Annotated in this window: 45 protein-coding genes and 1 tRNA gene (1 of these 46 cut by a window edge); 24 read left to right on the top strand and 22 right to left on the bottom strand. The window is 73.0% G+C overall.

Translation table 11 applies throughout. From position 1 onward, the window contains the following. Positions 1-269: 269 nt before the first annotated feature. Positions 270-1,034 carry a hypothetical protein gene (locus tag ABZ924_RS04720; RefSeq protein ID WP_361904038.1) on the bottom strand — a complete coding sequence of 255 codons (765 nt, stop codon included), beginning with the start codon at positions 1,032-1,034 and terminating at the stop codon, positions 270-272. A 110-nt stretch (positions 1,035-1,144) separates the two neighbouring features. On the opposite strand from ABZ924_RS04720, the gene ABZ924_RS04715 reads away from it, so the two are divergent. Next, complete coding sequence (locus ABZ924_RS04715) at positions 1,145-1,525, top strand: VOC family protein (RefSeq protein WP_361904036.1); 381 nt, start codon at positions 1,145-1,147, stop codon at positions 1,523-1,525. On the opposite strand, the gene ABZ924_RS04710 is transcribed toward ABZ924_RS04715, so the two are convergent. The 4 genes from ABZ924_RS04710 to pdhA (ABZ924_RS04695) all read right to left on the bottom strand — a co-directional run bounded on the left by ABZ924_RS04710 (position 1,526) and on the right by pdhA (ABZ924_RS04695) (position 6,268). Beyond that, positions 1,526-2,464: a GNAT family N-acetyltransferase gene (locus ABZ924_RS04710; protein WP_361904033.1), complete on the bottom strand. Its 939-nt coding sequence runs from the start codon at positions 2,462-2,464 to the stop codon at positions 1,526-1,528. A gap of 124 nt (positions 2,465-2,588) precedes the next feature. Continuing rightward, complete coding sequence (locus ABZ924_RS04705; RefSeq protein ID WP_361904077.1) at positions 2,589-4,046, bottom strand: dihydrolipoamide acetyltransferase family protein; 1,458 nt, start codon at positions 4,044-4,046, stop codon at positions 2,589-2,591. A gap of 30 nt (positions 4,047-4,076) precedes the next feature. Next, positions 4,077-5,057: an alpha-ketoacid dehydrogenase subunit beta gene (locus tag ABZ924_RS04700; RefSeq protein WP_361904030.1), complete on the bottom strand. Its 981-nt coding sequence runs from the start codon at positions 5,055-5,057 to the stop codon at positions 4,077-4,079. Then, on the bottom strand, positions 5,057-6,268 hold the full coding sequence (pdhA, locus tag ABZ924_RS04695; RefSeq protein ID WP_361904027.1) for a pyruvate dehydrogenase (acetyl-transferring) E1 component subunit alpha: 1,212 nt from the start codon (positions 6,266-6,268) through the stop codon (positions 5,057-5,059). Before pdhA (ABZ924_RS04695) ends, ABZ924_RS04700 begins: the two co-directional genes overlap by 1 nt. 326 nt (positions 6,269-6,594) lie before the next feature. Here pdhA (ABZ924_RS04695) and ABZ924_RS04690 point away from each other — a divergent pair, with 326 nt between their 5' ends. Continuing rightward, positions 6,595-7,257, top strand: coding sequence for a response regulator transcription factor (locus ABZ924_RS04690; RefSeq protein ID WP_361904025.1), 663 nt, complete (start codon positions 6,595-6,597; stop codon positions 7,255-7,257). 78 nt (positions 7,258-7,335) lie between these two features. Here ABZ924_RS04690 and ABZ924_RS04685 read toward each other — a convergent pair whose 3' ends face one another. Then, positions 7,336-8,946 (bottom strand): protein kinase, encoded by a 1,611-nt coding sequence (locus ABZ924_RS04685; RefSeq protein ID WP_361904023.1) that lies wholly within the window; start codon positions 8,944-8,946, stop codon positions 7,336-7,338. Positions 8,947-9,175: 229 nt separating this feature from the next. Here ABZ924_RS04685 and ABZ924_RS04680 point away from each other — a divergent pair, with 229 nt between their 5' ends. From ABZ924_RS04680 to ABZ924_RS04650, 7 genes are all read left to right on the top strand, one after another. Further along, positions 9,176-10,876, top strand: a complete 1,701-nt coding sequence (locus ABZ924_RS04680; RefSeq protein ID WP_361904020.1) for a protein kinase — start codon at positions 9,176-9,178, stop codon at positions 10,874-10,876. 187 nt (positions 10,877-11,063) lie between these two features. Continuing rightward, the gene (locus ABZ924_RS04675; protein WP_361904017.1) at positions 11,064-11,543 is read left to right on the top strand and encodes a hypothetical protein; all 480 of its coding nucleotides are present in this window, start codon (positions 11,064-11,066) and stop codon (positions 11,541-11,543) included. 111 nt (positions 11,544-11,654) lie between these two features. Then, positions 11,655-12,194, top strand: a complete 540-nt coding sequence (locus ABZ924_RS04670) for a bacterial proteasome activator family protein (RefSeq protein ID WP_361904014.1) — start codon at positions 11,655-11,657, stop codon at positions 12,192-12,194. Between the two features lie 436 nt (positions 12,195-12,630). After that, the gene (locus tag ABZ924_RS04665) at positions 12,631-13,563 is read left to right on the top strand and encodes an NTP transferase domain-containing protein (RefSeq protein WP_361904011.1); all 933 of its coding nucleotides are present in this window, start codon (positions 12,631-12,633) and stop codon (positions 13,561-13,563) included. Beyond that, entirely contained in the window at positions 13,560-14,876 is a 1,317-nt protein-coding gene (locus tag ABZ924_RS04660) for a molybdopterin molybdotransferase MoeA (RefSeq protein ID WP_361904008.1), read from the top strand. The genes ABZ924_RS04665 and ABZ924_RS04660 overlap by 4 nt, the downstream gene beginning before the upstream one ends. Further along, positions 14,864-15,964, top strand: coding sequence for a potassium channel family protein (locus tag ABZ924_RS04655; RefSeq protein ID WP_361904005.1), 1,101 nt, complete (start codon positions 14,864-14,866; stop codon positions 15,962-15,964). The genes ABZ924_RS04660 and ABZ924_RS04655 overlap by 13 nt, the downstream gene beginning before the upstream one ends. A gap of 53 nt (positions 15,965-16,017) precedes the next feature. Continuing rightward, the gene (locus ABZ924_RS04650; protein ID WP_361904002.1) at positions 16,018-16,995 is read left to right on the top strand and encodes an NAD(P)H-quinone oxidoreductase; all 978 of its coding nucleotides are present in this window, start codon (positions 16,018-16,020) and stop codon (positions 16,993-16,995) included. A 17-nt stretch (positions 16,996-17,012) separates the two neighbouring features. Here ABZ924_RS04650 and ABZ924_RS04645 read toward each other — a convergent pair whose 3' ends face one another. Further along, positions 17,013-17,570, bottom strand: coding sequence for a TetR family transcriptional regulator C-terminal domain-containing protein (locus ABZ924_RS04645; protein WP_361903999.1), 558 nt, complete (start codon positions 17,568-17,570; stop codon positions 17,013-17,015). A gap of 101 nt (positions 17,571-17,671) precedes the next feature. Here ABZ924_RS04645 and ABZ924_RS04640 point away from each other — a divergent pair, with 101 nt between their 5' ends. Beyond that, positions 17,672-18,802: an FAD-dependent monooxygenase gene (locus ABZ924_RS04640; protein ID WP_361903996.1), complete on the top strand. Its 1,131-nt coding sequence runs from the start codon at positions 17,672-17,674 to the stop codon at positions 18,800-18,802. Between the two features lie 75 nt (positions 18,803-18,877). Here the strand turns inward: ABZ924_RS04640 and ABZ924_RS04635 are convergent, their stop codons facing one another. From ABZ924_RS04635 to pdhA (ABZ924_RS04625), 3 genes are read right to left on the bottom strand one after another with little or no spacing between them, the layout of a single operon-like run. Further along, positions 18,878-20,215 carry a dihydrolipoamide acetyltransferase family protein gene (locus ABZ924_RS04635; protein ID WP_361903994.1) on the bottom strand — a complete coding sequence of 446 codons (1,338 nt, stop codon included), beginning with the start codon at positions 20,213-20,215 and terminating at the stop codon, positions 18,878-18,880. Continuing rightward, on the bottom strand, positions 20,215-21,213 hold the full coding sequence (locus tag ABZ924_RS04630) for an alpha-ketoacid dehydrogenase subunit beta (protein WP_361903991.1): 999 nt from the start codon (positions 21,211-21,213) through the stop codon (positions 20,215-20,217). The genes ABZ924_RS04635 and ABZ924_RS04630 overlap by 1 nt, the downstream gene beginning before the upstream one ends. Then, positions 21,210-22,346 carry a pyruvate dehydrogenase (acetyl-transferring) E1 component subunit alpha gene (gene pdhA / locus ABZ924_RS04625; protein WP_361903987.1) on the bottom strand — a complete coding sequence of 379 codons (1,137 nt, stop codon included), beginning with the start codon at positions 22,344-22,346 and terminating at the stop codon, positions 21,210-21,212. Before pdhA (ABZ924_RS04625) ends, ABZ924_RS04630 begins: the two co-directional genes overlap by 4 nt. Positions 22,347-22,540: 194 nt before the next feature. Here pdhA (ABZ924_RS04625) and ABZ924_RS04620 point away from each other — a divergent pair, with 194 nt between their 5' ends. Further along, positions 22,541-23,086, top strand: a complete 546-nt coding sequence (locus ABZ924_RS04620; protein WP_361904074.1) for an Lrp/AsnC family transcriptional regulator — start codon at positions 22,541-22,543, stop codon at positions 23,084-23,086. Between the two features lie 105 nt (positions 23,087-23,191). Here the strand turns inward: ABZ924_RS04620 and ABZ924_RS04615 are convergent, their stop codons facing one another. The 3 genes from ABZ924_RS04615 to ABZ924_RS04605 form a co-directional block, all read right to left on the bottom strand. Then, a complete protein-coding gene (locus tag ABZ924_RS04615) occupies positions 23,192-24,841 on the bottom strand; it encodes a PKD domain-containing protein (RefSeq protein WP_361903984.1) in 1,650 nt (549 codons plus the stop codon). Between the two features lie 203 nt (positions 24,842-25,044). Then, positions 25,045-25,635 (bottom strand): TetR/AcrR family transcriptional regulator, encoded by a 591-nt coding sequence (locus tag ABZ924_RS04610; RefSeq protein ID WP_361903981.1) that lies wholly within the window; start codon positions 25,633-25,635, stop codon positions 25,045-25,047. Then, complete coding sequence (locus ABZ924_RS04605) at positions 25,632-27,155, bottom strand: 3-hydroxyacyl-CoA dehydrogenase (protein ID WP_361903979.1); 1,524 nt, start codon at positions 27,153-27,155, stop codon at positions 25,632-25,634. The genes ABZ924_RS04610 and ABZ924_RS04605 overlap by 4 nt, the downstream gene beginning before the upstream one ends. 166 nt (positions 27,156-27,321) lie before the next feature. Here ABZ924_RS04605 and paaN point away from each other — a divergent pair, with 166 nt between their 5' ends. Then, complete coding sequence (paaN, locus tag ABZ924_RS04600) at positions 27,322-29,013, top strand: phenylacetic acid degradation protein PaaN (protein WP_361903976.1); 1,692 nt, start codon at positions 27,322-27,324, stop codon at positions 29,011-29,013. Here paaN and ABZ924_RS04595 read toward each other — a convergent pair. The 3 genes from ABZ924_RS04595 to ABZ924_RS04585 form a co-directional block, all read right to left on the bottom strand. Continuing rightward, on the bottom strand, positions 29,010-29,759 hold the full coding sequence (locus ABZ924_RS04595; RefSeq protein ID WP_361903973.1) for a TrmH family RNA methyltransferase: 750 nt from the start codon (positions 29,757-29,759) through the stop codon (positions 29,010-29,012). The two genes, paaN and ABZ924_RS04595, sit on opposite strands and share 4 nt — an antisense overlap. Before the next feature lie 371 nt (positions 29,760-30,130). Then, positions 30,131-31,339, bottom strand: coding sequence for an HTTM domain-containing protein (locus ABZ924_RS04590; RefSeq protein ID WP_361904071.1), 1,209 nt, complete (start codon positions 31,337-31,339; stop codon positions 30,131-30,133). Next, a complete protein-coding gene (locus tag ABZ924_RS04585) occupies positions 31,336-32,022 on the bottom strand; it encodes a DUF5819 family protein (RefSeq protein ID WP_361903971.1) in 687 nt (228 codons plus the stop codon). Before ABZ924_RS04585 ends, ABZ924_RS04590 begins: the two co-directional genes overlap by 4 nt. A 283-nt stretch (positions 32,023-32,305) precedes the next feature. Between ABZ924_RS04585 and paaA the strand changes: the two genes are divergently transcribed. From paaA to ABZ924_RS04555, 6 genes are all read left to right on the top strand, one after another. After that, positions 32,306-33,193, top strand: a complete 888-nt coding sequence (gene paaA / locus ABZ924_RS04580) for a 1,2-phenylacetyl-CoA epoxidase subunit PaaA (RefSeq protein WP_361904068.1) — start codon at positions 32,306-32,308, stop codon at positions 33,191-33,193. Continuing rightward, positions 33,190-33,474, top strand: a complete 285-nt coding sequence (paaB, locus tag ABZ924_RS04575) for a 1,2-phenylacetyl-CoA epoxidase subunit PaaB (RefSeq protein ID WP_361903968.1) — start codon at positions 33,190-33,192, stop codon at positions 33,472-33,474. The genes paaA and paaB overlap by 4 nt, the downstream gene beginning before the upstream one ends. Next, on the top strand, positions 33,471-34,223 hold the full coding sequence (gene paaC, locus ABZ924_RS04570; protein ID WP_361903966.1) for a 1,2-phenylacetyl-CoA epoxidase subunit PaaC: 753 nt from the start codon (positions 33,471-33,473) through the stop codon (positions 34,221-34,223). The genes paaB and paaC overlap by 4 nt, the downstream gene beginning before the upstream one ends. Positions 34,224-34,294: 71 nt before the next feature. Beyond that, positions 34,295-34,780, top strand: coding sequence for a 1,2-phenylacetyl-CoA epoxidase subunit PaaD (paaD, locus tag ABZ924_RS04565; protein ID WP_361904066.1), 486 nt, complete (start codon positions 34,295-34,297; stop codon positions 34,778-34,780). Next, complete coding sequence (locus ABZ924_RS04560; RefSeq protein WP_361903963.1) at positions 34,781-35,917, top strand: 2Fe-2S iron-sulfur cluster-binding protein; 1,137 nt, start codon at positions 34,781-34,783, stop codon at positions 35,915-35,917. 178 nt (positions 35,918-36,095) lie between these two features. After that, the gene (locus ABZ924_RS04555; protein WP_361903961.1) at positions 36,096-37,241 is read left to right on the top strand and encodes an acyl-CoA dehydrogenase family protein; all 1,146 of its coding nucleotides are present in this window, start codon (positions 36,096-36,098) and stop codon (positions 37,239-37,241) included. Between the two features lie 70 nt (positions 37,242-37,311). On the opposite strand, the gene ABZ924_RS04550 is transcribed toward ABZ924_RS04555, so the two are convergent. From ABZ924_RS04550 to ABZ924_RS04525, 6 genes are all read right to left on the bottom strand, one after another. After that, positions 37,312-37,656 (bottom strand): rhodanese-like domain-containing protein, encoded by a 345-nt coding sequence (locus ABZ924_RS04550; protein WP_361903958.1) that lies wholly within the window; start codon positions 37,654-37,656, stop codon positions 37,312-37,314. A gap of 67 nt (positions 37,657-37,723) precedes the next feature. Then, on the bottom strand, positions 37,724-38,566 hold the full coding sequence (locus tag ABZ924_RS04545) for a J domain-containing protein (RefSeq protein WP_361903956.1): 843 nt from the start codon (positions 38,564-38,566) through the stop codon (positions 37,724-37,726). 98 nt (positions 38,567-38,664) lie between these two features. Continuing rightward, a complete protein-coding gene (locus ABZ924_RS04540) occupies positions 38,665-40,098 on the bottom strand; it encodes a DUF2252 domain-containing protein (RefSeq protein ID WP_361903953.1) in 1,434 nt (477 codons plus the stop codon). 80 nt (positions 40,099-40,178) lie between these two features. After that, positions 40,179-40,838 (bottom strand): response regulator transcription factor, encoded by a 660-nt coding sequence (locus ABZ924_RS04535; RefSeq protein ID WP_361903951.1) that lies wholly within the window; start codon positions 40,836-40,838, stop codon positions 40,179-40,181. Positions 40,839-40,846: 8 nt separating this feature from the next. Beyond that, positions 40,847-42,526: a histidine kinase gene (locus ABZ924_RS04530; protein ID WP_361903948.1), complete on the bottom strand. Its 1,680-nt coding sequence runs from the start codon at positions 42,524-42,526 to the stop codon at positions 40,847-40,849. 267 nt (positions 42,527-42,793) lie between these two features. After that, a tRNA-Leu gene (locus ABZ924_RS04525) sits at positions 42,794-42,876 on the bottom strand. A 294-nt stretch (positions 42,877-43,170) separates the two neighbouring features. Here ABZ924_RS04525 and ABZ924_RS04520 point away from each other — a divergent pair. The 6 genes from ABZ924_RS04520 to pknB form a co-directional block, all read left to right on the top strand. Further along, complete coding sequence (locus tag ABZ924_RS04520) at positions 43,171-43,977, top strand: DUF3662 and FHA domain-containing protein (RefSeq protein WP_361903945.1); 807 nt, start codon at positions 43,171-43,173, stop codon at positions 43,975-43,977. Between the two features lie 10 nt (positions 43,978-43,987). Further along, positions 43,988-44,491: an FHA domain-containing protein gene (locus ABZ924_RS04515; protein WP_361903942.1), complete on the top strand. Its 504-nt coding sequence runs from the start codon at positions 43,988-43,990 to the stop codon at positions 44,489-44,491. A 144-nt stretch (positions 44,492-44,635) separates the two neighbouring features. After that, the gene (locus tag ABZ924_RS04510; protein ID WP_361903939.1) at positions 44,636-46,105 is read left to right on the top strand and encodes a PP2C family serine/threonine-protein phosphatase; all 1,470 of its coding nucleotides are present in this window, start codon (positions 44,636-44,638) and stop codon (positions 46,103-46,105) included. 31 nt (positions 46,106-46,136) lie between these two features. After that, positions 46,137-47,561, top strand: coding sequence for an FtsW/RodA/SpoVE family cell cycle protein (locus ABZ924_RS04505; protein ID WP_361903936.1), 1,425 nt, complete (start codon positions 46,137-46,139; stop codon positions 47,559-47,561). Beyond that, complete coding sequence (locus tag ABZ924_RS04500; RefSeq protein ID WP_361903933.1) at positions 47,558-49,027, top strand: penicillin-binding transpeptidase domain-containing protein; 1,470 nt, start codon at positions 47,558-47,560, stop codon at positions 49,025-49,027. Before ABZ924_RS04505 ends, ABZ924_RS04500 begins: the two co-directional genes overlap by 4 nt. A gap of 223 nt (positions 49,028-49,250) precedes the next feature. After that, positions 49,251-50,508, top strand: partial view of a Stk1 family PASTA domain-containing Ser/Thr kinase gene (pknB, locus tag ABZ924_RS04495; protein ID WP_361903931.1) — the 5' portion only. 761 nt of this gene lie beyond the right edge of the window; 1,258 of the gene's 2,019 nt are visible here — the first part of the coding sequence; the start codon lies at positions 49,251-49,253; the stop codon falls past the right edge of the window.

Raw genomic sequence — 50,508 nt, 5'->3', positions numbered from 1 at the left:
CAGTTCCCCCCAGGCCCCCGCCCCACCAACCACCGCCGCCGGCACCCTCCAGCCTCGCCGGCGTTTGAGGCGCGGGGGTCCGGGGGCGGAGCCCCCGATTTTTGAGCCGCGCCGGCGACTGAGGCGAGCGGGGCCCGGGGCCGCAGGACCCGGTTTCGGGAAGGGGCGGGGTGGGGAAACGGCTCCGCGCAGCGGCAGCGGCAGCGGCAGCGGCAGCGGCAGCGGCAGCGGCAGCGGCAGCGGCAGCGGCAGCGGGCCGGTACGGGCCGTCAGGGGAGTAGGGAGCGGACCCCTGCCCAGGCGCGGACGGCCTCCAGCACCGGGTCCGCATCCGGCAGATGCGGCCCCACGGCGGCCATCCGGTCCAACAGGAGCTTGATGCGCCGCAGATGGCGGATCCGGGCCCGCGGCAGTTCCCGCCAGGCCCCCGCCTGCAGGGCCGCCTCGGCCGGGGTCAGGTCGATCAGCCCGAGCAGCTCCCGGCACAGCGCGACCGGGTCGCCGCCGCGGCCCGCCCCGAACTCCCGGATCAGGTAGCCCCGTACGGCGGCCCGCTCGACCGCGCGGTCCAGCGGGTCCGAGCCCGCCCAGGCGGCCTTGCGGTCGGCGGCCGCCAGCGCCACCCGGCCCCAGCGCAGCCGCACCCCGTCGGACAGCCCCGCGTCCTGCATCCCGCCCACGGCCAGGGCCTGGAGCGTCAGCGGATGCGGTTCGTCGCCGAGCGGCGGATCGGTGGCCAGCCAGGCCTCCAGCCCGTCCAGCGCATGCCCGCCGGCCGGAACCGCGGTCAGCACCTGCCCCCGCCCGAGCAGCCCGGCGGCGATCCCCGCCAGGTGCACCCGGGCCATGTGCCCGGCCCCGCAGAGGGCCACCTGGCGCCCGTACCGCTCGATCCGCCGCAGCCCGAGCCGCGCGTCCCCGGCGGCGTACACCTGCCCGGTCCGGGCGACCCCGCCTATGCAGCGCACGAGGCAGACGCCGCCCTCGGCACCGGCCTCTTCGACGGAGTACACCTGCAGCGCCGCGATGGACACCTCGGCCCCCCCTTCCCCGCCGGGGAGGCTACCGCGCCGGCATGCGTCCCGGGCAGCGCGGCGGGACGATGGGTCAGGTGGGGGCTGCAAGACGGGAGAGGAAGGCGGCCATGCTGGGAGACAGCAGGGCATTCAGCGGCTTCTCGGTCGGCAGCACCGAGAGCGTGAAGGACTTCTACAGCGACACCCTGGGCCTGCGGGTCTCCGAGGACGGGGAACTGCTCGTCCTCGAACTCGGCGGCGGCCACCGCGTCCTGGTCTACCCGAAGGACAACCACGAGCCCGCTACGTTCACCGTGCTGAACTTCCCCGTGGACGACATCGAGCGCGCCGTCGACGACCTGTCGGCCCGCGGGGTCTCCTTCGAGCGCTACGAGGGCTTCGACCAGGACGGCCGCGGCATCGCCCGCGACCCCTCCCGCGGCGCCATCGCCTGGTTCAAGGACCCGGCGGGCAACATCCTCTCGGTCCTGGAGGAGAAGAAGCCCTGACTACGGGGCAGCCTCCATGATCAGCCGGATCTCCGTGACCTCGTAGCCCGCGCGGGCGAAGGCGGCGGCCATCGGGGTGTTGACGGTGTCGGTGGTGGCGGTGATGCGGTCGGCGCCCTCGGCGGCGTGGAAGCGGGTGATCTCGGCCAGGATCTCGTCGATCAGGCCGCGGCCGCGCTGCTCCGGGACGACGCCCAGGTAGCCGACGTTGCGGTGGTACGGCGTCGCCGACGGGACGGCCAGGCCGGCGAGGGTGCCGTCCGGCAGCTCGGCGAGGCGCCACCAGGAGCGCTCGCCGGGGCAGTCGAGGTAGAACGCCATGTCCTCGCGGGCCAGCTGCTCGGCGTCCATGGAGCGCAGTTCGCCCTGCGTGTGCAGGTCCAGGCTGCCCTCGGCCAGGCGGGCGAAGGCGTGCAGGTACTCCTCGTCCGTGCCGTCCCGGAAGACCAGCCGGCCGGTGGGCCCGGCGGTGCCGGCGGCCGGCGTCCACTCGTAGCGCAGGCGCTCGATCGGGCGGACCAGGCCCGCCCGCTCGGCGGCTTCCCGGCGCCAGGCGACCGCCGCGACGGCCTCGGGGCGTTCCCGCCAGTCGCCGGGCAGGGACATGTTGTACTCCGGGAGCGCACCGAACGCCTCGTGCCCGGCGGCCAGCAGCCCGGCCGCGAGGGCCGCCGGGTCGGCCACCGTGGGCCGGACCTGGAGGCAGTCCAGTGCGATGGGCCGCTCGCTGTCGGCGCGGCCCCACCACAGGGCGCGGGCGAGGACCTCGCCGTCCTCGTCCTCGGCGAACCAGGTCCACTCGGGGCGGAGCCGGTTCGCCGCGAGCTCCTCGCGGATCTTCTCGGGGGAGAGGGCGGCGACGGGGCCGTCGGCGTCGGCCGGGTAGGCGACGGCGCGGTCCAGGTCGGCGGGGTCTGCGGTGGCAGGGCGGAAGCGCATCCACCCATGATCAGAAGCGGCGGCGGCCGAAACCACGGGTTTTGCCGCCGTACGCCGACGGCCGGCCCCCGGGAAGGGACCGGCCGTCGGTGCCGTCATCGGTGCGGGGCGTGCCCGCCCGCCGCTACGACCAGGTGATCAGGCGGCGCGGGTGCTCCAGGACCGCGGCGATGTCGGCCAGGAACTTCGAGCCGAGCTCGCCGTCGATCAGGCGGTGGTCGAAGGACAGCGCCAGCGTGGTGACCTGGCGCGGCTTGACCTTGCCCTTGTGGACCCACGGCTGGAGCTTGATCGCGCCGACCGCGAGGATCGCGGACTCGCCGGGGTTGAGGATGGGCGTACCGGTGTCGACGCCGAAGACGCCGACGTTGGTGATGGTGATGGTGCCGTTCTGCATGTCCGCCGGGGAGGTCTTGCCCTCGCGGGCCGTGGCCACCAGGGAGGACAGGGATTCCGACAGCTCGCCGAGGGTCTTGGCGTGCGCGTCCTTGATGTTCGGGACGATCAGCCCGCGGGGTGTGGCCGCCGCGATGCCCAGGTTGACGTAGTGCTTGAGCACGATCTCCTGGGCCGCCTCGTCCCAGGACGCGTTGACGTCCGGGTTGCGGCGGATGGCGACCAGGACGGCCTTGGCAATGAGCAGGAGCGGGTTGATGCGGAGCCCGGCGAGGTCCGGGTCCTCCTTGAGCTCCTGGACCAGCTTCATCGTGCGCGTCACGTCGAGGGTGATGAACTCGGTGACGTGCGGCGCGGTGAAGGCGGAGCCGACCATGGCCTGGGCGGTGACCTTGCGGACGCCCTTGACCGGGATACGGGTCTCCCGCGCGCCGGCGGCGGCCGCCGGCTGCGCGGGCACGGCGGCCGGGGCCTCGGCCGCGGGAGCCGCGGCCGGAGCCGGGGCCTGGGCCGGAGCGGCGGCCTGCGGGGCGATCGCGGCCGCGGCGGCGGCGTGCACGTCCTCGCGGGTCACGATGCCGCCCTCGCCGGTGGGCACCACGGAGGCCAGGTCGATCCCGAGGTCCTTGGCGAGCTTGCGCACCGGCGGCTTCGCCAGCGGCCGGTCCCCTCCGGCAGGGGCGTGGCCGGAGCCGTTCAGCGACCCGGGCGCCTGGGCCGGAGCCGGGACGACCGGAGCCGGGACCACCGGAGCCGGGGCAGGGGCAGCCGCCGGGGCCGCCGCGGCCGCAGCCGGCACGGCCTTGCGCGGGCGGCGCTTCGTGGAGGACTGGGCGACGCCGTAGCCGACCAGCACGGGCTGGCGGCCCTCGGGCGCCGGCTCCTCGGCCGGGGCCGGTGCGGCAGCCGGGGCGGCGGCGGCCGGAGCCGCGGCGACGGCGGCGCCGGTGGCCTCGTCGGCTCCCGTACCGGTCTGGACCGAGATGATGACCTGGCCGACGTCGACCGTGGTGCCCTCCTCGAAGAGGAGCGCGTGCACGGTGCCGTCGAACGGGATCGGCAGCTCCACGGCCGCCTTCGCCGTCTCGACCTCGCAGACGACCTGGCCGTCGGTGACGGTGTCACCCGGCTGGACGTACCACTTGAGGATCTCGGCCTCGGTGAGGCCCTCGCCCACGTCGGGCATCTTGAATTCGCGGATGGTCACAGGGCTCTCCTAGTACGCCAGCGAGCGGTCGACGGCGTCGAGCACCCTGTCCAGACCGGGGAGGTACTCCTCCTCCAGGCGGGCCGGCGGGTAGGGGGCGTGGAAGCCGCCCACGCGCAGCACCGGCGCCTCCAGGTGGTAGAAGCACCGCTCCGTGATGCGAGCGGCGATCTCCGAACCGAGGCCGAGGAAGACCGGCGCCTCGTGGACCACCACGAGCCGGCGGGTCTTCTCGACCGAGGCCTGGAGCCCGTCGAAGTCGACCGGGGACATCGACCGCAGGTCGACGACCTCCACCGACTTGCCCTCCTCGGCCGCCGCGGCCGCCGCCTCCAGGCACACCTTCACCATCGGGCCGTACGCGGCCAGCGTGATGTCGGTGCCCTCGCGGGCCGTGCGCGCCGCGTGCAGGGAGTCCGGGAAGGCCTCGGTGTCGACCTCGCCCTTGTCCCAGTAGCGCCGCTTCGGCTCGAAGAAGATCACCGGGTCGTCGCTGAGGATGGCCTGCTGGAGCATCCAGTAGGCGTCGCTCGCGTTCGACGGCGAGACCACCTTCAGGCCCGCGACGTGCGCGAACAGGGCCTCCGGGGACTCCGAGTGGTGCTCGACCGCGCCGATCGCGCCGCCGTACGGGATGCGCACGACGACGGGCATCTTGACCTTGCCCAGCGCGCGGGCGTGCATCTTCGCGAGCTGCGTGACGATCTGGTCGTACGCCGGGAAGACGAACCCGTCGAACTGGATCTCCACGACCGGCCGGTACCCGCGCAGGGCCAGGCCGATGGCCGTGCCGACGATGCCGGACTCGGCGAGCGGGGTGTCGATGACCCGCTCCTCGCCGAAGTCCTTCTGCAGGCCGTCGGTGATGCGGAAGACACCGCCCAGCTTGCCGACGTCCTCGCCCATGATCAGGACCTTGGGGTCCGTCTCCAGGGCCTTGCGCAGCGACTCGTTGAGCGCCTTCGCGATCGACATCTTCTCGACAGCCATCAGTGACCCTCCTCGAAGGACGCGAGGTAGGCGGCGAACTGGGCGCGCTCCTCGTCGACGAGCGCGTGCCCGTCCGCGTAGACGTTCTCGAAGATCGCCATGGTGTCCGGATCGGGCATGGCGCGCACGACCTCGCGCACGCGCTTGCCCAGGGCCTCGCTCTCGGCCTCGAGCTCCTCGAAGAAGGCCTCGTCGGCGCCGCCGCTCGCGAGCAGGTAGGTCTTCAGGCGCAGGATGGGGTCCTTGGACTCCCAGGCCGCCGTCTCCTCGTCGCGCCGGTACTTCGTCGGGTCGTCGGAGGTGGTGTGCGCACCCATGCGGTACGTGTACGCCTCGACCAGCGTCGGGCCCTCGCCGCGGCGCGCCCGGTCCAGGGCCCAGCGGGTGACCGCGAGGCAGGCCAGGACGTCGTTGCCGTCGACGCGGACGCCGGGGAAGCCGAAGCCCTGCGCGCGCTGGTACAGCGGCACGCGCATCTGGCGCTCGGTCGGCTCGGAGATCGCCCACTGGTTGTTCTGGCAGAAGAACACCACGGGGGAGTTGTAGACGGCCGAGAAGGTGAACGCCTCGGCCACGTCGCCCTGGCTGGACGCGCCGTCGCCGAAGTAGGCGATGACCGCGGAGTCGGCGCCGTCCTTGGCCACGCCCATGGCGTAACCGGTCGCGTGCAGCGTCTGCGAGCCGATGACGATCGTGTACAGGTGGAAGTTGTTGCTGTTGGGGTCCCAGCCGCCGTGGTTCACGCCGCGGAACATGCCGAGGAGGTTCGTCGGGTCGACCCCGCGGCACCAGGCCACGCCGTGCTCGCGGTAGGTCGGGAAGACGTAGTCGTCGTCGCGCAGCGCGCGGCCGGAGCCGATCTGGGCGGCCTCCTGGCCCAGCAGGGAGGCCCACAGGCCCAGCTCTCCCTGGCGCTGGAGGGCGGTGGCCTCGCCGTCGAAGCGGCGGGTCAGCACCATGTCGCGGTAGAGCCCGCGCAGGTCCTCGGTGGTGATGTCCTCGACGTAGGACAGGAACTCTGCGTTGTCAGGGTTTTCAGCGCCGACCCGCTCCCCCTCGGGGGTCAGCAGCTGTACGAGCTGGGGCTCGGCGCTCTGCGCGGTGGCGACAGCCTTGGCAGCGGGGGCCTTGGCGGCGCTCGCCGCGCCTGCCGCCCGCTTGGTGCCGCTGCTGCGTCGCGGCTTGCGCGCGGCAGTGCTCTCCACGGTCACGTGTTGCTCCTCCGTCGGTCCGGCTCCCGGGTTCTCCGGGGTCCAGTGCGGCTCACCTGGGTCCGTACCCGCACACGGGGTGGGTGCGCGTCGTGTAGGGATTCAGGCGTGACAGGTGCCCCGGCGACTTGCCCTGCGCAATGCACGTTACCCAGTGCACCGCATAACTGCGAAACCCCACTTGACCTGCGTTTTTGCTTGGATTTCCAAGTAAATGCGCAGAGCCGGGAACAAGCACTGGTCACAGCCTTGCAGGGGGCCGGAACAACGGCACGTTATCCCGGGTAACGACCGCAGGGAAGGGGTGAGTGTGTGAAACTGAGTTCGTGCGCGAAGACGGAAAAATCAAGGTATTCCTCCTGGACGACCACGAAGTGGTACGACGCGGGGTGCATGAGCTCTTGTCGGTCGAAGAGGACATCGAGATCGTCGGCGAGGCGGGTACCGCAGCGGACGCCCTCGTGCGCATCCCCGCCACCCGACCGGACGTCGCCGTTCTGGACGTGCGCCTCCCCGACGGCAGCGGGGTGGAGGTCTGCCGCGAGGTCCGCTCGCTGGACGAGGACGTCAAATGCCTGATGCTGACGTCCTTCGCCGATGACGAGGCCCTCTTCGACGCGATCATGGCCGGCGCCTCCGGCTACGTCCTGAAGGCGATCCGCGGGAACGAGCTGCTCGGCGCGGTACGGGACGTGGCGGCGGGCAAGTCGCTGCTGGACCCGGTGGCCACGGCGCGGGTGCTGGAGCGGCTGCGCGACGGCTCGCGCGGCCGGGGCGACGACCGCCTGGCCAACCTGACCGAACAGGAGCGGAAGATCCTCGACCTGATCGGCGAGGGCCTCACCAACCGCGTCATCGGCGAGCGGCTGCACCTCGCCGAGAAGACCATCAAGAACTACGTCTCGAGCCTGCTGTCCAAATTGGGCATGGAGCGCCGCTCCCAGGCCGCCGCGTACGTGGCCCGCCTGCAGGCGGAGAGGCGCGCCTGAACTGACCCGGAGTTATTAAATCCGGTTATCGGCGCGCCTTCCTTCCGGGCTTGCGCCCCCGTTCCCGTCCGGGATTTGTCAGTTCGAGTCGTCCAGCGGGTTCGGCGGCTCGACCACTCCGCCGGACGAGCTCTTCGTCGGCCCCGGGTTGCTCGACTTCGTCGGCGCGGGGCTCGACTTGGTCGCCGAGGGCGACGGGCTGAGCGACGGCGAGGACGACGGGCTCGAGCTCGGCGTGTACTTGGGCTTCGGCGGCGCCGAGAACTCGTCCGAGGAGCGCGTGGACGGCGTGTCGTGGGACGGCGTGTTCTGCTGCGCGGACGGGGCGCTCTGCTGGGCGTTCGGGGAACTCTGGACCGTCGCCGGCTTGTTGCTCTCGCCGCCCTTGTGGCTCACCGTCTTGACGGCGTAAGCGACGCCGCCCGCGATCGCGACCATGGCGAGCACCGCGAACAGCCACAGCTTCCAGCGGCCGCCGCCGCGGTTGTCGTACCCGTCGTAGCCGTCATAGCCGTCGTGCGGGCCGTGCGGCCCGTGGTTCTGGGCCGGGATGCGCCCGTGGCCGTCGTACCCGCCGCCCGGGAAGGCCGAGCCGTCGTCCGGGTTCAGCGGCGGCACCATCGGCTGCTGGAACTGCGAGGTCGAGGCGTGCGCGGAGTAGTCCGGCCGGCCGCCGGGCCCCTGGGCCACCGGCATCGCCGTGGTCGGCGCGGCGCCGCGGCCGTGCGGCAGGGCCATGGTGACCGGGCCGGTGTTCCAGGTGCCCGTGTTCGGCCCCTGGTCCTGGAGCATCTGCAGGGCGTACCCGACCAGCCCGCGCATCTCCTCGGCGCTCTGGAACCGGTCGTCCGGGTCCTTGGCGAGGGAGCGCATGACCAGGCCGTCGAGCTCCTGCGGGATGTCCTGGCCCTCCGGCAGCTGTGACGGCGGCACCGGCACGTCCTGGACGTGCTGGTAGACCACCGACAGCGGGGTCTCGCCCGTGAACGGGGGACGCAGCGCGAGCAGTTCGTACAGCAGGCAGCCCGTGGCGTACAGGTCGGAGCGGTGGTCGACGGCCTTGCCGAGGGCCTGCTCCGGCGAGAGGTACTGCGGGGTGCCCATGACCATGCCGGTCTGCGTCATCGTCGACTGGGCGCCGTGCAGGGCGCGCGCGATGCCGAAGTCCATGACCTTGACCGCGCCGCCGTCGGTGATGATGACGTTCGCCGGCTTGATGTCGCGGTGCACGATGCCGTGCTGGTGCGAGTAGGCCAGGGCCTCCAGCACGCCGGAGACGATGATGAGCGCCTGCTCGGGGCCGGGGGCCTCCGCGCTGATCAGCAGGTCGCGGATGGTGCGGCCCTCGACCAGCTCCATGACGATGTACGGGACGGTGCTCTGGCCGACCGTGTCCTCGCCGGAGTCGTACACGGCGACGACGGCGTGGTGGTTGAGCCCGGCGACCGACTGCGCCTCACGCGTGAAGCGGGCCTTGGAGACCGGGTCCTCGGCGAGGTCGGCGCGCAGCAGCTTCACGGCGACGGTCCGGCCGAGGCGGACGTCCTCCGCGGCGAAGACCTCCGCCATGCCGCCGCGGCCCAGGCGGTGGGTCAGCCGGTAGCGGCCGTCGCCGACGAGACCGCCGGCGCCCCAATGCTCAGGACTCTCTGCCATCCCGGCGCCGTTTCCCTCGGGTTCGGGTGCCATGAGTCCTCGCCGTCGTCTCTCTCGGCCGCCGCTGAGCGGTAGGTCCTTTTCGGGTGCTCCGATGAACGCTACAGCCTCGGAACAGGTCGCCGTTCGGACAATGGCTCGCGGTTGCCCCGTGGTCACGGAACGGGCACCTGGCTTGACGTGTCCTTGCGCTCCGGCAGACTGGGCCCCAAATGCGCTCAGCCAGACGCGTACGGACACACCCCGAGGGGAAGCAACAGTCATGAGCCAGGACGGCGATCAGGGCCAGTACGCAGGCGGCTCTCTGGCCGGTGGCCGTTACCAGCTAAGGGACTTGCTGGGTGCGGGCGGCATGGCGTCGGTGTACTTGGCGTACGACTCGGCGCTCGACCGGCAGGTCGCCATCAAGACGCTCCACAGCGACCTCGGGCGCGAGCAGTCGTTCCGCGAGCGGTTCCGCCGCGAGGCGCAGGCTGTAGCGAAACTGTCGCACACGAACATCGTCTCGGTCTTCGACACGGGTGAGGGCGAGGTCACCTTCCCGGGCGGCGGGGGCGACGCGGCGGTCATGCCGTACATCGTCATGGAGTACGTGGAGGGCCAGCCGCTCGGCTCCGTCCTGGAGGCGGACATCCGCCAGTACGGGGCGATGCCGGCCGACAAGGCGCTGAAGGTGACGGCCGACGTGCTGGCCGCGCTGGAGACCAGCCACGAGATGGGCCTGGTTCACCGCGACATCAAGCCCGGCAACGTGATGATGACCAAGCGCGGCGTGGTCAAGGTGATGGACTTCGGCATCGCCCGCGCCATGCAGTCCGGCGTCACGTCCATGACGCAGACCGGCATGGTCGTCGGCACCCCGCAGTACCTGTCGCCCGAGCAGGCCCTCGGCCGCGCCGTCGACGCCCGCTCCGACCTGTACTCCGTCGGCATCATGCTGTTCCAGCTGCTGACCGGGCGGATCCCCTTCGACGCCGACTCGCCGCTCGCGATCGCGTACGCCCACGTGCAGGAGGAGCCGGTCGCCCCGTCGGCCATCAACCGGTCGATCACCCCGGCGATGGACGCGCTGGTGGCGCGCGCCCTGAAGAAGAACCCGAACGAGCGCTTCCCCACCGCCGCCGCGATGCGCGACGAGATCGCCCGGGTGATGGCCGCCGGCCAGACCGGTGCGCCGGCCATCGTCCCCGGCGTGCACACGGGCGGCAGCGGCGCGGGCGTGGGCTCGGCCGTGTTCCCGCCGCTGGACTCCGGTTTCCAGGGGGCCGGGCCGGCCGCCTCGGTGCAGCAGCCCTACACCCCGGCCGGGTACGCCCCGACCCCGCCGCCGATGGCACAGACGCACCCGCAGCAGGGCGGCTACGCCTACCCGCCGCAGGCCACGGCCCAGCAGTACGCGGCGCCGACGCCGCCGCCGTTCGCGGCGCAGGGCCCGGCTCCGGTCGTGGCCCCGCACGCGGGCGCTTCGGGCGGCGCGGGCGGCGCGGGCGGCCGGAAGAACATGCCGGTGGTCGTGGGCGCGATCGCGGTGGCCCTGATCGCCGTCGGCGGCCTGATCTACGCCGTCGTCGACAGCGGGGACGACGAGGGCGGCAAGAACAGCGCCAAGAACCAGGCGAACCAGCAGACGACGGGCGGCCAGGCCGCCAACCCGTCCTCCTCCAAGGCTGCCCACAAGGGCCCGGACACCACGCGCACGATCGACCCGGCGAAGTGCAAGGAGCCGATCAAGGACTACAGCGACGCGTCCAAGGTCCAGGCCCCGGACTTCCGGTACAAGAACGTCCGCTCGGTGAAGGAGTGCATCCAGGCGGCGGGCTGGCGCTACAAGGTCGAGAAGAAGGACGAGGCGGTCTACGGCGAGGACACGGTGCTCTCCCAGACCCCGGAGCCGGGCAGCAAGATCGACAAGGGCGGCAGCCCCGAGTTCACCCTCATCATCTCCACGGGCGACCCCCAGTAGGCGCGGTGGGCGACCCCCGGTAGGCGCGGCGCAGGCCGCCGACAGCAGGCCGCGCGGGGGGCCGGCGTACGGCCCTTCGCGCGAACCATGATCCCGGACCACTCCCCCGACACGTCCGGGATGCCCGTTTTGCCCCACCATGTGAACCTGAGCGGGAGATCGCCCGCTCGGGACGGGAGGGGCAGCCGTGAATCGACGCGTGCGCGTGCGGCGCCTGCTGGCCGCGGCAGCGCTGGCCGCCGCGACGCTGTCGCCCGCCGGCTCGGGCGCGGCCGCGTCCGCGGCGGGGCCGGCCGCCGTGGCGGAGGACGACGTGGCCGACGTGGCCGACGTGGCCGACGTTCCGCAGGAGGAGTACGAGGAGCTGGCCGGCAGCGTCGCCGGCCAGGGACGCGAGCGCCCCGGCCGGCCCGCGGCCGAGCCCGCCAACCCGGAGTCCCTGCTCGCCTCCCGCCCCTACCCGATCCGCCAGCACCCCCGGCTTCCCGCGAGCCCCCCGCCGGCCCGTCCGAGCCACCGCCCCCCGCACGCGGTCACCGCCTTCAGCACCGAGCCGAACGAGCGCGCCGCCGACCTGGCCGCACACCTCCTGCCCCTCGGCACGGGATTCGCCCTGATGGGCCTCGGCCTCGGCTACCTCGGCGTACGGTTGCGCCGCGGCATCTGACCGGCCCGACCGACTGACGGTCACTCAGCGTTGCCGGGCGCCCACAGGGTGGATCACGCCCGTACGGGGGCACACCGAGTGAGTACGACGGTGTGCGAGAGAATGACTGGCATGGAGATGCCGAGGAGTGAACGGTCGCAGGACAGTCCCCCGCACGTCCTGATCGTGGGACAGGACGGGATGGCGGTCGGCGGCGCCGATGACGAGTCGCGCGAGGTCCCGGTGACGGAAATGGTCGAACAGCCCGCCAAGGTCATGCGGATCGGCAGCATGATCAAGCAACTTCTGGAAGAGGTCCGCGCCGCGCCTCTGGACGAGGCGAGCCGGGTCCGCCTCAAGGACATCCACGCCGCGTCGGTGAAGGAACTGGAGGACGGCCTGGCTCCCGAGCTCGTCGAGGAACTGGAGCGGCTCTCCCTGCCGTTCACCGAGGAGGCCGTGCCGTCCGAGGCGGAACTGCGCATTGCCCAGGCCCAGTTGGTCGGCTGGCTGGAAGGCCTCTTCCACGGCATCCAGACCGCCCTGTTCGCCCAGCAGATGGCGGCCCGGGCCCAGTTGGAGCAAATGCGCCGCGCCCTCCCCCCGGGCGCCCCCCACGACGACGACGATGACGGCCCCCACGGCGCAATCCGCTCGGGCCCGTACCTGTAACCACCCACCGACCCCCGCCGCCCCATCCAGCCCCGCCGGCGTTTGAGGCGCGGGGCCCGGGGCGGAGCTCCGATCTCTGACCCCAGCCCACCCCATCCGGCGCCCGCCGGGCCATCCCAGCCCTGCCGGCGCCAACCCAGCCCCGCCGGCCCATCCCAGCCCCGCCGGGCCATCCCAGCCCCGCCGGGCCATCCCAGCCCCGCCGGGCCATCCCAGCCCCGCCGGCGGTTGAGGCGCGGGGTCCGGGGCGGAGCCCCGATCTCTGAGCCCCGCCGGCGCCCGGGGCGGCCCGGCGGGGTCCGGGGCGCAGCCCCGGGATACGGAGAAAGGGCGGGGCGGGGAGAAGGCCCCGCGCAGCGGCACCACGGCGGCACCAAGCCACCGCCCGGCAAATCCGCCTCCCCGCAGGGGACATGGTCCGCGCATACTCAGGGGCATGAGCAGCTACGACGCGATCATCCTGGCCGGCGGCGCCGCCCGCCGCCTCGGCGGAGCGGACAAGCCGGGCCTGAGCGTAGGCGGCCGCACCCTCCTCGACCGCGTCCTGGACGCCTGCGCCGACGCCGACGCCACCGTCGTGGTCGGCGGCCGCCGCCCCACCACCCGACCGGTCCGCTGGACGCAGGAGGACCCGCCCGGCGCCGGCCCCGTGGCCGCCCTGGACGCGGGCCTGCGGCAGACCACCGCCGACCTGGTCCTCGTCCTCTCCGCCGACCTCCCCTTCCTGGACCGGCCCACCGTCCAGGCCCTGCTCACAGCCCCCGGCGGAGCCCACGGCGGAGCCGACGGCGCCCTCCTCCGCGACCGCTCCGGCCACGACCAGCCCCTGGTCGCCTCCTACCGCACCGAGCCGCTCCGCCGCGAAATCGCCCTCCTCGCCACCGAACACGGCACCCTGAGCGGCCTCCCCCTGCGCGCACTCACCGCCGAACTGGACCTGGCGCACGTGACGGACACTGCGCCACTCGCCTCCTTCGACTGCGACACCTGGGAGGATCTCGCATCCGCCCGCGCCAGGATCAGGGAGCATGGAAACGTGCTGGACCAATGGATCACCGCCGTCAGGAGCGAGCTGGGCATCGACGTCGACGTGGACGTCAAGACCCTGCTCGACGTCGCCCGTGACGCCGCCCACGGCGTCGCCCGGCCCGCCGCCCCGCTGACCACCTTCCTGGTCGGCTACGCGGCCGCCCGCGCCGAGGCCGCCGGGGCCGACCCGGCCACCGCCGTGGCCGAGGCCTCCCGCAAGGCCGCCGACCTGGCCCTGCGCTGGGCCGCCGAAGCCGAGGGCGGCACCGGCGGCGACACCGGCGGCGGAACCACCGGCGGAACCGGCGGCACCGCCTCGGGAGAGAACGGTCCGGGATGACCCCCACCGACGCCGACGCCGACGCCCTTGACGAGGCCCTCGCCCTCGTCAGCCGCACTCCCGCGGGCGAAGCCCCCGGCGGGGGCGGCGGCGCCCCCCGCGGGCACCGCGCCACCGCCTGGCCCCGGGCCCGGGAGGCGGCCGCCCGCGCCGGCTCCGGGATCCGGCCCCGCACCCACCGCGTCCCGCTGGCCGACGCCCTCGGCGAGGTGCTGGAGCAGCCCCTCGAAGCCCTCACCGACCTGCCCTCCTTCGACACCTCGGCCATGGACGGCTGGGCCGTCGCCGGCCCCGGCCCCTGGGCCGTCCGCCCCGGCGGCGGCGTCCTCGCCGGCTCCGACCGGCCCGAGCCGCTCCACGACGGCGAGGCCGTACGGATCGCCACCGGCGCCCGCATCCCGGCCGACACCACCGCGGTGCTCCGCAGCGAGCACTCCCGCGAGGCCGGCACCCAGCTCCACGCCGACCGGCCCGTCCAGACCGGCCAGGACATCCGCCCGCGCGGCCAGGAATGCCGCTCCGGCGACCTGCTGCTGCCCGCCGGCTCCCTGGTCACCCCGGCCGTCCTCGGCCTCGCCGCGGCCGCCGGGTACGACGAGCTCACCACCCGGCCCCGGCCCCGCGTGGAGATCCTGGTCCTCGGCGACGAACTGCTCACCGAAGGCCGCCCTCGCGACGGCCTGATCCGCGACGCCCTGAGCCCCATGCTCGGGCCGTGGCTGGCCCGGCTCGGCGCCGAGGTCACCGGCACCCGGCGGATCGGCGACGACCCGGCCGGGGCCGCGGCCCTGCTGGACGCCGTCACCGGCTCCGAGGCCGATGTGGTCATCACCACCGGCGGCACCGCCTCCGGCCCCGTCGACCACGTCCGCCCCGTCCTCGCCGAGGCCGGCGCCGAGCTGCTGGTCGACGGCGTCGCCGTCCGCCCCGGGCACCCCATGCTGCTCGCCCGGCTCGGCGACCGCGCCGACGGCCGCCACGTGGTCGGGCTCCCCGGGAACCCGCTCGCCGCCGTCTCCGCCCTGCTGACGCTCGCCGAGCCGCTGCTGCGCGCCCTGGCCGGCCGCCGCCAGCGCTCCCGGTACGCGGTCCCCGTCCGGGGCGACGTCCCGGGCCACCCGCACGACACCCGGCTCGTGCCCGTGCTGCTGACCGACGAGCACGCCGTACCGCTGCGCTACCACGGGCCCGCGATGCTGCGCGGCGTCGCCGCCGCCGATGCGCTGGCCGTCGTACCGCCGCACGGGGCGCGCTCGGGGCAGGACCTGGAGATCCTGGACCTGCCGTGGGTCTCGGGAGGATGTTTCACGTGAAACTCCACGGCCAGGACGCAATGGCCCGCGGCGCCGACGAGAAGCTCGTCCCCCACCGCGTCACCCTGCCCAAGCGGGTGGTGGAACGGCCGCTGAAGCAGGTCGGCAAGCGCCTGCTCCTGGCCCTGCTCGTCCTGGCCCTGACCGTCCTGATCGTGTGGCTCGACCGCGAGGGCTACCACGACAACGCCGACGACCGGGTCGACTTCCTCGACTCCGTCTACTACGCCACGGTGACCCTCTCGACCACCGGGTACGGGGACGTCGTCCCGTACGGAGACAGCGCGCGGCTGGCCAACATCCTGTTGGTCACCCCGCTGCGGATCATCTTCCTGATCATCCTGGTGGGGACCACCCTGGAAGTCCTCACGGAGAAGACCAGGGAAGAGTGGCGGCTGAGCCGCTGGAGGAAGAACTTGCGCGAGCACACGGTCGTCGTCGGCTTCGGCACCAAGGGCCGCTCGGCCCTGCAGACCCTGCTGTCCACGGGCCTGCCGAAGGAGCGGGTCGTCATCGTCGACCCCAGCTCCAAGGTGATCGACACGGCCGCCTCGGAGGGGTTCACGGGCGTCGTCGGCGATGCCACGCGCTCCGACGTCCTGCTGCGCGCCGAGCTCCAGAGGGCCCGTCAGATCATCATCGCCACCCAGCGGGACGACACGGCGGTCCTGGTGACGCTGACGGCGCGGCAGCTCAACCGCGGCGCGAAGATCGTCGCGGCGGTCCGCGAGGAGGAGAACGCCCCGCTGCTGCGCCAGTCGGGCGCGGACGCGGTCATCACGAGCGCGAGCGCGGCGGGCCGGCTGCTGGGGCTGTCGGTGCTGAGCCCGAGCGCGGGCACGGTCATGGAGGACCTGATCCACCAGGGCAGCGGCCTGGACCTCGTCGAGCGGCCCGTGAAGAAGTCCGAGGCGGGCAGGAGCGTGCGGGAGACGGAGGACCTGGTGGTCAGCGTGCTGCGCGGCCACCGGCTGCTGCCGTACGACGACCCGCACGCGAGCCCGTTGCAGCTGACGGACCGTCTCATCGTCATCGTGCGGGCCTCGCCGCCCTCCTCGCCGCCGGTGACGCTCGGACCGGTCGAGTAGCCGCGAGGACGGAGTCCGCCTGTCCGGGCGGCTGTTGGCGTACGCTCCGGGCCATGCATGCGATCACCATCGAGCAGCCCGGCGGCCCCGAGGCCCTGGTCTGGGCCGAGGCACCCGACCCGGTGGCCGGGGAGGGCGAGGTCCTCGTCGACGTCGCCGCGAGCGCCGTGAACCGCGCCGACCTCCTGCAGCGGCAGGGGTTCTACGATCCGCCGCCCGGCGCCTCCCCGCACCCGGGCCTGGAGTGCTCGGGGCGGATCTCCGCCGTCGGCCCGGGGGTGTCCGGCTGGGCGGTCGGCGACGAGGTGTGCGCGCTGCTGAGCGGCGGCGGGTACGCGCAGAAGGTGGCCGTCCCGGCGGGCCAGCTGCTGCCGGTCCCGGCGGGCGTGGACCTGGTGACGGCCGCGGCCCTGCCCGAGGCGGCGTGCACGGTGTGGTCGAACCTGTTCATGGTCGCCCACGTGCGCCCCGGCGAGACCGTGCTCGTGCACGGCGGCTCCAGCGGCATCGGCACGATGGCGATCCAGCTCGCCAAGGCCGTCGGCGCGACGGTCGCGGTGACCGCCGGCGGGCCGGAGAAGCTGGCCCGCTGCAAGGAGCTCGGCGCGGACGTCCTGATCGACTACCGCGAGCAGGACTTCGTGGCGGAGCTGAAGGCCGCGACGGGCGGCGCGGGCGCGGACGTGGTCCTGGACATCATCGGCGCGAAGTACCTGGCCCGGAACGTGGACGCCCTGGCCGTGAACGGGCGGCTCGTGGTGATCGGGATGCAGGGCGGGGTGAAGGCCGAGCTGAACCTCGCCACCCTGCTGACGAAGCGGGCGGCGATCGCGGCGACGACGCTGCGGGCCCGGCCGCTCCAGGAGAAGGCGGCCATCGTCGCAGCCGTACGGGAGCACGTGTGGCCGCTGGTGGAGGCGGGCCGGGTCAAGCCGGTGGTGCACACCGTCCTTCCGATGCAGGAGGCCGCAGAGGCCCACCGGGTGGTCGAGGCGAGCACCCACGTCGGCAAGGTGCTGCTGACCGCCTGACGGGCGGGGAGCGCCGGTCACCTCAGGGCGGCGGCGACCAGCCCCTCCAGGGCCTCGGCGGGCACCTCGGTGCCCGCCACGAGGTGGTCGAGGACGAGGCCGTCCACGCAGGACAGCAGGGTGTGCGTACGGGCGTCCGGGTCGGGGACGCCCCGGGCGGCCAGGAAGGCCCGTACGCGCTCCCGGCCGGCGTTGTCGCGGGGCACGAGGATCTCGCGGAGCTCGGGGTCCCGGACGCTCTCCAGCGCGCAGGCGTAGCGGGCGAGCGAGCGCCGGCGCCCCTCGCCCGTCAGCCGGGCCCGCGTCAGCGCGTCGAGACCGTGTACCAGTTCGGCGGGGGTGCGCAGCGGCGGCGTGCGTTCGCCGGCCGCCTGCAGCTCGGCCTGGTCGCGGGCCACGAGGCGGCGCACGAGGGCGGTCAGCAGGGCGGCGCGGGTGCGGAAGTAGGCCGAGGTGGTGCCGTCGGGCAGGCCGGCGGCCCGGTCCACGGCGCGGTGGGTCAGCCCGCGCATCCCCGCGTCGGCGAGGACCTCGATGGCGGCATCGGCCAGGACGGTGCGTCGTTCTTCGCTCACCCCCCATTTCTACACCTGTAGAAGCCCGGGGGTAGGCTGCGCCCAACGGCTTCTACAGATGTAGAAACCCGGGAGACACCCGGGAGACAGGGGGGACGGTCATGAAAGGCACCGCTCTGGTGATCGGCGGCGGCATCGGCGGGCTCGCCGCCGCCATCGGACTGCACCGCACCGGCTGGGAGGTGAGCGTCCTGGAGCGATCCGCCGTCCTGGCCGACGCGGGCGCCGGCATCTCGCTCGCCGCCAACGGCATCCGGGCCCTGGACGCCCTGGGAGTGGGCCCGGCCGTCCGCGGGGCCGCGCGCCCCCAGTACACCGGCGGCACCCGCACCCCCGACGGGCGGTGGCTGTCCCGCATGGACGGCGCCGCCCTGGAACGCGCCCTTGGCACCCCCATGACCGGCATCCCGCGCGCCGACCTGCACCGCCTGCTGCGCGAGGCCCTTCCGGCAGGCAGCCTGCGCACGGGGGTGACGGGCTCACTCGAGGACGCCCGGGCCGACGCCGATGTGGTGGTGGCCGCCGACGGGGTGCACAGTGCCGTCCGCGCCGAGCTCTTCCCGGAGCACCCGGGCGCCGTCTACAGCGGCTCCACGGTCCTGCGCGCCCTCACCGCCGGACCGGTCGCCCTGGACACCGACTTCGAGCTGACCTGGGGGCCGGGCGCGGAGTTCGGGCACATCGCCCTCGCCGACGGCCGGGCGGAATGGCACGCCGTACTGGCCGCCCCCGCCGGCCTGCGCCCTGCGGACCCGCTCGCCGCGCTCGGGCGGCGCTTCGGCCACTGGCACGAGCCGGTCGCCCGCCTGCTGGCGCAGACCCGCCCCGAGGACGTCCTGCACCACGACGTCCACGAGCTGCACACCCCGCTGCCGCGCTTCACCGCCGGCCGGGTGGCCCTCCTCGGGGACGCCGCGCACGCGATGACCCCGAACCTGGGCCAGGGCGCCTGCCAGGCCCTGGAGGACGCAGTCACCCTGGCCGCGGAACTGGCCGCCGCCCCGGACGTGGAGACGGCGCTGGCCCGCTACGACGCCGTGCGCCGACCGCGGGCCCAGGCCGTGGCCCGGGCGGCCCGGCAGGCCGGCCGGCTGGGCCACCGGCTCACCCACCCGGCGGCCGTCGCCCTGCGCAACCGGGCCCTGCGCCTCGCGCCCTCCCGGGCGACGGTCCGCGCGATCCTGCGCCACGCGGACTGGACCCCGCCGCGGCTGTCGGCCCGGGCGGTCTGACCACCGCCCGGACCGGCAGGGCCGCAGCGGGGCGGTCCGACCCTGCGGCCGCTACGGGACCACGCCGCTGCGGGACTACAGGGTGCGCAGCAGGACCGCCGGGGACTCCACGCAGTCGGCCACGTACCGCAGGAAGCCGCCCGCCGCGCCCCCGTCGCAGACCCGGTGGTCGAACGTCAGGGACAGCTGCACGACCTGGCGGACCGCCAGCTCGCCGTTGTGGACCCACGGCTTGGCCGTGATCCGGCCCACGCCGAGCATCGCCGCCTCGGGGTGGTTGATGATCGGCGTGGAGCCGTCGACCCCGAACACCCCGTAGTTGTTCAGGGTGAACGTCCCGCCGGTCAGGTCCGACGGGGCCAGCTTCCCGGTCCGGGCCAGCTCCGTCAGCCGGGCGAACTCCGCGGTCAGCGACTCCGGGTTGCGCGTGTGCGCGTCCCGGACGACCGGCACGACCAGGCCGCGCTCGGTCTGCGCGGCGAAGCCCAGGTGCACGGCCGGCAGCCGCACGATCTCGTTCGCCGCCAGGTCCACCGTGGAGTTCAGCTCGGGGTACCGCGCGAGCGCGGCCGTGCAGATCCGGGCCAGCAGCGCCAGCACCGAGATCTTCGGGCCGCCCGCGGCGTTCATCGCCGCCCGCGCCGCCATCAGCTCGGTCGCATCGGCGTCGACCCAGCACGTGGCGTCCGGGATCTCCCGGCGGCTGCGCGAGAGCTTGTCGGCGACCGCGCCCCGCAGGCCCTTGAGCGGGATCCGCTCGGCGCCGGCCGGGGCGGCGACCGCCGCCACCGCCGCGGGGGCCGCAGCGGGAGCGGCCGCGGGGGCCTCGATCGCTGCCGCGACGTCCGCCCGCAGGATCAGGCCCTCGGGCCCGGAACCGCGCAGGGCGCGCAGGTCGATCCCGTGGTCCCTGGCCAGCTTGCGCACGAGCGGCGAGATGACCGGCACGGGGCCGGTGTGCACCGCAGCGGCGACCGGCGCAGGGGCCGGCGCGGGGGCGGGGGCGGGAGCAGGAGCGGGAGCCGCCGCGGAGGCGGGTCGCACCCGCCTCCGACGCGCCGTGCGCGAGTGGTCCGTCCCGTAGCCGACCAGGACGTTGCCCGAACCGGAGGCCTCCGCCTCCGCCCCGGCCGCACCCTCGACCGCGTCCGCGCCTGCACCCGCACTCACGCCCACCGCCACCGTGATCAGCGGTGCTCCGACGGGGAGTTCCGTGCCCTCCTCCCCGAAGCGGGCGGTGACCACACCGCCGTAGGGGCACGGCACTTCCACCATCGCCTTGGCCGTCTCGACCTCGACCACCGGCTGGTCGACGGCGACGACGTCGCCGACCGCCACCAGCCAGCGGACGATCTCGGCCTCGGTCAGTCCCTCCCCGAGGTCGGGGAGCTTGAACTCCATTACCTGCGGCATCAGTTCTCCCACTGCAGGCGGGCCACGGTGTCAAGGATCCGGTCCACACCGGGCAGGTGGTGCTTCTCCAGCATCGGCGGCGGGTACGGGATGTCGAAGCCCGTCACGCGCAGCACCGGCGCCTCCAGGTGGTGGAAGCACTTCTCCTGGATGCGGGCGACGAGCTCGGCGCCCGGTCCGCCGAAGCCGTTCGCCTCGTGGACCACCACCGCGCGCCCGGTGCGGCGTACGGAGGCCATGACGGTCTCCTCGTCGAGCGGCACCAGCGAGCGCAGGTCGACGACCTCCAGGTCCCAGCCCTCCTCGCGGGCCGCCTCGGCCGCCTCCAGGCACACCGGCAGCGAGGGCCCGTAGGTGATCAGCGTCGCGCTCGTGCCCGTACGCCGCACCACGGCCTTGCCGATGCCCGGCACCTCGGCCGGCGCCTCCGGGTTCCACTCGGCCTTCGACCAGTACAGCCGCTTCGGCTCCAGGAAGATCACCGGGTCGTCGCTCGCGATCGACGCGCGCAGCAGCCCGTACGCGTCCTCGACGGTCGCCGGGGTCACCACGTGCAGGCCGGGCGTGGCGATGTAGTACGCCTCGGAGGAGTCGCTGTGGTGCTCCACGCCGCCGATCCCGCCGCCGTACGGCACGCGGATGGTGATCGGCAGGGGCATCGCGCCGCGCGTGCGGTTGCGCATCTTCGCCACGTGCGAGATGAGCTGCTCGAACGCCGGGTAGGCGAACGCGTCGAACTGCATCTCCACGACCGGCCGCAGCCCGTACATGGCCATGCCGACCGCGGTGCCGAGGATGCCGGCCTCCGCGAGCGGGGTGTCCGTGCAGCGGTCCTCGCCGAACTCCTTCGCGAGGCCGTCCGTGATGCGGAAGACGCCGCCGAGGGTGCCGACGTCCTCGCCCATGACGTGGACGGTCGGGTCCTCGGCCATCGCGTCGCGCATGGCCCGGTTCAGGGCCTGCGCCATCGTCGCGGGCTTCACCGCCACCGTCGTCACGACTGCTCCTCCGCCTCGAGCTCGGCACGCAGCATGTCCGCCTGCTCGCGCAGCCGGCCGGTCTGCTCCGCGTAGACGTGCTCGAACAGGTCCATCGGGTTCAGGACGGGGTCGGCGTTCATCCGCTCGCGCAGGGCCGCGGCCATCCGCTCTGCCGCCTCCTTGGCCGCCTCGATGCCCTGCTCGTCGAGGATCCCGCGCGCGGTCAGCTCGCGCTCCAGCAGCTCCACGGGGTCGTGCGCCTTCCATGACTCGACCTCGGCGTCCCCGCGGTAGCGGGTCGCGTCGTCGGCGTTCGTGTGGGCCTCTATGCGGTACGTGACCGCCTCGACCAGGGTGGGTCCGCCACCGGACCGGGCCCGGTGGACCGCCTCCGACAGCACCTCGTGCACGGCGGCGATGTCGTTGCCGTCGACGAGGCGGCCGGGCATCCCGTACCCGACGGCCTTGTGGGCCAGGGTGGGGGCGGCGGTCTGCTTGGACAGCGGGACGGAGATGGCGAAGCCGTTGTTCTGGACGAGGAAGACCACCGGGGCCTGCCAGACGGCCGCGAAGTTCAGCGCCTCGTGGAAGTCGCCCTCGCTGGTGCCGCCGTCGCCGACCATGGCCAGGGCCACCACGTCGTCCCTGCGCAGCCGGGCCGCGTGCGCCAGGCCCACCGCGTGCGGCAGCTGGGTCGCGAGCGGGGTGCTCAGCGGGGCGATGCGGTGCTCGCGGGGGTCGTAGCCGGTGTGCCAGTCACCGCGCAGCAGCGTCAGCGCCTGGACGGGGTCCAGGCCGCGCGCCACGGCCGCCAGGGTGTCGCGGTAGCTCGGGAAGAGCCAGTCCTGCTCCTCGAGCACCAGGGCGGCCGCGATCTCGCAGGCCTCCTGGCCGACCGTGGAGGGGTAGACGGCGAGCCGGCCCTGCCGGGTGAGGGCGGTGGCCTGCGCGTTGTAGCGGCGGCCGCGCACCAGCTCGGCGTGGCAGCGGCGCATCAGCTCGGGGTCGAGCTTCTCGGCGGCCGGCGTGCCCAGTACCCGGTACGGCTCGGGGTCCGGGAGCAGCGGGGCGGCCTCGGTACGGGGCCTCCAGGCGGGCGGCGGGGTGGATCGGTGGGACGCACCGGCGCCGGGCAGCTCTTGGACCGTCATGGCGGCGTACACCTCCTCTTGGGAAGCGGGCAGACGGCAGCCCCGGTTGTGAGGCGCCTCACCAACCGATTGTTCGGTCGATGGCGCAATTTGGCTACAGGCGACTCCAGGCTGTGGACAAAGTGGCGCCGGGGCCCTGGGATGGGTGCAGGACGTCCAGGAGAGGGAGGCAGTGGGCAATGCCGGATGAACAAATGGCCGCAGCGGGTTCCGCACCGGTCCCATCGGGCGGTGCACCCTCCGCCCCACAGGCCCCGCCCCGTCCCCTGGACCCCATCGACCGTTCGATCATGCGGCTGCTCCAGGCGGACGGCCGGGCGTCGATACGGTCGGTGGCCGAGCAGGTCCACGTCTCGCGGGCCAACGCATACGCACGGATCAACCGGCTGATCGACGACGGCGTGATCCGCGGCTTCACGGCCCGGGTCAACCACGAACGCGCAGGCCAGGGCGCCTCCGCCTACATCACCCTGAAGATCGTCCAGAACTCCTGGCGCACGGTCCGCGAGAAGCTCCGCGAGCTGCCCGGCGCCGCCCACATCGCCCTGGTCAGCGGTGATTTCGACGTCCTGCTGCTGGTCCACACACCCGACAACCGCACCCTGCGCGAGCTGGTGCTGACCCGGCTCCAGTCCATTCCCGAGGTGCTCTCCACGCGCACCCTGCTGGTCTTCGAGGAGACCGACCTCCTCGACCCCGGTCCGCCGGGCGGCGGACCGGCGATCGCGGCCGAGGAGTAGCCGGCGGCGCACGCACGGAGAAACGACACAGCGCCCCGGGGGCCGGCCTGGAAGGGCCGTCCCCGGGGCGCTGTGCGAGGCGCCTACGGGCCGATCACCGGTGGGTCACTTGGTCTCGTAGTAGCCGAAGATGTCGACGATCAGGTCGGTGGTGTTCCAGCTCTGGTTCCAGAAGTCCACGACGCCGTTGACGCCGCCGGAGCTCGCCTGCACCAGGTTCGGCACGGTCTTGCCGGCCGTCCAGTTCAGCGTGGACGCGGTGGGACGCGTCTGCTCCACCTCGGTGTGGTTGTGGTACTGGTCCGGGGTGTTGGTGTCCGGGGCGACCGAGAGGAAGCCGGCGTCCTTGGTGTTGGTCACCGTGGTGTTCAGGACGTAGCCCGCGATGCCCTCCTCCCCGTGGGAGATCGGCATCCAGATGTAGCCGCGGGCGTACATCGGCCCGTAGCCCCAGGAGCGGGTGTCGAGCATGCGGTGCGGGTCGACCGCCATGAAGGAGCCCGAGCTGGCGGGGCTGTAGTAGCCGACGACGTCGACGATGACGTCGGTGCCGGCCCAGGCGCCGTTGCGGACGTTGATCCGGCCGTCGGGGCCGACCGGGACGATCACCGAGTTGGCGATGGTCTGACCGGCGACGAAGTTCACGTTGGACGTGGTGGGCGCCGACTGGCCGCTCGGGAAGACGGTCAGGTGGCCGGCCTCCTTCGGGTTGGTGACGGTCACGTTCAGCGCCACGGCGGTGATGCCGGCCGGAACGCCGTACTGGCCGCTGATCTGGGTGCCGAAGGTGGCCTGACCGGCGACCTGGCCCTTGGCGGTGCCCAGGCCCGTGCGGGTGTCGACGAAGCGGGCCGGCGTCATCGGGGTGTAGCCGCTGGACGCCTGCTGGGTGAAGTAGCCCGTGATGTCGGCGATCAGGTCGACCGACTCCCAGCCGCCGTTGTACAGCTCGACGGTGCCGTCCTTGCCGACCGGCACGATCACCATGTTCGGCACGCTCTGGTTGGCCTCGTAATTGAGGTTCGAGGTGGTCGGGCGGGTGCCGCCGCCGGGGAAGGCGGTGACGTGCCCGGCGGAGCCGGTGTTGGTGACGGTGACGTTCAGCGCCACGGCCGTGACGCCCTTCGGGATGCCGCCGTTTCCGGCGATCTGCACCTTGGTGCTGTTGTACGCCTTCACCATGGCGCGCGGGGCGCCGATGCCGTTGCGGGTGTCCAGCAGACGGGTCGGGGCGTACGGGGTGAAGTCCGAGCCGACCGTCGAGAGCGGGAGCTCGTTGACGACCTCGGCGTTGTTCGCCGCGTCCGTCACGGTGACCTTGACGTTGTACTCGCCGAGCTCGGCGTAGCGGTGCGCGAGCTTGACCTCGGCGCCCGGGGTGCCGTCGGCGGTGTCGACGGTGCCGTCGCCCCAGTCGTAGCTGACCTTCAGGGTGGCGCCCGGGACGCTCATGAGCGTGGACTGCAGCTCGACGCCGTGCGCGGAGGTGGCCCACGCGTTGAGGACCACGGCCAGGTCCGGGTTGCCGGCGGTGGCCACCTGCGGCGCGGCCTGGAGGCCCTTGGCCGACGTCTTGGCGGACGGGGTCTTGCGGACCGACTTCTCGGCCCCGCTGTGGAACGTCTTGGTGGCCGTCGGCTTCGGCAGCGAGTCCGCCGGCGCGCCCGCCACGGGCGCTCCCTTGGCCACGGGTGCTGCCGGACCGGCGGCCTGGGCCATGCCCGGCGCCAGGACCGCGCCGAGGCTGGCCGCCACGGCTACGGCAGCGGAAAGTACGAGTCGGCGATTGCGCACCGGCCCCCCCATTTTGTTTTTTGAACGCGCTCAGGTTTGAGTCGCGCACAGCGTACATCGCCGGGAGGACACTTGATCGCACAGTTTTTCGGCCGTTCTGCGCGCGGACCCGCGGACAGCCGTTCCGCGGGTCGGCCGAGGCGGTTCCGCGGGTCGGCCGAAGGCTAGCCGCGGACCGTCCGCAGCCCGTCGAAGGCCATGTGCACCACGGCGTCGGCGAGCTCGTCGGGCGTGGTGCCCGGGTGCGGGCGGTACCACTCGACCAGCGAGTTCACCATGCCGAACAGCAGGCGGGTGGCCAGCCGGATGTCCACGTCCGCCCGCAGGTCCCCGTCCGCCGCGGCGGCCTTGAGCAGCTCGGCCACCTGGTGGTCGAACTCGCGCCGGCGCTCCAGGGCCCAGCGCTCGGTGCTCGTGTTGCCCCGCACCCGCAGCAGCAGCGTCACGTACGGGAGCTCGGCGACCAGCACCTCGACCGTGCGGCGCGTGACGTACTCCACGCGCTCGACCGCCCGGCCGCGCAGGGCGCCGGGCTCCTCCAGCACGGCGAAGAGCCCGTCCAGCGCGCGGCTGACGGCCCGGTTGAGGAGCTCCTCCTTGCCCGCCACGTGGTGGTAGATCGAGGACTTCGAGATGCCCGCGGCCTTGGAGAGGTGCTCCATGGAGGTGCCGTCGTAGCCGCGCTCGTTGAAGACCTGGACCGCGACCGTCAGGAGCGACTCCGGGGTGTAGGTGTCCCGCCTGGCGGTCGTCACGCGCCCTCCTCCGCGGCGTCCGTCTCCCCGTCCTCCGCGTAGCCGAGCTTGAACAGGGCGAGCGAGGGCGCGTAGCGGCCGCCGGGGCAGCGCTCGTCGAGGTGGTGCAGCAGGTCGTACGCCCAGTCGCGGCCGAGCCGCTCGTGCCACTCGCCCGGCCCGAGGGGGTAGTTGACGCCGAGCCGCATCGCGGTGTCGATGTCCTCGGCGCTGGCCACGCCCCGGGCCACCGCGTCCGCGGTCAGGTCGATCAGCATGGCGACCGTACGGGCGACGATCATGCCGGGCACGTCGCCGATCACGGAGACCTGCTTGCCGAGCTTCTGGAAGAGGCCCACGGCCTCGGCGAGGGTGCGCTCGCTGGTGTCCTCGCCGGCGGACAGGGCGATGCGGGTGGCGCCGCGGTAGTCGAGCGCCAGGTCGAAGTAGACGACGTCCGCGAACTCGACCGACGTCTTGCCGTCCGCGAGGACCAGCTGGCCCTCGCCGGGCAGCTGGATGTACGGGCCGCCGTGCTCGGTGGCGGTGACCGCGATCCCGGCCTCCTCCATCAGGGCGGCGAGCTCCGCGGCCGGGCCGAGGTCGCCGACGACGGTGACCTCCTCCGGTGCCTTCTCGGGGCCCGCGGTGTGCGGGAGCGGGGCCGCGGCCTCCGGGCCGTACGGGAACCAGCCGTGCCCCGACTTGCGGCCGAGGCGGCCCGACTGGACCAGGCGGCGCTGCGCGAGCGAAGGGGTGAACTTGGGGCTCCGGAAGAAGGACTCCCACACGGAGCGGGTGACGGCCTCGTTGACGTCCTGCCCGATCAGGTCGGTCAGGGCGAACGGGCCCATCTTGAAGCCGCCGCACTCGCGCAGCACGGCGTCGATGGTGGCCGGGTCGGCTCCCTGCTCCTCGTACACCGCGAAGGCCTCGGCGTAGAAGGGGCGGGCGATCCGGTTGACGATGAAGCCGGGGGTGTCGGCGCAGCGGACCGGGGTCTTCCCCCAGCCCAGGACGGTGGCGTACGCGCGCTCGGCGGCGGCCGGGTCGGTCGCGAAACCGCTGACCACCTCGACGAGCGGGAGCAGCGGGGCCGGGTTGAAGAAGTGCAGGCCGAGGAAGCGGCCGGGGTGGGCGAGGCCGCCCGCGAGCTCCGTGACGGAGAGGGAGGACGTGTTCGTCGCCAGCAGGGCGTCCCGGTCCACCACCTCTTCGAGTGCGGCGAAGAGCGTCCGCTTGACGGTGACGTCCTCGACGACCGCCTCGATGACGAGCGCCGCGTCGGCGAGGTCGGCGAGGGCCGTGGCCGCACCGATCCGGCCGATCGCCTGCTCCGCCTCGGTGCGGTCGAGGCGGCCCTTGGCGGCCATGCGCTCGACGCGGTCCTGGACGATGCCGACGCCGTCGGCGGCGAGGGCGGCGTTGATGTCGTAGATCAGCACCTGGTGACCTGCGAGAAGGGCCACCTGGGCGATGCCCTGGCCCATGGTGCCGGCGCCGACGACCGCCACAGTGCGGGACCGCTCGATTGCTGTCATGTCCTGATCCTCCCGCACCGGGTTATCCACAGGCCTGCCGGGCCCTCTTGTCCCGACCGATCGTTCGGTTACTCTAACTCCAGTCTGCTCTTCTTCACCCGCCCTTGCCTGATCTCAGTCTGCGACCCAGCTGATCTTGCCCGGCTCAACGAGGAGTTGGTCCCTGATGGCCGCCGAGTCCACCCTCCCCCAGCTGACTGCCCTGACCGCCAAGCACCGGCCCACCCTGGACCAGGCGCTGGAGGCCATCCGCAGCCGCGCCTACTGGTCCCCGCACCCCGAGCACCCGAAGGCGTACGGCGAGACCGCCCCCGCCGACGGACTCGCCGCCTTCGAGGCCGTCCGCGGCACCCGGCTCGACCTCGGTCAGCCCGGCACCGACGGCTGGGCCGGCGGCGAGGTGTCCCCGTTCGGCCCCGAGCTCGGTGTGGAGTACCCGCACGTCGACCCCGACGTGCTGCTGCCCGCCATGCGCACCGGCATGGGCGCCTGGCGCGACGCCGGCCCCGAGGCCCGCGCCGTCGTCTGCATCGAGATCCTGGCCCGCATCGGCGCCCGCACGCACGAGTTCGCGCACGCGGTCATGCACACCAGCGGCCAGGCGTTCATGATGGCCTTCCAGGCGGGCGGCCCCCACGCGCAGGACCGCGGCCTGGAGGCGGTGGCCTACGCGTACGAGGAGCAGACCCGCGTCCCGGGCCGCGCCGACTGGTCGAAGCCGCAGGGCAAGAAGGACCCGCTGAACCTGGACAAGCGCTTCGTCGCCGCCCCGCGCGGCATCGCGCTGGTGATCGGCTGCAACACCTTCCCCACGTGGAACGGCTACCCGGGCCTTTTCGCCTCCCTCGCCACCGGCAACGCCGTGCTGGTCAAGCCGCACCCGCGCGCCGTGCTCCCGCTGGCGCTCACGGTGCAGGTGGCCCGCGAGGTCCTGGCGGAGGCCGGCTTCGACCCGAACCTGGTCGCGCTGGCGGTCGAGCGGCCGGGCGAGGGCATCGCCAAGACCCTCGCCGTCCGCCCCGAGATCAAGCTGATCGACTACACCGGCTCGACGGAGTTCGGCGACTGGCTGGAGACCAACGCCCGCCAGGCGCAGGTCTACACCGAGAAGGCCGGCGTCAACACGATCGTCGTGGACTCCACCGACAACTACAAGGGCATGCTGGGGAACCTGGCCTTCTCCCTGTCCCTGTACAGCGGCCAGATGTGCACCACCCCGCAGAACCTGCTGATCCCCCGCGACGGCATCGAGACCGACGCCGGCCACAAGTCCTACGACGAGGTCGTCGCCGACCTCGCCGCCTCCGTCGGCGGCCTGCTGGGCGACGACGCCCGGGCCAACGCGCTGCTGGGCGCCCTGGTCAACCCGGACGTCAAGGCCCGCCTGGAGGCGGCTGCCGGGCTCGGCGAGGTCGCGCTGGCCTCCCGCGAGGTGGTGAACCCCGAGTTCCCGGACGCGGTGGTCCGCACCCCGGTCATGGTGAAGCTGGACGCCGCCAAGCCGGACGACTCCGCCCCGTACCTCTCGGAGTGCTTCGGCCCGGTCTCCTTCGCGGTGGCGGTGGACTCCACGGCCGACGCGCTGGAGCTGCTGCGGCGCACCGTGCGCGAGAAGGGCGCCATGACGATCGGCGCGTACACCACCTCGGAGGAGACGGAGCGGGCGATCGAGGAGGTCTGCCTGGAGGAGTCGGCGCAGCTGTCGCTGAACCTGACCGGCGGGGTCTTCGTGAACCAGACCGCGGCCTTCTCCGACTTCCACGGCTCGGGCGGCAACCCGGCGGCCAACGCGGCCCTGTGCGACGGCGCGTTCGTCTCGAACCGCTTCCGCATGGTCGAGGTCCGCCGCCAGGCCTAACCGCCGGGGGCGGGAGCCGGAGCCGGCCCGCCCCAATGGAACAAGGCCATGGCCACACTGGTGGCCAGGTTGTAGCTGGACACCTGAGGCCGCATCGGCAGGCACACCAGGTGGTCGGCGCGGGCGCGCAGCTCGGGCGAGATCCCGTGCCGCTCGGAGCCGAAGACCAGCAGCGCGTCGTCCGGGAGGGTGAGGGCACGGATGTCCTCGCCCTCCGGGTCGAGCGCATAGAGGGGCCCCTCGGGCAGGGTCTCGAGGGTCACCCGGTCCACGGTGGTGGCGAAGTGCAGCCCGGCCCCGGCCCGCACGACGTTCGGATGCCAGGGATCGAGGCTCCCCCGGGTGACGACCCCCGTGGCCCCGAACCCGGCGGCAAGCCGCACCACGGCCCCCACGTTCCCCAGGTTCTTGGGGTCGTCCAGCACCACGACGGGCGCACTCCGCGGCCGCTGCTGCAGCCGGGCCCGCCCTTGGTCCGCGTCCGGCCGCACGGCCAGCGCCGCAACCCCGGTGGGATGCACCCGCCCGACCAGCTCCCGCAGCGCTCCCGGCTGCACGAGCCGCCGAACCTCGCCCTCCACGTCCGGCGCCAGCTGCGCCGCGAGCGCGCACACGGCCGCCGGGTCCTCGGCCACGACCACCCGCACATCGGCCCCGAACCGCAGGGCGTGCTTGAGGGCATGAAACCCGTCGAGCAACACAAGCCCCTCGTCAGCGGCAGCCCGCCACTCCCACACCTCACCCATACCCAGACCCTACGGCCCCACCTGCCGACCGCTGCGCGGAGCCGTTCCCCACCCCGCCCCTTCCCGAACCGCCTCAATCGCCGGCGCGGCTCAAAGACCGGGGCTCCGCCCCGGACCCCGCGCCTCAAACGCCGGCGAGGCTGGAGGTGCCGGCGGCGCCGGATTGCCGCCGGGGGCTGGAATCGCCGCGCAGCGGCAAATTTCAGCCCGCGCGGCGTTTGAGCGCACCGGGCGCGAAGCGCCCGGGTCTTTCAGCCCCGCCGGCGCTTGAGGCGAGCGGGGTCCGGGGCCGCAGGACCCGGTTTTCGGGAAGGGGCGGGGTGGGGAACGGCTCCGCGCAGCGGCAGCCCAGCGGCAGCCCGAGCGGGCGGCTAACGGGCCTCGGCGGCGGGGCTCGGGGCCGGGTCCGGAGCCGGGGCCGGGGCCGCGGGGAGCAGCGGCTCCGCGGTGACCGGGGCCCGGGTCAGGGCGGCAGCCCAGCGGCTGCGGGCGCGGGAGACCACCCCGCCGAGCCCCACCAGGAAACCCGTCGGCAGGAACACCGCGTCAGCGGCGATCATCGCCGCGGAAAAGAACGGCAGCCCCAGCAGCACCGCAATCCCCGCATGCTCCAGGATCATCACCCCCAGCAGCACGTTCTTGATCCGCCGGTGGAACACCGTGAACGGGAACGCGACCTGCACCACCACGGTCCCGTACGACAGCAGCATCACCACCGTCCCGCTCCCGGCCAGCACCCCCGAGACCTCGGGCCAGGGGCTGAAGGAGTCCAGCCCGAGCGGGTAGTACAGCGCGGTCCCGTCCTGCCACCGCGACCCCTGGATCTTGTACCAGCCGGCCGTCGCATAGATCAGGCACACCTCCGCCATGATCACCAGCATCCCGGCGTTGTGCACCAGGTTGGCGAGGACGTCCAGCAGGGCCCGCCCCTCCCCGTGCGGTTCGTACCGCTCGACCATCCACCAGAGCGCACCGGCCACCCACAGCGCCGCGAAGGCGGCCAGCCACCCGTAGCCGAACTGCGCGGTGACCGCCCCGTACGCGAACACCGCCCCCAGCACGGCCCACAGCACCGGCCCGGCGGCCCCCTGCGCGGCGGATCCGCGCAGCCGCGCCCGCCGCGCGTCCAGCGACCACACCTGCGCGCACCGGGTCAGCACCAGGTACATGGCCATCAGGTGGACGACGTTGTCCCCGCCGTCGCCCACGAACACGCTGCGGTTCTGCAGCGACAGCACGCCGACCATGAACACCACGGACATCGCCCGGGTCCGCCAGCCCAGCACCATCAGCGCGCTCGACAGCACGGCGACCGCGTACACGAGCTCGAACCACACCTGCGAGTCCGTCCACAGCAGCAGCGTGAAGGCGTGGTTGGAGTCGATCAGCCGGCGCGCCAGCGCCCAGCTCCAGGGGCCGTCGGGCCCGTACAGCTCGTGCCGGTTGGGGTACTCCCGCAGCAGGAAGAACAGCCAGGTGGCGGAGAAGCCGATGCGGACCACCGCGCTCTGGTACGGGCCCAGCGCCCGCCCGGTGGCGTGCCCGAGCGCCCCGCGCGCGGCGGCCCGCGCCCGTCTCACACCGTCCACCACGGCAGCTCCCGGTAGTAGGTCTGCGTGTCGGTCTTCTCGTCGCTCCACCGGGGCGCCGCCACGGCCCGCGTGGCCGAGCGCACCTGGATCCGTACGACCGTGCCGTCGCCGCCGTCACGGGCCGCGAGGCGGCCCAGCGCGATCCGCTTCAGGTACTGCTCCGACAGTGCCCCGCGCTCGCCGTTCGACCGGTTGTCGTCGTCGTGGGAGCCGGTGTAGAAGTCCCAGGCCCGCCGCAGCTCGTTCTGCCGGGTGTGGCTGGGCAGCAGGCTGTGCCGGATGGCGGCGCCGTCCTCGGCGGACAGGTCGCGCCAGGGCCCGGTGGCGAGCTCGCCAGCGCGGGTGCGGACCTCCGTGCGGACCTCGACGGCGATGTTCTGCTGGAGCGGGTTGGGGGCGAAGAGCTTCCAGTTCTGCTCGAACTCGGGGTAGATCCAGTCGTCGATCGCCTCGGCATGGCGTTTGCTGACCGTGTTGGTCGGGGCGACGTGCAGGAAGACCACCGCCAGGTGCCCGCAGACGGCCAGGGCCGTGACGGCGACGGCGAGCGCCGCGACGACCCGGTACGGGACGGGCAGCCCGGCGATCCCGGGCTCGCGGGACGGCCGCGCGGCGGCGGGTCCGGCCGGCGGAGCAGCCCTTTCCGCGGCCCGGCGCTCGTTCGCTTCCATCGCCCCCCGATCCTCCGGCGTCCACAGGGTTCGTCCACAGGGTTGACCACAGAGGTTGACACCCTACGGGCCGCCGTCTCACCATTGAAGAGCATGAACCGAACGATCGGTCGGTCGGTCGGCACAAGAGACGGTCAACAGACTCTGGCAGGGGGCCGGGATGGTGGCAGTGACCCCGGAATCGGGGCAGGACACGGCCCTCGGGGCAGACCTCGGGGCACAGCTGGCGGCAGCGTTCGACGCGGCCGTGGCGGCCGATGAGCGCGTCGAGCCGCGCGACTGGATGCCCGAGGAGTACCGCGCCTCGCTCGTACGCCAGATGGCCCAGCACGCCCACTCGGAAATCATCGGCATGCAGCCCGAGGCCAACTGGATCACCCGCGCGCCCTCGCTGCGCCGCAAGGCGATCCTCATGGCCAAGGTGCAGGACGAGGCCGGCCACGGCCTGTACCTGTACAGCGCGGCCGAGACCCTCGGCACCAGCCGGGACGAGCTGCTCGACAAGCTCCACGCGGGCAAGCAGAAGTACTCGTCGATCTTCAACTACCCCACGCTGACCTGGGCCGACGTCGGCGCGATCGGCTGGCTCGTGGACGGCGCCGCGATCACCAACCAGGTGCCGCTGTGCCGCTGCTCCTACGGGCCGTACGCCCGCGCCATGGTCCGGATCTGCAAGGAGGAGTCCTTCCACCAGCGCCAGGGGTACGAGCTGCTCCTCGCCCTCTCCCAGGGCACGCCGGAGCAGCACGCGATGGCGCAGGACGCGGTGAACCGCTGGTGGTGGCCCTCGCTGATGATGTTCGGCCCGCCGGACGACGAGTCGGCGCACTCCGCGCAGTCGATGGCCTGGCGGATCAAGCGGCACTCCAACGACGAGCTGCGCCAGCGCTTCGTGGACATCGCCGTCCCGCAGGCCGAGGCGCTCGGCCTGACCCTGCCCGACCCGGACCTGAAGTGGAACGAGGAGCGCGGGCACCACGACTTCGGCGCGATCGACTGGGCCGAGTTCTGGGACGTGCTCAAGGGCAACGGCCCGTGCAACGAACAGCGGATCGGCCAGCGCCGCAGGGCCCACGAGGAAGGCGCGTGGGTCCGCGAGGCGGCCGCGGCCTATGCACACAAGCACGCGGCGGCACCGGCCGCGGCGACGAACGAGGAGGCACGGGTATGACGCAGAACTGGCCGCTGTGGGAGGTGTTCGTGCGCTCGCGGCGCGGCCTCTCGCACACGCACGCGGGCAGCCTGCACGCGCCCGACGCGGAGATGGCCCTGCGCAACGCCCGCGACCTGTACACCCGGCGCAGCGAGGGCGTCTCCATCTGGGTGGTGCCCTCCGCCGAGATCACCGCCTCCTCGCCGGACGAGCGGGACCCGTTCTTCGCCCCGTCCGCCGACAAGCCGTACCGGCACCCGACCTTCTACGAGATCCCCGAGGGGGTGAACCACCTGTGACCGGCACCGACGCTGTGAACACCGCCGCCGTCACCGGCGTGACCGCCTCGGCGGCCCTCGCGCTGGGGGACGACGCGCTGGTCCTCTCCCACCGCCTCGGCGAGTGGGCGGGGCACGCGCCCGTCCTGGAGGAGGAGGTCGCCCTCGCCAACATCGCCCTCGACCTGCTCGGCCAGGCCCGCGTCCTGCTGTCCATGGTGGGCGACGAGGACGAGCTGGCCTTCCTGCGCGAGGAGCGGTCCTTCCGCAACCTCCAGCTGGTGGAGCAGTCCAACGGGGACTTCGCCCACACCATCGCCCGCCAGCTCTACTTCTCGCTCTACCAGAACGAGCTGCACGCGGAACTGGCCTCCGGCGACGGCCCGTTCGCCGCGCTCGCCGCCAAGGCGGTCAAGGAGACCGCCTACCACCGCGACCACGCCGAGCAGTGGACCCTGCGCCTCGGTGACGGCACCGAGGAGAGCACCCGGCGCATGCGGGCCGCCCTCGACGCGCTGTGGAAGTACACCGGGGAGATGTTCCAGCCGGTCGAGGGCCTCGACGGCGTCGACTGGACCGCGCTGGAGGCCCGCTGGCTGGCCGCGCTGGGCGGCGTACTGGAGCGGGCCGGGCTGGCCCTCCCCGAGGGGCCGCGCACCGGCGCCTGGGCGGCCGGGGCCGGCCGCCAGGGCCTGCACACCGAGCCGTTCGGCAGGATGCTCGCCGAGATGCAGCACCTGCACCGCAGCCACCCGGGGGCGTCGTGGTGACGCACCCGGCCCCTGCCGCCGGCCCCGAGGCCCGTACCGGGAGCGCCCCGGAGACGGGCGGCGCCGAGGGCATGAGCCGCCTGGAGGCGGAGCTGGCCGCGCTGGCGGGCGCCGTCCCCGACCCCGAACTGCCCGTGCTCACGCTGGCCGAGCTCGGCGTGGTGCGCGGGGTGCGGATGCACGAGGACGGCCACGCCGAGGTCACCCTCACCCCCACGTACACCGGATGCCCGGCCATCGAGGCCATGTCCGCCGACATCGAGCGGGCGCTGACCGGCCACGGCATACCGGAGGTCCGGGTGCGCACCGTGCTCTCGCCCGCCTGGTCCACCGACGACATCAGCGCCGAAGGCCGGCGCAAGCTCGCCGAGTTCGGCATCGCCCCGCCGCGGCCGCATGCGGCCGGCGGGCCGGTCCCCCTCACCCTGTCGGTCCGCTGCCCGCACTGCGGGTCGACCGAAACCGAACTGCTCAGCCGGTTCTCCTCCACCGCATGCAAGGCGCTGCGCCGCTGCACCGCCTGCCGTGAACCGTTCGACCACTTCAAGGAGCTGTAGATGGCCGCGTCCACGCCGTCGCCCATGCCGGGCCCGGGCCGCCCCGCGCGCCACGGCGCCTTCCACCGGCTGACGGTGGCGGCGGTCGACCGGCTCACCGACGACTCCGTGGCGCTGACCCTGGCGGTCCCCGAGGAACTGCGGGCCGAGTACCTGCACGCCGCGGGCCAGCACCTCACCCTGCGCCGAACGATTCCCGGCGGCACCGAGGTCCGCCGTACGTACTCGATCTGCTCGCCCGCCCCGGACCCGGCGGGTCCCGGCCCGCAGCGGCTGCAGGTCGGTGTGCGCCTGGTGGAGGGCGGGGAGTTCTCCACGTTCGCCCACAAGGAGGTCGCCGCCGGGGACGTGCTGGACGTGATGGTCCCGGCCGGGCGGTTCGTCCTGGAGCCGGCCGCGGCCCCCGCCGCCGGGCACTACGCGGCGATCGTCGGCGGCAGCGGCATCACCCCGGTGCTGTCGATCGCGGCGACGCTGCTCGCGGCCCGTCCCGATGCCCGGTTCTGCCTGGTGCGCAGCGACCGCACCGCCGCGTCGACGATGTTCCTGGAGGAGGTCGCCGACCTCAAGGACCGCTATCCGGACCGGTTCCAGCTCGTCACGGTCCTGTCCCGGGAGGAGCAGGAGGCGGGGCTGCCGTCCGGGCGGCTGGACCAGGAGCGGCTGACGGGCCTGCTGCCCGCGCTGCTGCCCGTCGCCGAGGTGACCGGCTGGTTCCTGTGCGGCCCTTACGGCCTGGTGGTGGAGGCGGAGAAGGCGCTGGGCGCGCTCGGCGTCGTACGGACCCGCATCCACGAGGAGGTCTTCCACGTCGAGGACGCCTCGGCGCCGGCCCCCGCCGCCGCCTCGGCTGCGCCCGCCCACGGCAAGGTCACCGCGCGGCTCGACGGCCGCTCGGGCACCTGGCCGATCCAGGACGGGGAATCCCTGCTGGACACGGTGCTGCGCAACCGCGCCGACGCCCCGTACGCCTGCAAGGGCGGGGTGTGCGGCACCTGCCGGGCGTTCCTGGTGACGGGCGAGGTCCGGATGGACCGGAACTTCGCACTGGAGGCCGAGGAGACCGAGGCCGGATTCGTCCTGGCCTGCCAGTCGCACGCGGTGACCGAGGAAGTCGAGATCGACTTCGACCGCTGAGCCGCACACCGCGCGGTCACGCGCGCTTCGTCCCGGGCCCGTCCGCTGCACGGGCCCGGGAACTGCGGCCCGGGGCCTGTCCAATTTCCCGAAGCTGCTCTATCTTGACGCTCCGTCAGATCCAGTGGATCCGATGCAGGACCGAAGCGGGTTGCCGGTGCGTGCGGGAGGACAGGCAGTGGACTTCACCTTCACCGAGGAGCAGCAGGCCGCCGTCGAGGCGGCACGAGCCGTCTTCTCCGGCGTCGCCCCCGACGGCGTGCCGAGTCCCGCCCTGACCCCGGGCGCCGTCGCCGACGACTTCGACCGGCCGCTGTGGGCCCGGCTCGCCGCGTCCGACCTGCTGAGCCTGGTGCTGTCCGAGGAGTACGGCGGCGCCGGCCTCGACGCGATCGCCCTGTGCCTGGTGCTGCGCGAGGCCGCGAAGGTGCTGGCCCGGGTGCCGCTGCTGGAGCACTGCGCCACCGCCCTGGCCGTCCAGGCCCACGGCAGCCCCGAGCTGGCCGCGGCCCTGCTCCCCGGCGCCGGAGCCGGAGACCTCGTCCTCACCGCCGCCGCGCACGGGCGCAGCGGCCACGATCCCGCCGAACTCGCCGTCACCGCCCGCCGAAGCCCCGACGGGCCGTGGGTGCTCGACGGGGTCCAGACCGCCGTTCCCTGGGCGCACGGCGCGGACTGGATCGCCGTACCGGCCCACACCGCGGAGGGCGGGGCCGTCCTCGCGCTCGTCCCGCGCGGCGCCGAAGGCCTCACCCTGGCAGACCAGTTCTCCACCAGCGGTGAGCGGTTCGCCGAACTCCGCCTGGACGGCGTCCGGGTACCCGCGGCCCACCTCATGGACAGCCCGCGGGCCTGGGAGCGGCTGAGCCGGCTCCTCACCACCGGAACCTGCGCCCTCGCACTGGGCCTCGGCACGGCCGTGCTCGCCATGACCAGCCAGTACACGGGCAAGCGGGAGCAGTTCGGCTTCCCGGTGGCCACCTTCCAGGCCGTCGCCGTCCAAGCCGCCGACCGGTACATCGACCTGCGCGCCATGGAGGCCACCCTCTGGCAGGCCGCCTGGCGGATCGACGCGGCGACCGGCGGGGCCGGCGGTCCACTGCCCGCCGCGGGCGACATCGCGGTCGCCAAGATCTGGGCCTCCGAGGGCGTGCGCCGGGTCGTGCAGACGGCGCAGCACCTGCACGGCGGCTTCGGCGCCGACACGGACTACCCGCTGCACCGCTACCACGCATGGGCCAAGCAGCTGGAGCTCCAGCTCGGCCCGGCCGCCGCCCACGAGGAGGCGCTGGGCGACCTGCTGGCCGCCCACGCCCTCGCCTGAGGAAGAGCCCCTACAAGCCCTCCAGAGCCCCTGCCAGGGCCCTGATCGGGCCCTGACGCACCCCGAGGGCCTACAGCACGAAGGCCGGGCTCCCGTTGTCGGTCACCATCGGGCGCCCGGCGCCGTCCCAGGCCTGCATCCCGCCGTCGACGTTCACCGCGTCGATGCCCTGGCGCACCAGGTACTGGGTCACCTGGGCGGAGCGCCCGCCGACGCGGCACATCACGTGCACCCGGCGGCCGTCCTCGACCGCCTCGGTCAGCTCGCCGAAGCGGGCCACGAAGTCGCTCATCGGGATGTGCAGCGCGCCTTCGACATGGCCGGCGGCCCACTCGTCGTCCTCACGGACGTCCAGGACAAAGCCTTCGGAGGGCACCGCGGCGGCGTCCACCGAGGGAAGCGGTCCGAAGTTCATACGTGGCCTTCTCTCGTCACAGGTCGGACTTCCAACTTAGCCGAGCCGGCCGCCGGCCCGGCCCGGCTCACCCGGCGGACAGGTCCGCCAGCTGCGCTTCCTTCTCGGAGACCTGGGCCAGCAGCTGCTCCGCGATCTCCTCCAGCAGGCGGTCCGGGTCCTCCGGGGCCATCCGCAGCATCGCCCCGATCGCACTGTCCTCCAGCTCACGGGCCACCGCGGTCAGCAGCTCCTTGCGCTGGGCCAGCCACTCCAGGCGGGCGTACAGCTCCTCGCTCTCGGTGAGCCGCCGCACCTCCTCCGGTACGGGGCCGGCCGCCCACTCCTCGGCCAGCGCGCGCAGCAGCTGCTCCTCGCCCCGCCCGTAGGCCGCGTTCACCCGTGCGATGAAGGCGTCGCGGCGCGTCCGCTCGGCCTCGTCCGGGGCCAGATCCGGGTGGGCCAGCCGGACCAGCTCGCGGTAGAGCCGGCGCACCTCGTCGGTGGGCCGCACCCGCTGCGGCGGCTGGACCGGCTGGTCGGTGAGCATGGCGCCCGCGTCGTCGGAGATCCCGTCCGAGCCCATCCAGTCGTGGAACAGCTCGTCCACGCCCGGCATCGGCATCACCAGCGCGCGGGCCTCGCGGGCCAGGCGCAGGTCCTCGGCGTCGCCGGTGCGCGCCGCCTTCGCCTCGGCGATCAGCGCGTCCAGCTCGTCGAGCCGCGCGTACATCGGGCCGAGCTTCTGGTGGTGCAGGCGGGAGAAGTTCTCCACCTCGACCCGGAAGGTCTCCACCGCGATCTCGAACTCGATCAGCGCCTGCTCGGCGGCCCGTACGGCCCGCTCCAGGCGGGCCTCGGGACGCTCCTCGGAGGCGCCGGTGTCGCCGGGGTCGCCGGCCGCGGTCTCGTCAGTCTGCTGCTCGCTCACCCGGCCACCCTAAGGCTGCTCGTCCCGGGTCGATGTTTCACGTGGAACATCGACCCGGGACCGTGACCTGACCTGCCCGCCGCGATCGGCGGCTCCGCTCAGACGCCGGCCTCGGCCGCGATCCGCCCGGACCGCACCGCGGCCACCAGGTCGGCGTGGTCGGCCTCGCTGCGGTCGGCGTAGGCCACGGCGAACGTGGCGATCGCCTCGTCCAGCTCGTCGCTCTTGCCGCAGTAGCCGGCCAGCAGCCTCGGGTCCGCGCTGTGCGCGTGCGCCCGGGCCAGCAGGGCGCCGGTCATCCGGCCGTAGTCGTCGATCTGGTCCGGGGCCAGCGCCGCCGGATCCACGCTGCCCTTGCGGTTGCGGAACTGCCGGACCTGGTACGGGCGCCCCTCCACGGTGGTCCAGCCCAGCAGGATGTCGGAGACCACCTGCATCCGCTGCTGCCCGGACACCACCCGGCGGCCCTCGTGCTCCTCGGGCGCGGGGTCGAAGCCCACCGAGGGCAGGTGCGGCAGCAGCACCGACGGCCGCGCCTCCTTCACCTGCAGCACGAGCGGCTCACCGCGGTGGTCCAGCAGCAGCACCACGTACGAGCGGGTGCCGACGCTCCCGGTGCCCACGACCCGGAAGGCCACGTCGTGGATCGCGTACCGGGCCAGCAGCGGGAGCCGGTCGCCCTGCAGCGTCTTCAGGTACGGGCCGAGCGAGGCCGCCACGGCCGCCGCCTCCGCGTCCCCGACCCGCCGCAGCACGGGCAGGGCGTCCACGAAGCGCCGCCCACCCTCCTTGTCCGGCTCGGTCGACTTGGCGGCGAACCGCGCCGAGGTGTTGTTGCGGGCCTTCTCCGAGACCCGCTCCAGGGTGCCCATCAGGTCGTGGGCGTCGGCGTGCGAGACGAGCTCCTCGTCCGCGATGGCGTTCCAGGCGTCCAGCGCCGGCAGCTTGGCCAGCAGCCGCAGGGTCCGCCGGTACGCGCCGACGGAGTCGAGCGCGGCCGCCCGGCAGGTGTCCTCGTCGGCTCCGGCCACCCGGCCGGCCAGGACCAGCGAGGCCGCCAGCCGCTTGAGGTCCCACTCCCAGGGCCCGAAGACGGTCTCGTCGAAGTCGTTGAGGTCGATCACCAGCCCGCCGCGGGCGTCGCCGTAGAGGCCGAAGTTCGCCGCGTGGGCGTCACCGCAGATCTGCGCGCCGACCCCGGTGACGGGCCCGGTGGACAGGTCGTGCGCCATCAGCCCGGCCGAGCCGCGCAGGAACGCGAAGGGGTTGGCCGCCATCCGCCCCACCCGTATCGGCGTCAGCGCCGCGACCCGGCCCGCATTGGACTCCTCCACCGCGCGCACCGCGTCCGGGCGCCCGGCGGGCAGCTCGAAACGGGCGTGCGCCGAGCGCGGCACCCGCGTGCGCAGGGCCTTGCCCGCCGCCTTCGGCGAGCCCGCCACGTCCCGCGGGGCGAAGCCCGCGACGGCCGGTATCCGCCCGCCGTCCTGCTCCGCACCGGTCTCCACCACGTGCTGTTCGGTCATCGCCATGCGTGCCGCCCCCCGCTCCGGCCGCCCGTACGGCCCGTACGGCCCGGCGGCCAACATCAACAATTCGGGCCCGACCGTATCTACAGCCCGGCGTCCCTGGCCAGCAGGGCCGCCTGGACGCGGTTCTCACAGCCCAGCTTCGCGAGGATCCGGCTGACGTACGTCTTCACCGTCGCCTCGCTCATGTGCAGCCGCCGGCCCGCGTCCGCGTTCGACAGCCCCTCGCCCAGCAGCGCCAGCACCCCGCGCTCCCGCTCGCTCAGCCCGGCGATGCGCCGCCGGGCCTCCTCGCCGCGCGCCACGGCCCGCCCCGAGGCCAGCTGGTCCACCACGTGCCGGGTCGCGCCGGGCGAGAGGTAGGCGTCCCCGGCCGCCGCCGCCCGGACCGCGCCGATCAGCTCGCCCGGCGCCGAGTCCTTCAGCAGGAATCCCGCGCTGCCCTCGCCGAGCGCCCGCAGCACGTTCTCCTTCTCCCCGAACGTGGTCAGCACCAGCGCCCGCACCTCGGGTGCGGCCCGCCGCAGCTCGCCGAGCGCGCTCAGCCCGTCCATCACCGGCATCTGGATGTCCAGCAGCACGACGTCCGGAGTGTGCGCGCGGGCCTGCTCCACCGCCTCGCGGCCGTTCCCCGCCTCGGCCACCACCTCCACGTCCGGCGCCGAGGTGAGGATCATCCGGATCCCGGCGCGGATCAGCGGCTCGTCGTCAGCGATCACCACTCGGATCACCTTGGCTGTCACGCGCGCTCCTACTGCTCGACCTCGTACGCCTGCTTCTCGACGAGCCTGCCGTCCTTGAAGCAGAACCGGAAAACCGTATCGGTGGTCATCCTGGAGTCGTCCGCCGACAGCAGCGCCGTGCAGCTCGCACCCGCCGGCCGCTCGGGCCCGCGCCGGTCCAGGCCCTCGGTCAGGAAGCTCTCCCCGTCCGGCAGCTGCTCCCGCACGGCCTGCTCCGTATCGCCGACCCGGATCCGGTCGTACTCCTCCCGGCTGATCATCGCCTTGCCCACCGAGCCCACCAGCATGGCCGCGCCCGCCCCGACGACGATCACCAGCACCACGAGCGCGGCGAACGCTATCCCGCAGCCCAGCGCGACGCCGCCGACCCGGCTGCGCCCGCGCACGAGCAGCTCCCGGTCCACGGCCGCCCAGTCCATCGGCGGTGCACCGGCCGCCGCCGCCAGGGCCTGCGCCTGCCCGAAGTCGTCGGCGACGTCCCCGACACCGGCCGGCTCCGCCCCGTACGGCAGCACCCCGGCCACCCGGAACCCGCCGCCCTCGGCGGGCCCCGCGTGCACCATGCCGCCGACGAGCCGGGCCCGCTCGCGCAGCCCGGTCAGGCCCTGCCCGCCGGAGACGACCTCCCCGGCGCCCGCCCCGGCCGCCGGCCCGTTGGCGATCTCCACGACCAGCGAATCGTCCTCGTACCGCAGCTCGACCGCGATGGCCGCCCCCGGAGCGTGCTTGTAGGCGTTGGTCAGCGCCTCCTGCACGATCCGGTACGCCGCGTGGTCGCACGCCGCGGCCAGCGGCCTCGGCCGCCCCGCCGTCGTCAGCCGTACGTCGGTCCCGGCGCTCCGCGCGGCCTCCACGATCCCCGTGATACCCGCCACACCGCGGGCCGCGGGCTGCGCCTCCTCCACCGGGACGGGCGCCTCCACCCCGTCGCGCAGGATCCCGACGACCTCGCGCAGCTCGTGCATCGCCGACACCGAGGCCTGCCGCAGCACCCCGACGGCCTCCCTCTGGCGGTCGGTGAGCTCCGGGTCGACCTCCAGAGCGCCGGTGTGCACGGAGATCAGCGCCAGCTGGTGGCCCAGGCTGTCGTGCATGTCCTGGGCGATGCGCTGCCGCTCCCGCAGCCGCGCCTGCCCGGCGACCATCGCCCGCTCCCGCATCAGCTGCCCGTTGCGCTCCTGCAGCGCCCGCAGCAGCGTCCGGCGCTGCGACCAGTACCGGCTGGCCAGACCCGGCATCACCGTCGTGACCAGGAACATCAGCGTCGAGAAGACGATCACCGGCACGGGCCGCATCTGCGACCACTGCTCGACCACGCTCAGCCCGACCTGCGCCAGGAACGCCGCGGTGAACGCGGCCAGCGCCCGGCCCACGCCGACGATCCGGCGCCCCGCCGACCAGCCCAGCACGATCGTGATCAGCAGGGCCCCGGGCAGGAACGGCGTCACCGCCCCGGCCGCGACCAGGGTCGCCACCGGCAGCCGGCGCCGCAGCAGCACCAGGACCACCACGGCCGCACCACTGGCCACCATCCGCGCCGTGCCGCCGTGATCGAGTTCCTCCACGCCCAGCCCGAGCAGCACCACCACTGCGGCGAGTGCCAGGTCCCCCGCCGACATCCGCGGGGTCCAGGGCTCGGGGCCCTTCAGCCAGTCCCAGCCCGCCCGCGCCTTCGCCGTCACATCCACGTGACGACCGTAGACACCGGGACACCGCCGCGGCAGCCCTCTTTCGTCGCGCTCCGCCCGACGAAAGTCGCCCGTCCGAAAACCACCGCCGGCCGGTGTCCGCGGCGGCAACTCCCGCCGCCCGCACGCCGCATGATCGTCGGTGGCGCCAGTTGGGCGAGCGGCCAAGGAAGTTGTCGTGTGACGGCACACACCCCATGACGGAGGTCACGGCGCACAACGAAAGAACCCCCGGTCCGGATTTCTCCGAACCAGGGGTTCTGTCAGTGGGCGAGGGGGGATTTGAACCCCCACGTCCCGAAGGACACTGGCACCTGAAGCCAGCGCGTCTGCCGTTCCGCCACTCGCCCGAGCAGCGTCCCAGTGGTTCTTCCCTTTCGGGCCGTTCCCCTGGCGACGTCGAAACACTAGCACGTCATCGGGGGTGGAATCACATCGCTTTCCCCGGACCCCCGGAGGCGGCTCCCGAGCGCCCCTCCCGCACAGCACTCCCGGTGCGGGACACTGTCTCTTGCGCACCCCTACGATCCCTTGTGAGGACCAACACTTGTCCGCACAGGACACAGGGGGAACCACCTGAATCCGCCACGCGTGGATACGATCAGTAAGCAGTACAGGGGCGACAACGACGGAGGAGGTGCCCCATGGGAGTTCTGAAGCGGTTCGAGCAGCGACTCGAAGGTCTGGTGAACGGCACCTTCGCCAAGGTCTTCAAGTCCGAGGTCCAGCCCGTCGAGATCGCCGGAGCCCTCCAGCGGGAGTGCGACAACAACGCCACGATCTGGAACCGTGAGCGGACCGTCGTCCCCAACGACTTCATCGTGGAGCTCAGCGCGGGCGACTACGAGCGCCTGAGCCCCTACTCCGGGCAGCTCGGCGACGAGCTCGCCGGCCTGGTGCGCGACTACGCCAAGCAGCAGCGCTACAGCTTCATGGGACCGATCAAGGTCCACCTGGAGAAGGCCGAGGACCTCGACACCGGCCTCTACCGGGTCCGCAGCCGCACCCTCGCCGCCAGCACCTCCCAGCCCCAGCCGCAGCAGCCCCAGCAGGGCGGCTACGGCTACCCCCCGGTCGCCGCGCCGCCCATGCCCGCCGGACCGCCTCCGGGCGCGGCCGCGGGCCGGCCGGGCGCGGGCGGCCCGGGCCCCGCACCCGCAGGCGGCGCCCCGCGGCGCCACTGGATCGAGATCAACGGCACCCGCCACCAGATTTCCCGCCCCACGCTCGTACTCGGCCGAAGCACCGAAGCCGACGTGCGGATCGACGACCCCGGCGTCTCGCGCCGGCACTGTGAGATCCGGACCGGAACGCCCTCGACGATCCAGGATCTCGGGTCCACCAACGGCATCGTGGTGGACGGGCAGCACACCACCCGCGCTACGCTCCGCGACGGCTCGCGGATCGTCGTGGGCAGCACCACCATCATTTACCGGCAAGCCGAAGGGTGAAGCGGGGGCAATGTCAGAGCTGACCCTGACGGTCATGCGGTTGGGTTTCCTGGCCGTTCTGTGGCTGTTCGTCATCGTGGCCGTTCAGGTCATCCGCAGCGACCTGTTCGGCACGCGCGTCACACAGCGCGGCTCGTCGCGCCGCGGCAGCGGCGCGGGAGCCCCGCAGCAGGGCGGCCGCCAGGCCGCCGCGCCCCCGCAGCAGCGCCAGCGTCGCGGAGCGCCCACCAAGCTCGTCGTCTCCGAAGGCACCCTCACGGGCACCACGGTGGCCCTCGCCGGCCAGACGATCACCCTGGGCCGCGCCCACGACTCCACGATCGTGCTGGACGACGACTACGCCTCCAGCCGCCATGCCAGGATCTACCCCGACCGTGACGGCCAGTGGATCGTCGAGGATCTCGGGTCCACGAACGGCACGTACCTCGACCGGACCCGGCTGACCACCCCGACGCCCATCCCGCCGGGCGCCCCGATCCGCATCGGCAAGACCGTCATCGAGCTGCGGAAGTAGTACGAGAATGAGCGAGCGGAGCGAGCGAGCCGCGGCAGTCCGTCCCTCCCAGGACACGGACCCGAGCGCGCTCCCGACCGGAGGGTGGGCAGTGTGGCTCGAGACCGGTTGTACCCCGAGGAAGCGTCGACAGGGCAGGTGCGCATGAGTCTGTCCCTGCGGTTCGCCGCCGGATCTCACAAGGGCATGATCCGCGAGGGCAACGAGGACTCCGGCTACGCCGGCCCCCGTCTCCTCGCAGTCGCCGACGGCATGGGCGGCCAGGCCGCAGGCGAGGTCGCCAGCTCCGAGGTGATCTCCTCCCTCGTGCAGCTCGACGACGACGTGCCGGGCTCCGACATCCTCACCTCGCTCGGCACCGCCGTGCAGCGCGCCAACGAGCAGCTGCGCGTCATGGTCGAGGAGGACGCCCAGCTGGAGGGCATGGGCACCACGCTCACCGCCCTGCTGTGGACCGGACAGCGCCTCGGCCTCGTGCACGTCGGCGACTCCCGCGCCTACCTGCTGCGCGACGGCGTCCTGACGCAGATCACGCAGGACCACACCTGGGTGCAGCGGCTCGTCGACGAGGGCCGCATCACCGAGGAGGAGGCCACCACCCACCCGCAGCGGTCCCTGCTGATGCGGGCCCTGGGCAGCGGCGACACGGTCGAGCCCGACCTGTCGATCCGCGAGGTCCGCGCCGGCGACCGCTACCTGATCTGCTCCGACGGCCTGTCCGGCGTCGTCTCCCACCAGACGCTGGAGGAGACCCTCGCCGACTACCACGGCCCGCACGAGACCGTGCAGTCCCTCATCCAGCTCGCCCTGCGCGGCGGCGGACCGGACAACATCACCTGCATCGTCGCCGACGTCCTCGACACCGACAGCGGCGACACCCTCGCCGCCCAGCTGAACGACACCCCGGTCGTCGTCGGCGCGGTCGCCGAGAACCAGCACCAGCTCTTCGACGGCGGCGCCATGCAGACCCCCGCGGGCCGCGCCGCGCGCCTGGCCCGCCAGGTCCCGCCGCCCGCCGGCGCCTTCGGGCCCCCCGGCAGCGGCGACGTGCCCGGCTACGGCTACCCCGACCAGGGCCAGGGCCAGGGCGGCGGCGGTACGTACGGCAGCTTCGGCGACCCCGAGCCGTACGACGACGAGGCCCGCTTCGACGACACGTACGACAACCCCCGCAGGCGCCGCAGCAAAGGGCGCAAGTGGACCACCCGGACCCTGATCCTGCTGCTCGTGGCCGGCGTCGTCGGCGGCGGCCTGTACGCTGCGCACCGCTGGACCCAGACGCAGTACTACATCGGCGTCAAGGGCGACCACGTCGCACTCTTCCGCGGCATCAGCCAGAAGCTCGGCCCGCTGGAGCTCTCCACGGTGGAGACCGACCGCACCGACATCGAACTGAAGTACCTGCCGCCCTTCAAGCGCAAGCAGGTCGAGGCGACCATCAGCGAGACCAGCCTCGACGGGGCCAAGCAGAAGATCGATGAACTCGGCGTCCAGGTTTCCGCGTGTAAGAAGGACGAAGAGCGCCGGAACACGGAAACGCAGAACGGCCAGACATCCGGCCCCAGCCTGACCGCGGCAGAGCAGCAGCTGGTCAGTCTGTGCGGAAAGCAGTAGTCATACGCGGGCGCAGGGGGCCTGCCACACCATGAGCGTTGTCACCAACACGACCACCATCGGCGCGATCGAGCTGCCGAGCCGGCGCAACACCGAGCTCCTGCTGCTCGTGTTCGCCGTGGTCATCCCGATCTTCGCCTACGCCAACGTGGGCCTGTCGATCCACGGCGAGCTGCCCCCCGGCATGCTCGTCTACGGCGGCGGCCTCATCGTCCTCGCAGGCCTCGCCCACCTCGTCGTACGCCGCTACGCCAAGTACGCCGACCCGCTGCTGCTGCCCATTGCGACCCTGCTCAACGGGCTCGGCTGCGTCCTGATCTGGCGCCTGGACCAGTCCGAGCGGCTGCAGAACCTCGCCAAGCGCCAGTTCGGCGGCTTCTCCGAGTCGGCCCCCCGCCAGATGATGTACACCGCGGTGGCGATCGCCCTGTTCGCCGCTGTCCTGCTGCTGCTCAAGGACCACCGCACCCTCCAGCGCTTCACGTACATCTCGATGGCGGCCTCGCTGCTCCTGCTGATCCTGCCGGTGATTCCGGGCCTGGGCGCCGACGTCTTCGGCGCCAAGATCTGGATCAGCGTCGGCGGGTTCTCCATCCAGCCGGGCGAGTTCGCGAAGATCGTCATCGCGGTCTTCTTCGCCGGGTACCTCATGGTCAAGCGGGACGCGCTCGCCCTCGCCTCGCGCCGCTTCATGGGGCTCTACCTGCCGCGCGGCCGCGACCTCGGCCCGATCCTGATGATCTGGGCGATGAGCCTGCTCATCCTGGTCTTCGAGAACGACCTCGGCACCTCGCTGCTCTTCTTCGGCATGTTCGTGATCATGCTGTACGTCGCCACCGAGCGGACCAGCTGGATCGTGATCGGCCTGCTCATGAGCGTCGGCGGCGCGGCCGTCGTCGGCGCCACCGCCAGCCACGTCAAGGCCCGCGTCACCGCCTGGCTCGACCCCTTCGCCTGCTACTCGAAGTCCGGCGCCTGCGAGCAGGTCGGCCAGTCGATCATGAGCTTCGGCTCCGGCGGCGTCCTGGGCACCGGCTGGGGCCAGGGCAACTCCGACCTCATCGGCTTCGCCGCCAACTCCGACTTCATCTTCTCCACCGTCGGCGAGGAGCTCGGCCTCGCGGGCGTCATGGCCTTCCTCCTCCTCTACGGCCTGATCATCGAGCGCGGCGTCCGCACCGCCCTCGCCGCCCGCGACCCCTTCGGCAAGCTCTTCGCCATCGGCCTGTCCGGCGCCTTCTCCCTGCAGATCTTCGTGGTCGCCGGCGGCGTCATGGGCCTCATCCCCCTCACCGGTATGACCATGCCCTTCCTGGCCTCCGGCGGCTCGTCCGTCCTCGCCAACTGGGCCCTCATCGGGATCCTCATCCGGATCAGCGACACCGCACGCCGCCCCGCGCCGGCCCCCGCACCGTCCCCCGACTCCGAGATGACCCAGGTGGTCCGTCCGTCATGAACAAGCCCCTGCGCCGCATCTCGATCTTCTGCGGGCTGCTCATCCTCGCCCTGCTGGTCCGCACGAACTGGCTCCAGTACGTGTCGGCCGAGGAGCTCAGCACGCGCAAGGAGAACCGCCGGGTCCAGATCGCCCAGTACGCCACCCAGCGCGGCAACATCATCGTCGCGGGCGGGCAGGCCATCACCGGCTCCGCCACCACCGACGGCAGCGACTACAAGTACAAGCGGACCTACACCGACGGCGCCCTGTGGGCCCCGGTGACGGGCTACGCCTCCCAGGCCTTCGGCTCCACCCAGCTCGAATCCCTGGAAGACAAGATCCTCACCGGCAACGACGACCGGCTCTTCTTCGACCGCACCATCGGCATGTTCACCGGCGAGAAGAAGGCCGGCGGCAACGTGGTCACCACGCTGATGCCGAACGTGCAGAAGGCGGCGTACGAGGGCCTCGGCGACAAGACCGGCGCGGTCGCGGCCATCGACCCGCGCACCGGCGCCATCCTGGCTCTGGTCAGCACCCCCTCGTACGACCCCTCCGCCTTCGCCGGCAACTCCAAGAAGGACGAGAAGGCCTGGGTCGAGCTGAAGGACAGCCCGGAGAAGAAGCTGGTCAACCGCGCCCTGCGCGAGACCTACCCGCCCGGCTCCACCTTCAAGGTCGTCACCGCCGCCGCCGCCCTGGAGCACGGCGTCGTCACCGACATCAACGCGCCGACCGACACCCCCGAGCCGTACTTCCTGCCGACCACGAAGACCCCGATGGTCAACCACGCCAAGGGGTGCGAGAAGGCCAGCCTGAACTTCGCGCTCCAGGTCTCCTGCAACTCCGTCTTCGCCAACGTCGCCGACAAGGTGACCAAGGACAAGATGCTGGAGACGGCCCAGAAGTTCGGCTTCAACAACGACAAGATCGACACTCCGGTCCGCGCGTTCGCCAGCATCTACGACAAGACGATGGACCGGCCGAGCAACTCGCTCTCCGCGATCGGCCAGTACAACACCGCGGCCACCCCGCTCCAGATGGCCATGGTCGCCGCCGCCGTCGCCAACGACGGCAAGCTGATGAAGCCGTACATGGTCGACCAGCTCACCGCGCCCAACCTCGACGTCATCGAGAAGCACGAGCCGCAGGAGATGAGCCGCCCGCTCTCCCCCGCCAACGCGCAGAAGCTCCAGCAGATGATGGTCAACGTCGTCGAGAACGAGAACGGCACCGGCGGCAAGGCCAAGATCAAGGGCGTCACCGTCGGCGGCAAGACCGGCACCGCCCAGCACGGCGAGAAGAACGCCAAGCGCCCCTACGCCTGGTTCATCTCCTATGCCAAGACCGACAAGGGCTCGCCCGTCGCGGTCGCCGTGGTGATCGAGGACAGTGACGCCGACCGCGAGGACATCAGCGGTGGCGGTCTCGCCGCCCCCGTCGCCAAGGCCGTCATGGAAGCCGTCCTCAACAGCAAGGGCTGAGCGGCGGAACAGACCATGGCAATAACGGGACGACACGCAAAAAGCCCTGCCGGAGTGACCCGGAGCACTGATTCCGCCCGGACGCGAGCGTACGGTACCGGTCCGGTATCAGCCTGTGGTCACCAACCGATCACCGACGATCGGCCGGTAGCCTTTGCGCGAACAGCACACCGCCGGACCACACACCGGTGCGGTCGGGACTGACGGAGAGGGCTGGAACGTTATGGAAGAGCCGCGTCGCCTCGGCGGCCGGTACGAGCTGAGCCACGTGCTCGGCCGCGGTGGCATGGCCGAGGTCTACCTCGCCCACGACACCCGGCTCGGCCGTACCGTCGCCGTCAAGACCCTGCGCGCCGACCTCGCCCGCGACCCGTCCTTCCAGGCCCGGTTCCGCCGCGAGGCCCAGTCGGCCGCATCGCTCAACCACCCGGCGATCGTCGCGGTCTACGACACCGGCGAGGACTACGTCGACAACATCTCCATCCCCTACATCGTGATGGAGTACGTCGACGGCTCGACCCTGCGCGAACTCCTGCACTCCGGCCGCAAGCTGCTGCCCGAGCGCACCCTGGAGATGACCATCGGCATCCTCCAGGCCCTCGAGTACTCGCACCGCGCCGGCATCGTCCACCGCGACATCAAGCCCGCGAACGTCATGCTCACCCGGACCGGCCAGGTCAAGGTCATGGACTTCGGCATCGCCCGCGCCATGGGCGAGTCCGGCATGACCATGACCCAGACCGCCGCCGTCATCGGCACCGCCCAGTACCTCTCCCCGGAGCAGGCCAAGGGCGAGCAGGTCGACGCGCGCTCCGACCTGTACTCGGCGGGCTGCCTCCTCTACGAGCTGCTGTGCGTCCGACCGCCCTTCATCGGCGACTCCCCGGTGGCCGTCGCCTACCAGCACGTACGGGAAGAGCCGCAGCCCCCGTCGAACTTCGACCCCGAGATCACGCCCGAGATGGACGCCATCGTCCTGAAGGCACTGGTCAAGGACCCCGACTACCGCTACCAGTCGGCCGACGAGATGCGCGCCGACATCGAGGCCTGCCTCGAGGGCCAGCCCGTCGCCGCGACCGCCGCCATGGGCGCGGCCGGCTACGGCTACCCCGACCAGAACCAGGGCTACGGCCACCCCGGCTACGACCAGCCCACCACCGCTCTGCGCCCGACCGACCCCGGCGGCCAGACCTCCATGCTCCCGCCGATGCCCCCGGGCGACGGCGGCTACCCGTACCAGGACCAGGGCGGGTACGACCAGGGCCGCGGCCGCCGCCAGAAGAAGAGCCGGGCCTCCACGATCCTGCTGGTCACGGCGGGCATCCTGGTGCTGGTCGGTGCCATCCTCATCGGCCGCTCCCTGTTCAGCAGCGGCGCCGACAACCGGCCCAGCGTGCCCAAGTTCATCGGTCAGACCTTCGAGGCGGCGCAGAAGAGCGCCGACAACGTGGGCCTCAAGGTCGAGAAGACCGCCGACGAGC

The organism is Streptomyces sp. NPDC046876, assembly GCF_040645035.1.
GTDB lineage: Bacteria > Actinomycetota > Actinomycetes > Streptomycetales > Streptomycetaceae > Streptomyces.
This window is presented reverse-complemented; position numbering and strand designations above follow the sequence as displayed.

Bases quoted from the DNA above. Each gene is read 5' to 3' on its own strand.
- ABZ924_RS04680 (WP_361904020.1), top strand. From the start codon at position 9,176: ATGAGCCAGGACGGCGATCAGGGCCAGTACGCAGGCGGCTCTCTGGCC.
- ABZ924_RS04560 (WP_361903963.1), top strand. From the start codon at position 34,781: ATGGCCGCGTCCACGCCGTCGCCCATGCCGGGCCCGGGCCGCCCCGCG.
- ABZ924_RS04705 (WP_361904077.1), bottom strand. From the start codon at position 4,046: ATGCCCGACGTGGGCGAGGGCCTCACCGAGGCCGAGATCCTCAAGTGG.
- ABZ924_RS04540 (WP_361903953.1), bottom strand. From the start codon at position 40,098: ATGGCGATGACCGAACAGCACGTGGTGGAGACCGGTGCGGAGCAGGAC.
- ABZ924_RS04500 (WP_361903933.1), top strand. From the start codon at position 47,558: ATGAACAAGCCCCTGCGCCGCATCTCGATCTTCTGCGGGCTGCTCATC.
- paaB (WP_361903968.1), top strand. From the start codon at position 33,190: ATGACGCAGAACTGGCCGCTGTGGGAGGTGTTCGTGCGCTCGCGGCGC.
- ABZ924_RS04640 (WP_361903996.1), top strand. From the start codon at position 17,672: ATGAAAGGCACCGCTCTGGTGATCGGCGGCGGCATCGGCGGGCTCGCC.
- ABZ924_RS04700 (WP_361904030.1), bottom strand. From the start codon at position 5,057: ATGGCTGTCGAGAAGATGTCGATCGCGAAGGCGCTCAACGAGTCGCTG.
- ABZ924_RS04660 (WP_361904008.1), top strand. From the start codon at position 13,560: ATGACCCCCACCGACGCCGACGCCGACGCCCTTGACGAGGCCCTCGCC.
- ABZ924_RS04550 (WP_361903958.1), bottom strand. From the start codon at position 37,656: ATGAACTTCGGACCGCTTCCCTCGGTGGACGCCGCCGCGGTGCCCTCC.
- ABZ924_RS04685 (WP_361904023.1), bottom strand. From the start codon at position 8,946: ATGGCACCCGAACCCGAGGGAAACGGCGCCGGGATGGCAGAGAGTCCT.
- ABZ924_RS04665 (WP_361904011.1), top strand. From the start codon at position 12,631: ATGAGCAGCTACGACGCGATCATCCTGGCCGGCGGCGCCGCCCGCCGC.
- ABZ924_RS04515 (WP_361903942.1), top strand. From the start codon at position 43,988: ATGTCAGAGCTGACCCTGACGGTCATGCGGTTGGGTTTCCTGGCCGTT.
- ABZ924_RS04635 (WP_361903994.1), bottom strand. From the start codon at position 20,215: ATGCCGCAGGTAATGGAGTTCAAGCTCCCCGACCTCGGGGAGGGACTG.
- ABZ924_RS04595 (WP_361903973.1), bottom strand. From the start codon at position 29,759: ATGGGTGAGGTGTGGGAGTGGCGGGCTGCCGCTGACGAGGGGCTTGTG.
- pdhA (WP_361903987.1), bottom strand. From the start codon at position 22,346: ATGACGGTCCAAGAGCTGCCCGGCGCCGGTGCGTCCCACCGATCCACC.
- ABZ924_RS04510 (WP_361903939.1), top strand. From the start codon at position 44,636: ATGAGTCTGTCCCTGCGGTTCGCCGCCGGATCTCACAAGGGCATGATC.
- ABZ924_RS04605 (WP_361903979.1), bottom strand. From the start codon at position 27,155: ATGACAGCAATCGAGCGGTCCCGCACTGTGGCGGTCGTCGGCGCCGGC.
- ABZ924_RS04620 (WP_361904074.1), top strand. From the start codon at position 22,541: ATGGCCGCAGCGGGTTCCGCACCGGTCCCATCGGGCGGTGCACCCTCC.
- paaN (WP_361903976.1), top strand. From the start codon at position 27,322: ATGGCCGCCGAGTCCACCCTCCCCCAGCTGACTGCCCTGACCGCCAAG.
- paaA (WP_361904068.1), top strand. From the start codon at position 32,306: ATGCCCGAGGAGTACCGCGCCTCGCTCGTACGCCAGATGGCCCAGCAC.
- ABZ924_RS04670 (WP_361904014.1), top strand. From the start codon at position 11,655: ATGGAGATGCCGAGGAGTGAACGGTCGCAGGACAGTCCCCCGCACGTC.
- ABZ924_RS04585 (WP_361903971.1), bottom strand. From the start codon at position 32,022: ATGGAAGCGAACGAGCGCCGGGCCGCGGAAAGGGCTGCTCCGCCGGCC.
- ABZ924_RS04710 (WP_361904033.1), bottom strand. From the start codon at position 2,464: ATGCGCTTCCGCCCTGCCACCGCAGACCCCGCCGACCTGGACCGCGCC.
- ABZ924_RS04505 (WP_361903936.1), top strand. From the start codon at position 46,137: ATGAGCGTTGTCACCAACACGACCACCATCGGCGCGATCGAGCTGCCG.
- paaD (WP_361904066.1), top strand. From the start codon at position 34,295: ATGAGCCGCCTGGAGGCGGAGCTGGCCGCGCTGGCGGGCGCCGTCCCC.
- ABZ924_RS04655 (WP_361904005.1), top strand. From the start codon at position 14,864: ATGTTTCACGTGAAACTCCACGGCCAGGACGCAATGGCCCGCGGCGCC.
- ABZ924_RS04715 (WP_361904036.1), top strand. From the start codon at position 1,145: ATGCTGGGAGACAGCAGGGCATTCAGCGGCTTCTCGGTCGGCAGCACC.
- ABZ924_RS04650 (WP_361904002.1), top strand. From the start codon at position 16,018: ATGCATGCGATCACCATCGAGCAGCCCGGCGGCCCCGAGGCCCTGGTC.
- ABZ924_RS04520 (WP_361903945.1), top strand. From the start codon at position 43,171: ATGGGAGTTCTGAAGCGGTTCGAGCAGCGACTCGAAGGTCTGGTGAAC.